This is a genomic window from Ruminiclostridium cellobioparum subsp. termitidis CT1112, assembly GCF_000350485.1.
Taxonomy (GTDB): Bacteria; Bacillota; Clostridia; order Acetivibrionales; family DSM-1351; genus Ruminiclostridium; species Ruminiclostridium termitidis.
On the sequence record NZ_AORV01000031.1, the window covers coordinates 115,343 to 173,013 of the forward strand.

General features: G+C 40.7%; 50 protein-coding genes, 1 other RNA gene and 1 pseudogene (2 of these 52 running past the window's edge). 2 read left to right on the forward strand and 50 right to left on the reverse strand.

The window, feature by feature from the left end; translation table 11 throughout:
- The 32 genes from prfA to CTER_RS11195 form a co-directional block, all read right to left on the reverse strand.
- Positions 1-741, reverse strand: the 5' portion of a protein-coding gene (gene prfA, locus CTER_RS11050) for a peptide chain release factor 1 (RefSeq protein WP_004625578.1). It extends 339 nt beyond the left edge of the window; the window shows 741 of its 1,080 coding nt (coding positions 1-741); it begins with the start codon at positions 739-741; the stop codon falls past the left edge of the window.
- Between the two features lie 252 nt (positions 742-993).
- Positions 994-2,202: an SHOCT-like domain-containing protein gene (locus CTER_RS11055; protein WP_004625473.1), complete on the reverse strand. Its 1,209-nt coding sequence runs from the start codon at positions 2,200-2,202 to the stop codon at positions 994-996.
- Positions 2,203-2,234: 32 nt separating this feature from the next.
- Complete coding sequence (locus CTER_RS11060; protein WP_004625631.1) at positions 2,235-2,603, reverse strand: DUF2089 domain-containing protein; 369 nt, start codon at positions 2,601-2,603, stop codon at positions 2,235-2,237.
- A gap of 470 nt (positions 2,604-3,073) precedes the next feature.
- Entirely contained in the window at positions 3,074-4,258 is a 1,185-nt protein-coding gene (locus CTER_RS11065) for an MFS transporter (RefSeq protein ID WP_004625531.1), read from the reverse strand.
- A 38-nt stretch (positions 4,259-4,296) separates the two neighbouring features.
- Positions 4,297-5,184 carry a glycosyltransferase family 2 protein gene (locus CTER_RS11070; RefSeq protein ID WP_004625480.1) on the reverse strand — a complete coding sequence of 296 codons (888 nt, stop codon included), beginning with the start codon at positions 5,182-5,184 and terminating at the stop codon, positions 4,297-4,299.
- Between the two features lie 51 nt (positions 5,185-5,235).
- On the reverse strand, positions 5,236-6,513 hold the full coding sequence (locus tag CTER_RS11075; protein ID WP_004625557.1) for a DegT/DnrJ/EryC1/StrS family aminotransferase: 1,278 nt from the start codon (positions 6,511-6,513) through the stop codon (positions 5,236-5,238).
- A gap of 63 nt (positions 6,514-6,576) precedes the next feature.
- Positions 6,577-7,782, reverse strand: a complete 1,206-nt coding sequence (locus CTER_RS11080; RefSeq protein WP_004625513.1) for a radical SAM protein — start codon at positions 7,780-7,782, stop codon at positions 6,577-6,579.
- Between the two features lie 35 nt (positions 7,783-7,817).
- The gene (locus CTER_RS29280; RefSeq protein ID WP_423219203.1) at positions 7,818-7,985 is read right to left on the reverse strand and encodes a helix-turn-helix domain-containing protein; all 168 of its coding nucleotides are present in this window, start codon (positions 7,983-7,985) and stop codon (positions 7,818-7,820) included.
- 272 nt (positions 7,986-8,257) lie between these two features.
- On the reverse strand, positions 8,258-10,231 hold the full coding sequence (locus CTER_RS11085; protein WP_004625595.1) for a CotH kinase family protein: 1,974 nt from the start codon (positions 10,229-10,231) through the stop codon (positions 8,258-8,260).
- 19 nt (positions 10,232-10,250) lie between these two features.
- On the reverse strand, positions 10,251-10,922 hold the full coding sequence (locus CTER_RS11090) for a DUF4956 domain-containing protein (protein ID WP_004625529.1): 672 nt from the start codon (positions 10,920-10,922) through the stop codon (positions 10,251-10,253).
- 261 nt (positions 10,923-11,183) lie between these two features.
- Entirely contained in the window at positions 11,184-11,870 is a 687-nt protein-coding gene (locus CTER_RS11095; RefSeq protein WP_004625645.1) for a polyphosphate polymerase domain-containing protein, read from the reverse strand.
- A gap of 332 nt (positions 11,871-12,202) precedes the next feature.
- A complete protein-coding gene (locus tag CTER_RS11100; protein WP_004625491.1) occupies positions 12,203-13,846 on the reverse strand; it encodes a putative manganese-dependent inorganic diphosphatase in 1,644 nt (547 codons plus the stop codon).
- 100 nt (positions 13,847-13,946) lie between these two features.
- Positions 13,947-15,413 carry a sensor histidine kinase gene (locus CTER_RS11105; RefSeq protein WP_004625597.1) on the reverse strand — a complete coding sequence of 489 codons (1,467 nt, stop codon included), beginning with the start codon at positions 15,411-15,413 and terminating at the stop codon, positions 13,947-13,949.
- Positions 15,403-16,080 carry a response regulator transcription factor gene (locus CTER_RS11110; RefSeq protein ID WP_004625636.1) on the reverse strand — a complete coding sequence of 226 codons (678 nt, stop codon included), beginning with the start codon at positions 16,078-16,080 and terminating at the stop codon, positions 15,403-15,405. Before CTER_RS11110 ends, CTER_RS11105 begins: the two co-directional genes overlap by 11 nt.
- A 112-nt stretch (positions 16,081-16,192) precedes the next feature.
- The gene (locus CTER_RS26970) at positions 16,193-17,389 is read right to left on the reverse strand and encodes a GGDEF domain-containing protein (protein WP_004625564.1); all 1,197 of its coding nucleotides are present in this window, start codon (positions 17,387-17,389) and stop codon (positions 16,193-16,195) included.
- Between the two features lie 505 nt (positions 17,390-17,894).
- A complete protein-coding gene (locus tag CTER_RS11120; RefSeq protein ID WP_004625662.1) occupies positions 17,895-18,134 on the reverse strand; it encodes a hypothetical protein in 240 nt (79 codons plus the stop codon).
- 100 nt (positions 18,135-18,234) lie between these two features.
- Complete coding sequence (locus tag CTER_RS11125; RefSeq protein ID WP_004625514.1) at positions 18,235-19,101, reverse strand: GGDEF domain-containing protein; 867 nt, start codon at positions 19,099-19,101, stop codon at positions 18,235-18,237.
- Positions 19,098-19,448, reverse strand: coding sequence for a hypothetical protein (locus tag CTER_RS11130; protein ID WP_004625609.1), 351 nt, complete (start codon positions 19,446-19,448; stop codon positions 19,098-19,100). The genes CTER_RS11125 and CTER_RS11130 overlap by 4 nt, the downstream gene beginning before the upstream one ends.
- Positions 19,449-19,704: 256 nt before the next feature.
- On the reverse strand, positions 19,705-20,580 hold the full coding sequence (locus CTER_RS11135; RefSeq protein ID WP_004625644.1) for an aminoglycoside 6-adenylyltransferase: 876 nt from the start codon (positions 20,578-20,580) through the stop codon (positions 19,705-19,707).
- A 309-nt stretch (positions 20,581-20,889) separates the two neighbouring features.
- Positions 20,890-21,264, reverse strand: coding sequence for a suppressor of fused domain protein (locus CTER_RS11140; protein ID WP_004625556.1), 375 nt, complete (start codon positions 21,262-21,264; stop codon positions 20,890-20,892).
- 337 nt (positions 21,265-21,601) lie between these two features.
- Positions 21,602-22,273 carry a hypothetical protein gene (locus CTER_RS11145; RefSeq protein ID WP_004625600.1) on the reverse strand — a complete coding sequence of 224 codons (672 nt, stop codon included), beginning with the start codon at positions 22,271-22,273 and terminating at the stop codon, positions 21,602-21,604.
- A 213-nt stretch (positions 22,274-22,486) separates the two neighbouring features.
- On the reverse strand, positions 22,487-23,428 hold the full coding sequence (locus CTER_RS11150) for a hypothetical protein (RefSeq protein WP_004625574.1): 942 nt from the start codon (positions 23,426-23,428) through the stop codon (positions 22,487-22,489).
- A 39-nt stretch (positions 23,429-23,467) separates the two neighbouring features.
- On the reverse strand, positions 23,468-24,343 hold the full coding sequence (locus tag CTER_RS11155) for an NADAR family protein (protein WP_004625601.1): 876 nt from the start codon (positions 24,341-24,343) through the stop codon (positions 23,468-23,470).
- Positions 24,344-24,406: 63 nt separating this feature from the next.
- Positions 24,407-25,090: a hypothetical protein gene (locus tag CTER_RS11160; protein ID WP_004625508.1), complete on the reverse strand. Its 684-nt coding sequence runs from the start codon at positions 25,088-25,090 to the stop codon at positions 24,407-24,409.
- A 26-nt stretch (positions 25,091-25,116) separates the two neighbouring features.
- A complete protein-coding gene (locus CTER_RS11165; protein ID WP_004625593.1) occupies positions 25,117-25,536 on the reverse strand; it encodes a hypothetical protein in 420 nt (139 codons plus the stop codon).
- A gap of 240 nt (positions 25,537-25,776) precedes the next feature.
- On the reverse strand, positions 25,777-26,376 hold the full coding sequence (gene recR / locus CTER_RS11170) for a recombination mediator RecR (protein ID WP_004625641.1): 600 nt from the start codon (positions 26,374-26,376) through the stop codon (positions 25,777-25,779).
- A 146-nt stretch (positions 26,377-26,522) separates the two neighbouring features.
- A complete protein-coding gene (locus tag CTER_RS11175) occupies positions 26,523-26,888 on the reverse strand; it encodes a YbaB/EbfC family nucleoid-associated protein (protein ID WP_004625620.1) in 366 nt (121 codons plus the stop codon).
- Between the two features lie 92 nt (positions 26,889-26,980).
- A complete protein-coding gene (gene dnaX, locus CTER_RS11180; RefSeq protein ID WP_004625539.1) occupies positions 26,981-28,732 on the reverse strand; it encodes a DNA polymerase III subunit gamma/tau in 1,752 nt (583 codons plus the stop codon).
- Between the two features lie 223 nt (positions 28,733-28,955).
- Positions 28,956-29,219: signal recognition particle sRNA large type (gene ffs, locus CTER_RS27595), an RNA gene on the reverse strand.
- A gap of 575 nt (positions 29,220-29,794) precedes the next feature.
- On the reverse strand, positions 29,795-30,694 hold the full coding sequence (locus CTER_RS11185) for a DUF350 domain-containing protein (protein ID WP_004625603.1): 900 nt from the start codon (positions 30,692-30,694) through the stop codon (positions 29,795-29,797).
- Positions 30,695-30,712: 18 nt separating this feature from the next.
- The gene (locus tag CTER_RS11190) at positions 30,713-31,312 is read right to left on the reverse strand and encodes a hypothetical protein (RefSeq protein ID WP_004625475.1); all 600 of its coding nucleotides are present in this window, start codon (positions 31,310-31,312) and stop codon (positions 30,713-30,715) included.
- Positions 31,313-31,376: 64 nt separating this feature from the next.
- A complete protein-coding gene (locus CTER_RS11195; protein ID WP_004625558.1) occupies positions 31,377-32,360 on the reverse strand; it encodes a hypothetical protein in 984 nt (327 codons plus the stop codon).
- A gap of 521 nt (positions 32,361-32,881) precedes the next feature.
- On the opposite strand from CTER_RS11195, the pseudogene CTER_RS27600 reads away from it, so the two are divergent.
- Positions 32,882-33,007: pseudogene (locus CTER_RS27600) on the forward strand (transposase); the annotation flags it as partial.
- Between the two features lie 459 nt (positions 33,008-33,466).
- Here the strand turns inward: CTER_RS27600 and CTER_RS11200 are convergent.
- The 18 genes from CTER_RS11200 to CTER_RS11285 all read right to left on the reverse strand — a co-directional run bounded on the left by CTER_RS11200 (position 33,467) and on the right by CTER_RS11285 (position 57,333).
- On the reverse strand, positions 33,467-34,165 hold the full coding sequence (locus CTER_RS11200; protein ID WP_004625608.1) for a response regulator transcription factor: 699 nt from the start codon (positions 34,163-34,165) through the stop codon (positions 33,467-33,469).
- 64 nt (positions 34,166-34,229) lie between these two features.
- Entirely contained in the window at positions 34,230-35,684 is a 1,455-nt protein-coding gene (locus CTER_RS11205; protein WP_004625626.1) for a sensor histidine kinase, read from the reverse strand.
- A gap of 4 nt (positions 35,685-35,688) precedes the next feature.
- Complete coding sequence (locus tag CTER_RS11210; protein ID WP_004625536.1) at positions 35,689-36,435, reverse strand: ABC transporter permease; 747 nt, start codon at positions 36,433-36,435, stop codon at positions 35,689-35,691.
- Entirely contained in the window at positions 36,404-37,264 is an 861-nt protein-coding gene (locus tag CTER_RS11215; RefSeq protein WP_004625658.1) for an ABC transporter ATP-binding protein, read from the reverse strand. Before CTER_RS11215 ends, CTER_RS11210 begins: the two co-directional genes overlap by 32 nt.
- Complete coding sequence (locus tag CTER_RS11220; protein ID WP_004625541.1) at positions 37,233-38,207, reverse strand: hypothetical protein; 975 nt, start codon at positions 38,205-38,207, stop codon at positions 37,233-37,235. The genes CTER_RS11215 and CTER_RS11220 overlap by 32 nt, the downstream gene beginning before the upstream one ends.
- A 216-nt stretch (positions 38,208-38,423) precedes the next feature.
- Positions 38,424-39,233 carry a sporulation peptidase YabG gene (locus tag CTER_RS11225; RefSeq protein WP_004625568.1) on the reverse strand — a complete coding sequence of 270 codons (810 nt, stop codon included), beginning with the start codon at positions 39,231-39,233 and terminating at the stop codon, positions 38,424-38,426.
- Between the two features lie 167 nt (positions 39,234-39,400).
- Positions 39,401-40,828, reverse strand: a complete 1,428-nt coding sequence (locus CTER_RS11230; protein ID WP_004625482.1) for an alpha-L-fucosidase — start codon at positions 40,826-40,828, stop codon at positions 39,401-39,403.
- A gap of 18 nt (positions 40,829-40,846) precedes the next feature.
- The gene (gene gnpA, locus CTER_RS11235; RefSeq protein ID WP_004625567.1) at positions 40,847-43,006 is read right to left on the reverse strand and encodes a 1,3-beta-galactosyl-N-acetylhexosamine phosphorylase; all 2,160 of its coding nucleotides are present in this window, start codon (positions 43,004-43,006) and stop codon (positions 40,847-40,849) included.
- A 90-nt stretch (positions 43,007-43,096) separates the two neighbouring features.
- Positions 43,097-43,942 carry a carbohydrate ABC transporter permease gene (locus tag CTER_RS11240; RefSeq protein WP_004625654.1) on the reverse strand — a complete coding sequence of 282 codons (846 nt, stop codon included), beginning with the start codon at positions 43,940-43,942 and terminating at the stop codon, positions 43,097-43,099.
- 19 nt (positions 43,943-43,961) lie between these two features.
- Complete coding sequence (locus tag CTER_RS11245) at positions 43,962-44,843, reverse strand: carbohydrate ABC transporter permease (RefSeq protein WP_004625659.1); 882 nt, start codon at positions 44,841-44,843, stop codon at positions 43,962-43,964.
- 85 nt (positions 44,844-44,928) lie between these two features.
- A complete protein-coding gene (locus CTER_RS11250; protein ID WP_004625627.1) occupies positions 44,929-46,356 on the reverse strand; it encodes a carbohydrate ABC transporter substrate-binding protein in 1,428 nt (475 codons plus the stop codon).
- 203 nt (positions 46,357-46,559) lie between these two features.
- Positions 46,560-48,140 (reverse strand): response regulator transcription factor, encoded by a 1,581-nt coding sequence (locus CTER_RS11255; protein WP_004625497.1) that lies wholly within the window; start codon positions 48,138-48,140, stop codon positions 46,560-46,562.
- Positions 48,115-49,986, reverse strand: coding sequence for a cache domain-containing sensor histidine kinase (locus tag CTER_RS11260; protein WP_004625588.1), 1,872 nt, complete (start codon positions 49,984-49,986; stop codon positions 48,115-48,117). The genes CTER_RS11255 and CTER_RS11260 overlap by 26 nt, the downstream gene beginning before the upstream one ends.
- 128 nt (positions 49,987-50,114) lie before the next feature.
- Positions 50,115-51,479, reverse strand: a complete 1,365-nt coding sequence (nagZ, locus tag CTER_RS11265) for a beta-N-acetylhexosaminidase (protein ID WP_004625663.1) — start codon at positions 51,477-51,479, stop codon at positions 50,115-50,117.
- A 175-nt stretch (positions 51,480-51,654) separates the two neighbouring features.
- Positions 51,655-53,799, reverse strand: coding sequence for a glycoside hydrolase family 3 C-terminal domain-containing protein (locus tag CTER_RS11270; protein ID WP_004625545.1), 2,145 nt, complete (start codon positions 53,797-53,799; stop codon positions 51,655-51,657).
- Between the two features lie 312 nt (positions 53,800-54,111).
- Positions 54,112-54,966, reverse strand: a complete 855-nt coding sequence (locus tag CTER_RS11275; RefSeq protein ID WP_004625517.1) for a carbohydrate ABC transporter permease — start codon at positions 54,964-54,966, stop codon at positions 54,112-54,114.
- A complete protein-coding gene (locus tag CTER_RS11280; RefSeq protein WP_004625617.1) occupies positions 54,963-55,847 on the reverse strand; it encodes a carbohydrate ABC transporter permease in 885 nt (294 codons plus the stop codon). The genes CTER_RS11275 and CTER_RS11280 overlap by 4 nt, the downstream gene beginning before the upstream one ends.
- A gap of 151 nt (positions 55,848-55,998) precedes the next feature.
- Positions 55,999-57,333 (reverse strand): extracellular solute-binding protein, encoded by a 1,335-nt coding sequence (locus CTER_RS11285; RefSeq protein WP_004625647.1) that lies wholly within the window; start codon positions 57,331-57,333, stop codon positions 55,999-56,001.
- A 229-nt stretch (positions 57,334-57,562) separates the two neighbouring features.
- Between CTER_RS11285 and CTER_RS11290 the strand changes: the two genes are divergently transcribed.
- On the forward strand, positions 57,563-57,671 hold the start of the coding sequence (locus CTER_RS11290) for a cache domain-containing sensor histidine kinase (RefSeq protein ID WP_004625566.1). Its footprint extends 1,661 nt past the window's final position; only the first 109 of its 1,770 coding nucleotides appear in the window; the start codon lies at positions 57,563-57,565; the stop codon falls past the right edge of the window.

The window sequence follows — 57,671 nt, forward strand, 5'->3', positions numbered from 1 at the left end:
AATATGTGTTATTCTGATAGCCGAATCGGTTTTGTTTATGTGCTGTCCGCCGGCACCGCTGGCTCTGTAAGTATCAATCCTCAAGTCATTTGGGTTTATCTCCACGTCAACCTCTTCGACCTCCGGCAGAACTGCAACCGTTATGGTGGAAGTGTGGATACGCCCGCTGGATTCAGTAGAGGGCACTCTCTGAACTCTGTGCACTCCGCTTTCAAACTTCAGACGGCTGTATGCGCCCCTGCCTTCAATTGAAAATACTACTTCCTTGAAGCCTCCGAGCTCTGTAGGATTGGAATCAAGTATTTCGGTTTTCCAGCGCTTCCGCTCTGCATATCTGGTCATGGCTCTGAAAAGCACCCCGGCAAAGAGTGCTGCCTCTTCTCCGCCTGCCCCGCCGCGGATTTCAATAATAACATTCTTGTCATCATTCGGGTCCTTGGGAACGATCATGACCTTCAGCTGCTTTTTGATTATTTCGAGCTTTTCCTGTGCTTCCTCGAACTCTGCCTGGACCATTTCACGGAAATCCTTCTCAAGAGTGCCGTCCAGCAGCTCTCTGGCCTCCTCGATATCGGAGGTGACCTTTTTGTACTCTCTGAATTTCTGAACAATTTCCTCCAGATCGGAGTACTCCTTCATATATTTTTTATATTCCTCCTGATTGTTAATCACATCAGGATCACTTAATTTATGGCTTATTTCCTCGTACCTGTCCTCTGCCGACTGCAGCTTATCAAACATACTTTTTCCCAACCGTTCCTTAATTATTTGTACACTTAGTATATGTAATTGACTTTAGGTAAATATACATAAAAGAAATATAATCTATTAATGTTACGCAATTAGATATTATAACATGAACAGTCACCAGACGCAACAAAAGAACTATCTTTAAGTAGCCGTTAAAGATAGTTCTTTTTGGGGTTTTCTATATAAATTTATATCACGTAAGCAATTAAGGTTGTATAAGTAATCTTCTATAGCTTATAGCTGTTACTTAACTATTTCAATTTGTCCGTTCATGGTTTCGCCGGTAATATTAACCCTGTTGACTCCGGTTTCATAATCTCTGCTCTCAGCTTCAACGAAGCTTCCTGTAACACCCTTGCGGTTTACATTATGATATACTATTTCAGGAATAAGCAGGTTGATGGAACCGTTGCTGGCATGGGCCTTTACCTTGTAAACCCTGTTGTCCATATCGTTCATATTTACCTTGATACCGCCGTTGGAGGTCTTGAGGTACATGCTCATATCTTCACTGTCGTCAACATTTTGGGCATTTTCGATATTGATTCTGCCGTTTATGGTTACGGCGCTTACATCTCTGACTTTTATGTGCTTTATATCTATAACAGCGTTGCTTGTATTGATATCGATTTTATTCCCAATGATATAATTCATCTGGACTCTGCCGTTCTTTGTAGTAACCGATACATTGTCACTGTTTACACCCATCAGCTCAATATGAGCATTTTTTGTAGTGGCTGTCACTTCCTGGGAAAGCGAATCCTCAATATAAATCTTACCGTTGGAATTTTCAATCCTTATGGCATTGAATTTAACATCGGGAACAAATACTTCATGAGAAACACTTGCATTTAAAGCTGTACTGTTAACTTTTATTGAAATGTTTGAGGGATCCTCTACAAAGCTTACAATACCTTCACCTGTGGGTGACGTGCTCTTTATCCTTGATATGATCATTACTTTGGGATCAAGGTGCTTTTTTATTGTTATGCTCCCGTTTATTCCCGAGATTTCAAGATTTGCTCCTTCAGCAGGAATAACTTCATAATTCTTTTGAACTGTCTGCAGGCTTCCGAATACATTGAAGGAATTTGTATCCACAAAGCTTCCTACATAATCTATAACCTTGTCAACTATTCCGGCTGTGGTGCTGGCCACGTTCTTACCAAACTTTTCAGCCTTGTTTGCGAAATCATCGATCATGTTGTCAAAATCCGCCTGATTATAATTGGTTTTGAACTCTTTCTTCCATTCATTTACTCTTTCTCTCACCTTTGCAGCTTCATCTGCAAAACCGTTTGCTTTATTATTTCTTCTATAATTGAAATTTTCGGCATTTTCCCTTTTGGGTTCATCTTCAAGTGCTGCTAAAAGCTTTGCAGCTTCTTCGGTGGATATTTTCTTTTCTTCCACCATTTTTAATATCAGTAATCTTTCTTCGCTAATAGACATTGTTAAATTCCCTCCTATTTCACCCGCATTTATTATTCCTTCATTTGGCTTAATGCTTCTTCAACACTTAATTCACCGGCATTGAGTTTATCGAGAATTTCCTTTCTTCTTCCGGGAACTTCAGGTACAGGCTCACCCTTGTGGCCAAGTGCCGACGCTACATCCTCCAGCTTGTTTTTGACTGTGGGATATGAAACACCAAGCTCCTTTTCAACTTCCTTTATGTTACCTCTGCATTTTATAAACACATCCAAAAAATTTCTTTGGTCAGTAGTTAGTTTACAAAATTTGCATAGCGAAAAGTGTCCCTCTATAACCGTATCACAACTGTTACAGGTTATCCTTGTTACCTCTGTTTCACTCCCGCAAACCGGGCACTTGCCGATAGCTTCTCTTGCCATAAAATCACCTCTTAAAATTTTAGAAATATTCATTAATTGTTAATCTTTAATTCTTTTGTATAAGAAATTAATTTTTTTAATCACTTGTTTAATATTATTAAGTCTATAGATATATAATATTCCCATTCTCATAAATTGTCAACACTTTTATTTAAATATTTTTAATCTATTAATTAATTTTTATAATCTATCAATTAATTATATTAATTTCTTAATTAAATATGCTTGTAATTGATTAAAAAACTCTTGAATATGTACCAAATAGCAAAAAGAAGCAATTCCGCAGTTGATTAATGCGATTTCCCATTTACAATTTTCACCGTTTAACGTAATAATGATGTCAAGAATATGTATGGATATTCAGGTATTTGACAAAGGAATAATAAAAAAATTTTGGCTTACTTTAATAAGCCAAAGCGGTTCTCTGAAATTTAATTGCTTTTTCAACAATGATATTGGGATGCCCAATATTATAGAGAGGAATTTTTGTATGATTTACTTGGGGGCAGAAGATAAAATAAACCCAAAAATAGTATTATGGCGGCAATAGTTATCATTGTATTCAAGAGAAATATCTGCCGTATTCCGAAGCAATCACTCAGATAGCCCCCCAGTAATCCTCCCACAATCCGGGCTATTCCCATTACCGACAGTGTGTATATGGCCTGCGCCGTGGTTTTAAACTCTTTTGGAGCCTCCTTGTTTATGTAGGTAACCATGGAATAGTTAAAAACAATAAAATTCAGGCCATGAAGAATTTGCAGTACAAGATTGATATACACGTTTGTAATCAGGTATAGTGATATCCAGCGTATTGCTGAAATAGCAGCAGAAAGGGCAAGACAATTTCTGGTACCGATTTTGTTCAGTATCCGGTCGGCAAATATAAGAAACGGTATTTCGCTGATTGTTGCAATAAAGGTAGCCCAGCCCAGTAGAACATTGTCTGCCCCAGTCTGCTTATAGTATATTGGAAAGAAATTAGAGTAAAAACAGGAAATTATACTTATTATCAGGTTAAAAACAAGAAATAATACTAATCCCCGGTTTTTGAACAACTGAATAATAGAAACTTTTGATTTTATTTCCCTGTAATAGCCTTTTACTTTAGGTAACCGCGCAGTGAACAGCAAAGAAAAACCTACTACTACTGCATATAATATGAATATAAATTTTATATTTTTCTGTGCAAAGTAACCTGCTATTATAGCCATGACTGCATATCCTATGGTTCCACCCATTCGTACAGGTCCGAAACTCCTTTGTTTTTTTCCCAGATGATCTAAAATAATGGTATCCGCAACCGGAGTTATCCCTGAAGAAAATGTAGTAAACACAGCAGTAACTATAACAAGGAAGGGAAAGGCTGCTGAAAAGTTGTACAATAAAACTGTGAAAGCCGTACCCAGGGTAATGAGCAACAATACATTATTTTTATACCTGGACTTGTCGCTGGCTACTCCCCACGCCGGCTGTGCCATAACTGTGACAACCGGTCCTACTGCAAGCAATGTACCGATAGCTGTTTGGTTATATCCCTTGGTGCTCAGGTAAACAGGTAAAAAAGCTGCAAAAATTGCCGGTGCCATGAAACTAAAGGCGTAGTACAATATAAAGTTATACGGGTATTTTTCTTTTTTTACCGCAGCCAACATAAAATTCTCCTATAAAAAACGTTAAGTATTAACAAATTCTAAGTTAAGAATGTGAAGTCAGAACTTCTTTGCCGTTCTTTTTTTATGGGAAGGCTGCAGGATAGAATTTCTTCCTTTTCCTCTTTCCTGACGGCAGTTAAGGGAAAGGACATTAATTTTGTCCTGCTGTTTTTACAGTATTCTACCAGCTTATCGTCCGTCAATTCAACTATGTCCTGCATTTTAGCGTAATTCTTCTGATATTCCGGGTGATTATACCAATCAAACTCAGAACGTTTATGCGGCAGATGGTATATACTGTTTGGAAACCATTTCTTTGAAAGAAAACGGTCAATTTTGTAAGACATTATATTATCTTCTCCCCCCCATCCTATAAATTCTTCCGGCCAGCCGCCAATTTTCCAGAATGGTTTTCTTTTTATGATCAGACAGGCTCCTGCAAAAGGCATGGCCTCACGTAAGCTGCCCGTGTCTTTCTCCAGCGCATAAATGCTATAAAACATAGACTGGGCTGCTTCACTGTTTTCTATTAGCGCCATATCCTCCTCTGTTATATCAATGCAGTTTAAAAACGGATGGATTGCATCGTATTCCTTACAGCACATTTCCACACCCATGTTAAACTTTTCAGGCTCCATAATAACATCATTATCGGCAAACACAAAAATATCGTTGGATGCATTAAGTGCTCCGATGTTTCTGGCCAATGCCCGGTTGAAAATACCCTGATAAGTATGAAAAACATGTTTTATATCCGGTGTGAGAAGACTTTTATTTATTTTTGTCTCAGTGTCAAGTTCAACGATAATAACCTCATAATGAGGAAAGTTGATACTTATCCATTTTAAAGCTAGAGACAGGTTTCTATCCCTGTCTTCGGTACTCTTTCTATAGGGAATAATATATGAAACTTGAGATTGCTTCATTTGTTACCTCCAGATTAATCAGTCAGTATAATTATTAATTACCAGAGCGTACTAATCTCTCTTTTTATAGTAGGAAAGTACTTTTTTAAATCCTTGTATACAAACTTCTATATCCTGCTCGCTCCATGTAGGATGAAGGTATAGGCACACTGTCTGAGGAAATAATGAACGGGAAACCTGACAAATTACCCTGTCATATTTGACAGAATCAGGATTGCTATATTCTTTGGATCTAAACGGAAACTTTGCAGTACCAAAGCCGTTATGTTCAAGAAATACACGCTCACGGTACGCTTCCGGCCATTGAATTTTGTATGAAGGAATCCCTTCTGCCGCCAACGCCTTTATAAACCCATCGGCCTCAACTGTAAGTTTATTCAAATCAAGCAGAATAGGGTACTGCCAGTAGGAATTTTTACGTTCAGCAGTATTTAGCGGAAGTGCTTTTATTCCAACCAGATTTTTAAAAGCATTATCATACATTTCCGCATATTTATATCTTCTGGGAAGGTTCCAATTGTCAAAACGTTCAAGTTCATTAATTCCGATTATAGATTGAATTTCAGTCATCCTAAAATTAAATCCTACCTGATTATGTATATAAGTACTCTTCTCTTCGAGCGCCAATAGATCGAACTTCTTTTTGACATCAAAACCGTGATCTCTGAATGCCCGGCAGTTCCAGCCCAATTCTTCATCCTTTGTCACAACCATCCCGCCTTCACCCCCGGTTGTAAAATGCTTGCTCTGGCAAAAGCTGAATGTCCCTATGTCTCCAACCGTACCGACTTTTTGGCCTTTATATTCCCCTCCAAGGCACTGGGCAGAATCCTCAATGACCTTCAAGTTTCTTTTCCTGGCAATGTCCATAATCATATCCATATTACATACAATTCCATACAGGTGCACAACTATTATTGCCTTCGTCCTTGGCGTAATAAGGCTTTCTATTTTTCCCGGATCTATTGTATGATCCTCCGTACAATCGCAGAATACTGGAATAGCACCGGCCTGCAGGACAGCAAACGAAGTTGCAATGAATGTGTACGATGGAACAATAACCTCATCTCCCGGGCCAATATTAAGACTGCCAACAGCTATATGTACTGCTGAAGTTCCGCTGGTGCATGATATCGCCATTTTTGCACCGGCCCATTGAGCAAACCTGTCTTCGAATTCCATTCCCTTCGGTCCGGTCCAGTAATTTACTTTACCATTCTTTAATGGCCCGATGATGTCGGTTATTGTCTTTTCTGCAAATTGCGGCCACAAAGGAAATGGATTATACGCTGTTTTTTCTCCTCCGTTGATTGCTAATTCAGAACTCATAAATTTAATCCTCCTCACTGGATTTATATAACTAGGTTTATTAAACTCTCTTTCAAAAGGTATTTAAAAAAAGTAATCATCTGTTTCAACCGATAAATCAGTTAACCGGTGCTTTTCCGCAATCTCGTTTGAAACCCCTCCTATCCGGCAGCATTCATCAGGGCCGGTACAATATTCCGGTTGGAGCGTATATATTTTTTGTTCCATTGAAAAAAGCTCCTTCAGAGAAGACGTGAAAAGATTTCCCATTATTGCATTTTGGTTGCTGGCCTTAATAACACACGGGTAAATATCCCCATTGGCACGAATGGTCCATCGCAGCATTGCAACATAGCAATGGTTAAAATCCAATGAATGTTCTTTTTTTTCTTTTGTTATTTCATATACGTTGGTCTGCTCACGGACAAATCTCTCCATTTTTTTGTATTTGGATAAGGTTTTAATTGTAGTTATTATATACTGTGACATTTCCTTCCACCATTCCTGTTTGTCCGGAGTCATCAGTATTGCATCCCGGTAATTATCCGACGGGCACATACAACTCTCAATCGGGCAAGTCGGCCTGAACTGAATATTGATTTTTCTCAGGTAATCTTCTCCTAGTTCGCCCATCACGATGTCATAAATTTCTTTAATAAAGTAAGGGATTTGTTTATAATTAAAACGGTTATATAAAAATCCGATACCTATATTCTGTACCGGTGAAAGCGCATACTGAAAAATAGTCTGGAGTCTTTTTTCAAACACTCCTCCCTTCAAGGCACTGAACGTATCTTTATCAAGTGCATCAACCGATACCCGGACCCAGTCTAATTCCTTTATGCAGTCTTGAGAGGGTATTTTTGTACCGTTTGTTATCAGTCCGAGCTTTGTATCCGGTAAGGATTTTTTAAAATAATATACAATATCTTCAAACGTTTTACCCTTGTAGTTGTATATTAGGGGTTCGCCCCCTCCTGCAAATACAATAGCTTTTGGGTTGACCCGGTTGACTTTTTCAAGCATTTCATACGGGAAATCCTGTACAGTGCTATTATTTGTATGCATTCTATTATTGGATCCATAAGTACAATAAAAGCATTGTAGGTCGCATCGGTCAGTGGGATGTAGTTCGATAACCCCTATTTCATGAACAAACTTATTCTGATTATAAGCCTGTATCTTCCTTTCCATCAGCCCGCGATGATTCAAAATTCTGTATGTATTTCTTAATCGTCCGTTTAGTATTGTTACAGAACTTTTATCGCTTATATTTATTGTTTTACTCACTGTGCACCTCCCCTTTCTAAACTAATTTTTATGCATTAACAATCAATAAGTTCATTAATACTGGTATTTAATGAACACGCCAGCCGGTACATTATCGGGATGGTAGGGTGCCTTTGTTCATTTTCAATTGCACATATCATACTTTTACTTACACCCGAAAGCATAGCTAACTGTTTTTGTGATAATCCTCTTTCTTTTCTGATTTTTTTTTAATTTATACGTAATCACTCACACAACGCCCCCTTCCTTAATAATCTAAAAATCCATATAAATTACCTTTTATATACTTTATATACTATTTTTACCATAATTGTTGTCCACGATGGTGGATTTTATTTATTTTTTTAATAATAATGAGAAAAAATGTAAAATAATTAGAATATTTGAGATTTGAAAATCCATGCTTTTACAGGTATCAAAAAAACAGGATCAATCTCCATGCAGATTGGTCCTGTTTTTTTACCTTTTTATGAAGTTAGTATTTATTTCTCTTGAATTTCATTACAAAAATCAAACCTCCCATCAGAAATACTACACTTCCCGCTATAATCACAATATCATAGCCGCCAGACTGGCCTCCGGAAGACCGCTGTCCGGCAGGTCCATCCATCCCGAAGCCGCCCTGTCCCGGGCCTCCCATTCCCCAATTGCCTCCTCCCGGACCACCCGCGCCTTGCTGCATACCGTCAGGGAGCTGTACTCCATCCGGCAGCTGTCCATCACCCGGAGGCTGGAATCCGTCAGGGGGTTGCACCATTTCGTTCTGCTCATTTCCTGACTGCTGATTATCCGGCGGTATCTGGCTGTCCTGCCGGTTCATCCCGCCACGGTCGCCTCCGCCTCCCTGTGAGCCCATGGTTGAAAGATTTATGGCGGATGCATTCACAAGCTTGTCACCTGCACCCGACTGTCCGGCTGTTGTAGAAGGAATGGTACCATTTAGCTGTCCCTCTATACTTTGCGCTCTCAGCGTCCCGAATTCCTTAAGCATTGCAACAGCCTCTGAGTATTGCTCGTGGGTATAGAAAGCAGTTGCATCATTCCTGACATATTCTGAAATGAGGGCATTTACAGAGTCTACAGTTTTCTCGAAATAACCGCTGTTGAAATATTCATCCACAATCTGTTTAAGGTATTCGTGGTATTTATCCTTGTATTCTTCCACTTCCAGCAGTTTTGCCAGCATTGGCCTTTCCGACATTTCAACTCCCGATACCGGAGTATCGATGGCAAGGTTTACCGCCGCTTCGGCCGAACCCATTTGAAAACCTCCAAATGCCAGATTATAGTCCCAGGGCAGCATTGTCAGCTTTCCGTCTTTCTCATAAAGGTAATAGTTGTGTTTCATATTGCTGAAATAGCTGTCCATGTTGACCACAACAGTACTTGCCGCCAAATATCTCAATGTTGCATCAACATCTATACATTTCTCTATATCAGTACCGGAGTTAAGGTTTTTCAGCGCCTTGACAACTCTATTATAATCAGCTTTTGAACCCTTGAACACTTCATTGTCGAAGATGTTGGAATAGCTGTCAATTTCATCATCGGTATAGACCAGGTCGGTACCACCGCCCGAACCGCCAAACATGCCTCTTCCCATATTTCTCTGTTGTGTATCCTGTTGTTGGCCCGGCTGCCGCTCCTGCTGCGATGGGTTCTGCTCCTGTGTATTTTGCTGTTGTGATTCCAACTGCTGTCCTTGCTGCTGCGGGACATTTTGCATCCCGTTTCCTTCGGTATTTTCCCCGTTATTGTTCTGCCGTGCAGCAGGTGCCGGTCTCTGCCCGGCATTGTTTTCCCAGGCACCGCCGCCCATCTCCATACTTTCGGGCTTGTAAATCATTCCGTAATCACTGCCGTAATTACGCTGTGCAAAGGATTCCTCAATTGCCTCGACAGCTATATACAATCCCCAGTCCTTACCGTTGACGGTTACATTGGAATATGCAAAAAGTGGGGACTTGACTCCAATATAGGTCATGAGGTCATACGACAGATAATCCTTCATATAGGTGGCATCCGACTGCACATTGTTTATTACCATTTTATCCAGACCCATGAAGGTCTGTCCTTCAATATAATGGTCAAATTCAAATTTAAAGCTGTATCTGTCCGAATCGGAGCTTGCAACGGTTTTAAGACTTGAATTTCCTTTTGGCCTTATTCCCACGGCAGTTATGGTTTGACCGTTTATGGTCAGATTGCAGGAAATGTATTCCTCTTTGGTGGCATTGTCAAGCATATTCTGCCAGTCATCCTCATCCACCTGAATGTCGATGGCCGTTATTTTATCCTTATCGAATACCCCTCCTGCATAATCCGGTGCCGATACTGCGGTCTCAGCATTTCCTGCAACTTTAGGAACAACTGCCAGTAAGCCTGTAAAAATTACAGCAAGTATAACTAAACTTATTATTATAATATTGATTTTCCTGCCGGTTATCATAGCAGCTCAAACCTCCCACCTATGACATGTATTCGCCGTTGTAGCTTACCAGAACTGCATTTGACACACCTTCGAGCTGCGATACGCTGTTGACGAATTGAGTTGTCATATCTTTAAGTCTTACTTCCATTGTCAGTTCGATACCTGTTGCCGACACCGCCTTGGATTTGACCAGATATTTTCTGACATTTTTGTCCACCATATCCGTGACCAGCTCCTCGGATTTGTCATTGGCACAGTTGACCACCAGTATATAAGGATTGTCCGAGCTCTTTTTGTTAACGAAAACTATCATTATTATTCCTATGAAAACCGAACCAAAGACCGAAAGCGGTATTAAACCCGCACCTGTTACAATTCCTGCCGATATGGACCAGAATAAGAACGCAATGTCCATGGGTTCTTTAATAGCCGATCTGAAACGCACTATGGACAGGGCGCCTACCATTCCCAGCGACAGTATTATATTTGAAGTAACAGCCAGAATTATAAGAGTGGTTATAAGAGTCATTGCCATGAGTGAAACCCCAAAGCTGGCCGAGTACATCACTCCGTTAAAGGTTTTCTTGTAGACATAAAAGATGAAAAGTCCCAGAATAAATGAGAGTCCCAATGCAATAACCATGTTCAATGGTGAAAAGGAGCTTACCTTTTCAATAAAGCTCGATTTGAAAATATCGTTGAATGTCATAATATCCTCCTGAAATTTAATTTATTTATATTAACCTCCATGAGCCGCAATAGCGGCCACAAAATAATAATGAAATTTGTTCACTCCCTCATCCGCTATAAGGTGAATAAAGGAGGTTAATTGGCCATGTGCGCTTTCAAAGTATTGGTAAATACTTTGAATATTTCGCACGGCCATAAATTCACAGGTTAGTTTGGAAGACAAACGCAAGTGAAGTCTTTCAAGCTAACCTCCATGAGCCGCAATAGCGGCCACAAAATGTCAGCCAAACACCCTGGCCTGTGCATATTTTGAAAAAGCAGTATTTCTTCTGTTGTCCAGCTGTATGATATCTCTTATTATATTGGGCAGGAACTCATCGTATTTCACTTCAAGAATTATGGGGTCGCTGTCCCTGGTTTTAAGGGTGGGCAATTCCCTGTCAAAGAGTTCCTTTGAACTCAGCCCGGTTTTTATTTCACTGTCGATTGTTATACGTACATTGCCGGGTTCATATATATACGGCTCCCTTACGTAATCCACAAGAGTTTTTGGCCTCAATTGCTGGTAATTCATTTTAAAATAAAGCTCGATCAAAAGCGGATCGGTTGATCTTTTCATCCAGTCCAGATCACCTGAAATTATCATGCTGCATTGGCTTTCGGTCAGCCTGGCAGACCGTTTGAAACACAAACCGTTCACCTTTCCCTTTTTCTCAAGCCTGATAAAGGCTAAATCGTCATTATAGTACCTGATTCGGAATTTCTCTCTGTTATTGATGCCGTTTATTTTTTCCATCAAAGCTTTGTTGCTGTAATTGTCGAAATAAAGGCTTCTTATCCTGTATTTCCCACTATTACCCGCATTGGGGTCAGGCTTGGCTATATATTTCAACTTTTGCCGAAGAGCAATGTAATCGGAATAATTTATATTATGCTTTATTTCATGTCTCAACTTTGGCTCACCCATCTGTATCACCTCTTAATGTGAATTATTTTGACTGCTACAAGTCAAATGATAATATACCAATGTGATGATTTTCTGAACATAACCTGATTTCTGTAAAAAAAATTAACCTTTACTTAACATGTATATAACAAAACATATGTATGACAAAATTTAATAAGCCATATTCCTGTTAATCTCCCACAATAACATAAAAAGGACCGTCTTCATTATGACCTGCACCCCCAAACATCAGACACAGATCTGATGCTGGGAGCTGCAGCTCACCGAGACAGTCCTTTAACCGTTATATTTTATTGTTCAGAATGCTTTTGCAGCAACAGCAGGATATCTGCTTACAGCATTTCTCTCTGTATTGCCCTGGAAAGCATGGGGATCACCTGTTTCTTTCTGGAAACTACACCGCCCAGGAAGGCACTGCTTTCACCGTTTTTAATATTGAACGCCTTTTCCACAAGTCCTGCATTATCACCTGCGTAAAGTATTTCAGAGCCTTCGTTTATAATGTCCGTCACCATCAGAAGTATAAGGCTGTAGCCCTTGTTCTCCTGAACGGTTTTCATATGCTTCAGAAGGCTGTCCTTCACCTTTCTGAAGGCTTCTGAATCGCTGGAGTTTATCTGCCCCACTCCAATCTTGTATTTATTTAGAATAAAATCCTTAAAGTCATAGTCCAGTATTGTCTGCGGACTCATACCCTCCAGTGACGCGCTGGCCTTGAACAATGCGGTTGAAAACTCTTCAATATTGATGTCGGCGATCTTGGCCAGCTTCTGGGCAGCCAGTTCGTCGGCATACGTACTGGTGGGAGATTTAAATTTCATTGTATCGGAAATTATAGCGGCACACAGTATTCCTGCTATCTTTTTTGAAGGATTCAAACCGTTTTCGAAATACATGTTTGCAATCAGAGTTGACGTACTGCCCACTGCATCGTTTTTGAAATATATGGGGTAACTTGTCTGAATATCCCCTATCCTGTGATGGTCAATTATTTCAAGGATGTCAGCCTGCTCTATCCCGTCTATGGTCTGGGCTTTTTCATTGTGGTCCACAAGAATAATCTTTTTTCTTCTCTGGGAAATGAGATGGTATCTGGAAATAAAGCCCCTTATCCTTCCCTCGTCGTCGACGACAGGATAGCTCCTGTATCTGGTCTTGAGCATTTTTTCCTTTATGTTGTCTATATAGTCGTGAATGTTAAATAAAACGAGCTGCTTCCTGGTCATGATGTAGCTGACCGGAATGCTTTGATTTATAAGCCTCGCAGTGGTAAACGTATCATAGCATGTCTCCAGGACAATACAGCCTGTTTCCTGCGCATAATCCAATACTTCCTTATCTATCTGTCCTCCGCAGGTGAGAATCAGGCAGCTGACCCCTATGGAAATGGCCTTTAACTGGCTGTCCTTCCGGTTCCCGATAATGACGATGTCCCCCTTTTCCACAAAAGGCTCCATGTCCTCAGGAATCATTGCGGCAATAACCACTTTGCCTGCGGCCCTGAATCCATCTTCATTTCCACAGATAAGTCTGGCATTGAGGGTGTCGGTAATATTTCTCAAGGGCGTGCTGCTTGCCGAAAGAATATTGTTTTCAAGTGCATCCAGATAGCTGCTTGTAATATCCGACAGGGTGATTATCCCCAGCAGCTTGCCGTTTATATCGGCAACAGGCAGAACCTTGATATTGTTTTTCTGCATTATGCTCCAGGCTGACTTTATTGAGATGTCTTCCGAGACCGGATTGATTATGTCCATATTCAGATCCGACACCTGGGTACGGACAGTCTCCTTATACTCTGGGACATCTACACCGAAATATTTGAGCACAAACTCCGTTTCTCTGTTAATATCACCGATCCTTACCGGTAAAGCATCCATCGCATGCCTTCTTTTCAGTTCGGCATATGCTATGGCAGAACATATGGAATCAGTATCGGGATTCTTATGACCTGTAATATATATCAGTTCATTCACTAATCATGCCTCCACGAATATTTGAGTTTTTACAGCCAAGCTTTATTTTACACTAATACCCTGGTAATCGGCAAGAAATTTTCAGGTGTATTTCACATACCTAACTTTCTTCCTTATCCAGCTTCAATTCAAACCAGAAAATGCTGCCCTGGCCGTTTTTACTGATTACACCGTATTCCGCCCGGTGCATATCCAGAATTGTCTTAACGATGGACAAACCCAGGCCTGTACCTATGGCAGCTCTTTTATGGGCCTTATCCGCCTTGTAGTACCTGTCCCAGATTAAAGGCAGCAGTTCTTCCTCTATTCCTTCCCCCGAATCTATTATTTCGATTTTAACATGTTCCCCTTTATTACTCTGTACAATTGTAACAGTTTTATCCGGCCCGGTATAAGTTATAGCATTGTTAATAAGGTTATATAAAACCTGGGATATTTTTACGGGATCAGCTTTTACCCAAGCGTCGCCGCTGCTGCTGAATTTAAGCTTGTAACCATCCTGTTCTGTCAGTTTATTATACCGGAGCAATATTTCCTCGACACTTTTAGTCAGGTTGAAGCGTTCTGTTGTCAGACTCTGGGTTCCCGACCTGAACTTTGAGATATCCATTATATCATTTACCAGAGTAGTCAGTCTCCTGGCCTCATCAATTATTATCTGAATGTTTTCAGGCGTGTTCTCTCCCGGCAGGTCTCTCATGACCTCGCCATAACCGGTTATCATGGTCAAAGGCGTTCTCAGGTCATGGGAGATATTCGCAATGAGCTCACGCCTAAGGCCCTCCACCTTTGACAGTTCCTTTGCGGCATAATTGAGAGTATCGTTCAGTTCTGCAATTTCCAGATAGCCCCTTCCTTCAAAGGTGGTTTCATAATTACCCTTTGCCAGCTCTTTAGCCGAATGGTTAATTTTAATAATGGGCCTTGATATTCTTTTTGAGACAAACAGAGCCAGGCCCAATGCCAACAGGATTGTTATTATGGTGACATACACCAGCTGTACTCTCAGGGTATCCACTGTGGCATTGACCGGAGTAATGGTTGAATTAAGCATTAATACTACTTTTGAACCATCCGCCTTCTGAACTGTTCTAACATAGATCACACTTTCATCTATCCGTCCCATGCCCTTAGACATCGGTCCCTGAAAGTATTTTTCCTTAAGGAACGGGTCCCTGGGTTCACCTGTTCCCCTTGACTCAAGCAGTTCTCCGCCGTTTTGTTCAGCCTTTTTGTATAAATCATACAGTTCACTGCCCGGCATCCTGTGTATCAGGCTGTCGGGAGCCGCATCCGAGGAAAATACATTGGTTCCGTCCTCAAGCATAACCCTTATATAGGTTTGATTCTGCCTTGATAAAGAATCCAATAAGACATTAAGTTCCTCATTGTCAATATTCTTTTCAATTGTTTCAGCAGATGATTTGATATTGTTGATTTTTATCTGCCTGTAAAAGTCATCCAGAAATACAATCTGGAAGAACCATAGCATCACCAGCATTACTGCCGCAAAAAGGGCAAGATAAAAAAACAGCTTGTATTTTATACTCATTTTTTCAAGTTTCAAAACGATATCCCACCCCTCTGAGGGTAACTATATATTTGCTGTATTCACCAAGGCTCTTTCTGAGCAGTTTTATGTGGGTGTCCAGGGTCCTGTCGTCACCAAAGAAGTCGTAACCCCAGACATCGGTTATCAGTTTTTCCCTTGTCAAGGCTATACCCCTGTTTTTCACAAAATAGAACAATAGATCATACTCTTTCGGGGACATGTCGGTTCTATCCCCGTCAATATAGACAAGCCTGCCTGTAAAATCCACCGTCAAACCCTCCAGGTTTACTACTTCCCTCTTGTTTTCTTCCATACCTGCTCCGCTGCTGCGCTTCATTATAGCATTGATCCTCATCATCAGTTCCTTTGGAGAAAACGGTTTTACGACATAATCGTCGATACCAAGTTCAAACCCGTGGATCTTGTCATATTCCTCACCCCTTGCCGAAAGCATGAGTACAGGTATATTTTTTGTTTTCCTTATTTCCTTGCAGGCAGAGAAACCATCCAGTTCAGGCATCATAATATCCATTATTATGATATCGAAGTCCTTTTCCCGGCATACACCGACCGCTTCCATACCATCAGCTGCCTCGCTGACCTCATGGCCTTCAAAGACTGCATATTTCTTAATAATTTCACGTATCCCTGCTTCATCATCAACTACCAGAATTTTATACATACAGTCACCCTCTTAAATTGGAAAGACCCTTCACGCCATTTCCGGAATGATATTATTATACATCATCTCCTGAAAATAATTGTGAAGGGCCGGTGAATTCCAAATGAAATTTTTAAACCATGGCTTTGATTGCCCTTTTGTTCCGGTACATCTGGCGGTCTGCCATGTCCAGCAAGCCCTCGACCGTTATATCCGCTTCCCCGTCATACTGGGAAAATCCATAGCTGATGCTGATTGTATAGTCCTTATTTGAAAACGGCTTTAACTGTTTTAATTCCCCTGATATCCTGCCCATGACCTTCTCGGAATATTCCATTGTACAACCCGGAAACACAATAACAAATTCATCTCCGCCAAGCCTGCTTATCACATCGGTTTCCCTTATATTATTTTTAATGGTGCATATAACCGTCTTTATAAGAAAATCTCCCTCTCTATGTCCAAGCATATCATTGATAACCTTTAAATCATTTACATCAATATAGCATACCGTCAGATTCCTTCTCTGCTCTTTGCACAACTCCAGCTGCTCTTCTATGAACTTAAGCCCTGAACCTCTGTTAAGTGTTCCGGTCATTACATCCCTCAGATTGTTCATCTTCAATCTGTCATATTTTATCCTGTTGAGCAGGAAATAATTTATGAGGTATATGGTTCCGCCTATTGAGGCTATCAATACTGCCACTATGATTATAACATTCATATAAACCCTGCCGCTTTGGGTGATATTATTCTGGAACTCCGTTGTATAATCGAACAGGCTGAATAAGAATATGAGTATTACAAAAACCGTTATCAGGTTCCCGAAGAGTAAAACCATAAAGCGTTTGTTATTTTTATAAATCCTTTTACGTGCTTTCATAAAATCATCGGAAATAAACTTCAGGATTAAATAGGAAAACAAAAATATCAAAAGATCTCCAACCGTAACATGAATAAAACTGCTCCTGAACTCTGATTTGTCCAGCTTCAGCGGATAAATATAAACAAGTGTCACCAGCAGTTCCCCGAAACCAAGTGTAAGCAGGCCGAAAAGAGCCGAAACCGAAGTGTAGTACATATTGTGCTTACAAAATATCATTATAATAAACACAGTAGCCAAAATATAACCTATTATTTTGATGCCCATGATTGAATCCGGCATTGTTACATTGATCAGAGCAACAATAGAAGCTATGGACAAGCTGCTGAAGACATAGTTTATCAAAGGAACTCTTTTCAGGTCGGTATTTAGTCTATATATTATGTAACAGATAGTTAATGAGGATAACAGCGCTGAATATGATTCCAGGATAATACTAAAAAGCAATACTAATCACTCCCATGCCCATTTTTACAAATGGCTACTTCATTATGTACTATTATATAATAAGGTTTTTTAAAAAATATTGGATGCAATTAATAGTATTATACTTTAATAAGCTAAAGTTTTTGTGGAAAATATCCAATCTGCCGATTAACATCCCAGATGCTCTCCTTTAAAGTCATACACGTTTTCTGCAGTCATTAACCTCCGACTTTTGCTGATATTAAAGTAATCCCGATAAGTTTTATAATTATATTCTGCACTATTTCCCGAAGTTGTTAAAGTCTCAGAAGTACTCTATAGTAATCGAACCCTTTTGCAATTGAATCCATTAATTTATATAATATAATATTCTATGCTAATCGGACTGTTTTAACAAGCATAAAGCTCGAATATTCAACATTATTCGAGCTTATTATAAATTTTTATTTAAATATATTTAACTGTCTGCCGATGTAAAGATCTTTGTCGGGCACTGCTGTTCATGGTTTTCTATAAATCTTTTGTTTTATGGTAACTGTTTCAAAAGGAACCTGGGATCAATATCAGGATTGCCCGGAATCAGCATTTTGGGGTCACAATTATAATTCGGAGAAATAAATGCCTTTTTATCTATAGTGTGATTGATCCCGGCGTTTTTTAAACTGTTTGCCTCATTTGAAATTTCAGCAACACAAATTGATGGTAAAAAAACTGAAGTAATAGTAGTTAATGTAAAAGCACTTAATAAAATCTTGACTTTTTTCATAATTTCCCACCTCGAATACTTTTGACGATGGATATTATAAAAAGTTCCAAATATAATAATAAATATTCAATAAAGAATAAATCAACCGGCTTTACCGGCCTTATATGGCCATTTCATCAATAGTTCCGCTGAATCCCAACACCAGATTTTCTTTTTCCTTTTTTGCCTTTGTGGAAGCAAGGCTTGCAAGATTAATGAGATTTGTAATGTTTTTGTACATATCCCCGTCTCTTGAATTGCACCTCTTCTTTCCTCCGGCAATTCCCGCTGAAATCCCGACATTTATATCACAAATAAAGTTATGCTGTCTGACCCTGTTCAACACGGACTGTGCCAGTACCTCGCAGTCCTCTGCACATTTACCCGTTAAAAGGGCAAATTCATCACCGCCGTATCTGCAGAGGAATGTGTCTGCCGGCACACACTCTTTAAGAATTTTGGAAATTTCCTTTAGAATGTTATCCCCTACGGTATGCCCATATTTTTTATTGATATATCCAAAGTTATTCACATCAAAAAATATGATGGATATCTCTCCGCCCTGATCCAGGAGTTTTTGAGATTTATGTATAATGTAGCTGCTCTTATATAAGCCCGTCAGCATATCAACATGCTTGCCACTTTCAATGTCAACAGCACTTTTCATTATTACCCCGGTGACCTCATCCCCATGGGTAACAATAAGAATCTGGCTGCTCTCATCTTCAAAAAGTTCCTTTGCACTCCATACAGATTCGTTCTCATCAATATACTTGCATCTTCCCGACATGGCATCCAGTACAATCCTGTTGGGATGAGCCGTTATCAAATCATTCCTGGTCAGGATTCCAACAATCTCTCCATTTTCAATGACCGGAAAACAGTCGTAATGATCTTTTTCTACTATCTTCTGAACCCGCCTGATTCCCCAAAAGGCATCAACCGTTGTATAGTCTTTTATCATAATTTCAAAAACTTTTCTTATCATAAATCTATTGCTTTGCTAACATGAAGCACAATATTCACCTGTGCTTTAACTATTGTTGCTTCGTTAGCAACCTGCTCCCCTTCCTCCAGCATAAGTCCAACCAGTTTCTCTTTCGGAAGCATGCTGAAAAGGGCTTTTCTCACAACCATTGCCTCTATAACCGGATGGTCTACCTTTATAATTTCGTACTGTTCCGGAGACAATATATCTACCATACGTCTTGCTGCCTCCGGACCGATGGGTGCCCTCCTGCCCACAAATAATACATCCTGCATGGGAGGCATCTCAAATTCGGACATACGCATGGTAATCTCAGCTTTTTTTGAACCATCTACGCTTTTCGACATTTTTCATCCTTCTTCCGTTTATTTTACTTGGTATTTTATCACATTCTGGTTAATTATTCTATTCGAATAATATAATATTATATTTTCTGCAAACTTTAACTTTATATGCAATTAATGTATAGTGCTGTAACAACATTGAAAGTTTTGAAAACATATCTGGAATACGCAGGTAGACTTAATCAAAATCCGCCATTTTCCCAACTGCAGATTGCTCCATACCTTTTCTGAATGAAGCATTACGTCCCCGATAAATATTTTATAAATATATTTCTTTAGCGTCTTTGGGTAAAACATGAACATCTTTTAAAAATTTTAAACTGTTATTTGCCTCAGTTTCGTTATACTTAATATCCATAGTATAAGATATCTCTCTGGCAATATCATCAAATAAATCACACATGATAAAAACTGCCTCCCAAATATTTTTTATAACTCCTGAAGGGTAGGTTTTCAAGAATGCGTTCCAATTATTTTCTTCCAGCCATTTATACATATATTTGCCCGACTTCCCAATACTGACAGTGAAATTTGTTTTATATCCGATTTTCCAACCCAAAAGACGTATTAACTGCGGGCGTACAAATAAATTCAGCATGTCCATCACATATGGTACTTCTTCCCGCCACAAGCCTTTGGCTACATTATTAAGACACCACCAGAATTCATTGCATGTATCTAGAAATTGAATTTCTGTGGGTTTCTTTATCCAATAATCCTCATCGGTTGCTTCCGGAATATTGGGCAGATATTTATCCTTATCAAGCAGTATCCTGCAAAGCCTGTCTTCTTTAATTCCTTTAAGTGCTTGGTTTAATGTACATACATGCAGATCAAGACGGTTTCCGTCAGCAAATTGAATCAGCCAGCCATAGCAATTTTCCATATCACTTGGATAATACGAATTTTCTTCAGGATACTGCATATACAACCGTTCACCGAATTGGTCGATCCACTGCCTGTCTTCACGAAATGATTTTGCTTCCTCGACAACATATACAATATCATAATCCTGAAAAATATCCTTTACAGCATTAGGATTAGTTCTTGAACCGTTCATAAAAACAGCACGAACTCGTTTATCCCTGTCGGCGATATTTAATATTAAATCAAACATATCCTGCTCTGTACGCATAGAACCTCCTGTTTTTATAACCCAGCCTCTTCCAGCTCTTTTTAATACACTAATAATATCAATAATCTTCCATATGGTCAAACAACTGGCAGACAAGCAAAAAGCCATAGTTCCATTGCGTTTCCCAAAAGTAAAAATTCCTTGATTTTTACTTTGCAATTTTCCTATGACTTCTGATTAAACTTTTTTTATCTGCTGGCAAAACTCTTTTAGCCTGCAGTAAAACTCTTTTATCGTTATACATAGAACAGTTTCCAGTTATAGTTTGAAAGTAAAAGTTTAAATTCTTATTATATCTCTTTGTCTAACTTATAAATAAGATTTTGTTCGCTTCATATCAGTAACCATATAAGGATTATCTTTCTTCATATTATCGACAAGGATTGTTACTCTTGAATGGTCCGCTTTCAGTATCTCCAGTTCCCTTTGTGTAATTCCAACCAATTGTATAAATTCAACCCTGCCATGAACAGTATTAATTCCATGACATTCAGTGTCATTTACAACAAGAAGTGCTGTAATATCAAATTCAATGCCTATATGAAGTGATGTACCATTACCAGCGATGTATTGCATTGTTTCAAAAAACTTTTTCTTTATGTATGTATATCGAGCGAGATTAGATAGCATGTCTATTGCCCATCTACAATCCTCAGCCAAATCTTCTTTAAGTTTTATAGTCATTTCATAACCTCATTTGCTCCATTCAACACCAACAATTGATGTCTTAGAAATAATTCCTTCAAAATTCCATTTATCTCCCTCATAACTTTGCGGCCCAGTGACATGACACTCATATCCAATTCGCCGGCTATGTATTAGCGCATTAAATATATCATCCTTTATATCCGTACTACCGAGTTCAGAGACAAAATCAACCTCATATAAACTCTCGTCCTTCCAATAAGGTTCACAACTTGTTAATTCAATTTTAGAGCCTATTCCGCCCTTAAATCCTTTAAGGATTTTTAGTGTTTTATCCTTTGAATTTACTTTAAAATAGGCACGTCAATTAATTTCCTTAAACATTTCTTATCTCCTGCCTTTTGAGCAAGCTATAATATTTCTCATAAGCATATAAAACATTCTTTAACCACAAATCATATTGCATCAATCTTAAAATACGCTCCCGTACAAGATTCATAGATTTAGGAACATTATTCATGCCTCCTCCTGGGGTATCAGTATATTTCTTCTGAATTATATAATCTATATCATCTAATGCCCGTCCAATGCATTTTTCAGGATATTTCTTCTTATATTCCTGTACTATCCTCCGATATTCTTCGAATAAATCAAGATAAATGTGGATTTTATCATCATATGATTGCTTTACAAACTTTCTTGCAGGGTTTATATATTGATAACATTTTTCCATAACCTCATGTGTTTGTCTTAAATTGCTTTCAAATTTATGCCTATGGTTTAATTCGTATCGAAAAGCGTAATCCCAAATAGCCTGTTCAACGAAATAGTCCACCATTTCATCACTGCTTTGGGCAATCCGTACTTCTCTGACATTTCCCCGTTCATTAACAATCTTATAATAACCATCTGTTCTTGTTTCGTATGTAGTAATAGGGTCACTATATATAAAAGTAGAAATTTTTATATCCTCTTCCTTAGAAAATGGGATTCGTTCAATAACTTTTCGTGCCTTTACAGCAATTTGTTCTATCAAATCATCTTTCACTACTTATCACCTCTGCAAATATTAATTCCAACTTCTTACACGTTATACTATGACTAACCTCTTCCAATTATCAGGAACAAATAACCATAAACCTGGATTTACACATTTATTTCCTGCTATATAATCTTACATTCTGCCTCTATCCAAATGGAGATTGTTTCTTTTTCCATAATCTTTCTCCCCTATCAACCAAGAAAATATTTATTCTATTTTTTAATATATATTAACAATGTCTTTTAAATCAGCATAATACAACTTGGTTTCCACCCTTAGAAGCAGTCTTGACCCTCTACAATCAATGTTATTTGCTATAATTGTTTCATTCTTTTCATTAATTAGATTAATAATTTTCTTTTCCTTTAACTTGTCCCCTTTTACAAACTCTAACAAGTGATATTCATCTCGATTATTATAACCGCCTCGAAACAAAACGTATTTATCATAAACTAAGAACCCATCAGCACCTGAAAGATTTGGATTGTAATAATCAATATGTCCTCCAATACTTCTTCCAAGTAAAAATTCATCGTAATAATAAAACCATACTTCTTTATCATTTACTACATTTAGAGCATAGCAATCGCATATAAAGTTATCCCCTGAATTATTATAGGAATATTCTGGTTTGCCCTCCTGATTCCATGCCCTTAGACCGCATGCACCCACAGGATTATCCCATCCGTAATTTCCAAATACCCCTTCATCAAAGTAACTTGTCCATATTATATTCTTTTCTGTGACTTTGAGGTCTTGTATTCCATCACCCAGTAGAAATTCATTAATTAATACTCCACTCGTGTCAAAAATTTTACCGTTTAAATCGTATCTATTTTGACCATAGTACTTTGACCTTGCACAAACAAGCAGTAACATATCATTCCCTATTGGTTGCACAAAATGGTAGTTCCACTTTTGGTTATCAATATTTATTGTAAATACATTATCCCATTTCAAAATTATTACTTTATAGTTTTGGCAAGTGGTTGTTTGGGTCTGAGGAAACATTCCATCTATACGAGGTGGAACGTTATTTACTACTAAGATATAGTAATCATTATCTGCACCTATTGATATATTAACTATTTCATAATCCTCTAAATATTCTCTTAATTCACATATTGGATTAACTCTATATTTAACATTGTTAAAAAACATTTAGACCTCCTGATGAAAAACGCTTTCGTCCTTAGAGTATCAATCAAATTCTTCGTGCAACTCATTTAAATTCAATTTATAATGATTTTTATATATACGAGCAATCTCGTCTCTCACTTCCATTAAGGCAAATCCCAATAGGTTTTGCCCTTTCCATTCAAACGGGTTCTCTACTTTCTCATCATCAGCAATCATTCCGATACCCCAGATTTTATCATAAGGGCTTGCTTCAACAAGAACTTTATTTTTTGTTTGCAGCAGGAACTGCTTTATATCTTCATTCTGAGTAAATTTTGCATAATTACCATTCAGAATAATAGAGTAACGTTTCTTCTCCCAGATGTCATCCTTGAAGTTCTTAACTTTACGCCCTAATTCTTTTATTTGTTTTGGGTCAGTACTATCCATTATCTTTTTTAAAACTTCAGTATCTTGAAAGAGTCTTGCTTTCTCTGCCATCATATACTGTTCCATGCAACAGTATTTATCTATGTTTATAATAAAATCCGATTTCCACCATTGACTAAAACAGGATTTTGTTATGCTGCCATCTTTAGATGGTTGATGGCCCCAAAAGAATACATACTCTATGTCTATGTCCCGCTTATATTTATCACATAGACTGTCAAGTGTGTACGTCATCTTGCCATCTTTGTTCCAAAGAAGGTAGTCATCATCATAATAATCTTCATTCGTGTATTCCTCTTCGTACCAGCCATGCCAGCCTACAGGTGTTGGAAACATATCTTGATACTGTTTTTGTTCTTCTTTACTAAGAGAAGAATACCAATTCCCAAACTCGTATGCAAAGTTTTCACCGTACCCCATTCTCCAACCAATACTGTATCTACCGATATGAGGATACATAAACCATAAAGGCGCCATTGGGTTGTTGATATCATATTTTATGTTCATAAATTCTCCCAGGATTATAAACTATTCTGAATTATAATCTGCCATGCAATACAAGGCAAAAAACTAATTCATTAATCTGTTCTGTGCTTCCTTGAGCACATTGTTAAATGAATCTCTTATAACCTCAATTTTATAATCTTCAGTAATACATTCAAATAACTCGTCATGAAATAGTAGGACGATATGCTTTTTAACATCCCAACTCTCTTCATTGTAGTATGAATGTACGCTGCTTATTTTCATCTCATGCTTTAACCATTCTGAGTTTTCAATAATATGTGCTCCATAAGGAACAAGTCCCTTTCCCCATAATGGATGTCCATTTATTACTTCGTCATTGGCACCACCAAATTTTATTGAATAACATCTTATAAATTCAATTAACGCTAATGGTAGTATATCGTCACTACTACTATCTATTACATTAGTATAAGTTCCATCCCAATTAGGGTCTATTTCATTAATATAGTATATTAAAAAAGCCCTACCACCTGCTGAGATAACATATGGGCATGGCGCACCTGTATCCCATTTTACGTTCCATTCTATAGGTATAGCAGTTTCTTCACCTTTCTCCAGTGAAAGTTGCCTTTGTAACATCAAGTTTTCTTCTTTTGCAGCGGTATATTCCTCCATTTCACCGCCTTTATGTTTTGGAGCAAGGGCTTTAACTGCATTTTCTAACCTAAGATTAGATCCTTTAAGTTTTTTCTCTATTTCAGACAAATTTGATTTTTTAAATAACATAATAATTTCCTCTTTTGCTCTGAAGATTATTCTTTTTCCTTTTCAAAAATTTTTTTCATAGTTGCCATAGCGTATATAGTACTTGACTCTTCTCTCAACCATGTATTACCGTCGTTTACTGAATGCAAGACTATTAAAGACTTTGTGTTGATTATATAAATTGTAATATTTAATATTTTTGTTAATATAAATAACGTCAGAAATGTTATGCCCAATACATCAGCAAGGTTTATAACAACATTAAAAATTATAGTAATTATATATAATTTACTTGAATTAATTGATTTGTACAATTCGGGTGAAATACTACTACCTTGAGGCACTTCACTTTTAATACTCTCAAATATATTATTAATGATATTGGCTTGAATTATTGGAACAACAAATAGCAAAAACATTAGAAGTATTATCAATAGAATAGGTCTTAGATTATTCTTTCTATCCACTTAATCCCCCTGTAAACAAACCTCTTTAATACACTAATAATACCAATAATCTTCCATATGGTCAAACAACTGGCAGACAAGCAAAAAGCCATAGTTCCATTGCGTTTCCCAAAAGTAAAAATCCTTTGATTTTTACTTTGCAATTTTCCTATGACTTCTGATTAAACTTTTTTTATCTGCTGGCAAAACTCTTTTAGCCTGCAGTAAAACTCTTTTTTGCCGTAACTCCGGAACTGACTGCTATATCTCCCGCCTGCCTTCCAGGGCCTTTGCCAGCGTAACCTCATCAGCGTATTCAAGATCTCCTCCCACCGGGATTCCGTGGGCTATCCGGGTAGTTTTTATACCCAGTGGCTTAATCAGCTTTGAAATGTACATGGCAGTTGCTTCCCCCTCCACATTGGGGTTGGTGGCTAAAATTACTTCCTTGACCTGCCCGTCTCCCAGTCTTCTGATCAGCTCTTTTATACGAATTTCTTCCGGTCCTATGCCCAGCATGGGAGAAATTGCCCCGTGCAGGACATGATACAAACCTTTGAACTCCCTGGTGCGTTCCATGGCCACAACATCCCTTGCATCCTGTACAACGCAGATAGCGGATTTGTCCCTGGAGTTGCCGCTGCACAAAGGGCATGGGTCGGTATCGGTCAAATTGCTGCAAACCGAACAGTATTTTGTTTTTTGCTTTGCATCCAGTATTGAATTAGCCAGTCCCTGAACCTTTTCCATCGGCATGTTAATAACATGAAAAGCCAGTCTTTGTGCAGACTTGTGTCCAATACCGGGCAGCTTCTGAAATTCCTCTACAAGTTTTGCAACAGGAACTGCGAAATAATCCATTTTACCCTCCGTGCTCCCGGTGTACTTTATAGTGCACCAATATGATGGTTATATGACATTTTATTGTGCATAAAAATAATTTCAACAGCTAACAAAAACGCCCTGACGGGCGCTTTTGCCATAAAAAAATTTATTTGCGCAAAATCCTAGAACAGACCGGGCAATCCGCCTAAGCCTCCAGTGATTTTGCCCATCTCTGAATTTGCAAGTTCATCTGCTTTTCTAAGTGCTTCGTTTACCGCACTTAATATGAGATCCTGAAGCATTTCCACATCATCCGGATCAACAACCTCAGGTTTGATAACAATCTCTTTAATTTCCTTCTTACCTGTTGCAACTATTGAAATTGCTCCGCCGCCTACAGAAACCTCAACGGTTTTACCCTCCAATTCCTGCTGGGCCTTTTCCATATCCTTCTGCATCTTTTGTGCCTGCTTCATAAGGTTATTCATGTTTCCTCCGCCACCGAAGCCTCCGCCAAAGCCGCCTCCTGGAAATCCGCCTTTTGCCATATATTACATCCTCCTGTTAACTGGATTTTTTATAATTATTGAAATAATAAAATATCTGATTTCATTATTTAGCCATTCCCTAATATTATAACTTATTCATCTATTATATCAAGGTGAACATTCAGTTTACCCGCAATTTCCCTTGCATTTTTTAATAAAGTACTTTCCTGCTCCTCACTTTTTTCCGAAACCGGACCTGGAACAATGTTTCCAAGTTCCTCCTCATTTATAAACTTGATACGGACCTGCCTGCCAAGCTTTTTTTGCAGGACATTATAAAGCACCTCAACGTACTCGGGCTTTGCCACAACATTTTTAAAGGATCCCACTCCTTCGGGGAAAACCACCAGTATTGTCGACTCATCACCTGCCACAGCCCTCGTGGAAGCTAAATAGGTCACCAGCATCATTCTTCCGCTGGCCTTAAGCTCGGTCATTACCTCCGGCCAGACTTCCAAAGGCTGATGGGCAGCCAAATTATTTCCCCCGGTGCCGGCGGCTGAAGCAGTACTGCCGCCGGATGCCTTGCTGTCTGCCGCCGACGGAGGTGCAAAGGGATTTTGTACCCCGCCGCCGTCGGGAACCGGCGGCATTCTGTCCAGTACTTTTTCCGAAGTCCGGCCAAGTGCGGCAAAATCTGCCGCAGGCGCAGCATCGCTGCCACTCCGGGGCTGGGCTGCGCCTGCACCGGATCTTATGGCATTTTCAAGGTCGGTTATCCTGTCAGCCAGAGCATTATTGCCCTCTCCCTGGCCATAGTTCCCCACGCTTATGGAGATGAGCATCACTTCCAGGAACACCCTCTGGTTCAGGGCATATTTGAGCTGGGATTCAAAGGCTGACAGTTCCTTTATTATCGAAATAATTCTTTCCCTGGTAAAGGCTTCAGACTGCTGCATCATATTATCGAGATACTGCCTGCTGACATCAATAATACCGGCAGGGTTATCAGTTATCTTGCAGAGCAGCAGATTTCTGAAATACATTACCAGATCGGATGCAAACCTGAGGATATCCCGCCCGTTTGAGGACAGCCTTTCAACACCGTTGACCAGCCCTTCCACATTTGTATCTTTTATATGATCGACTATTTCCGAAATAAAATCGTCACTGACAATCCCTATTACATTGAGAACATCCTGGTGGGAAATGTCCTTGTTGCCTACCGAAATACACTGGTCAAGAATACTTAAAGCATCTCTCATGGCGCCATCGGCCAGTCTGGCAATCAGCAGGGCCGCATCATCCTCCAGAGATATCCCGCTTGCGCCGGCGACTACCTTTACCCTTTCGGCTATGCTGCCGGGAGTAATCTTTTTAAAATCAAACCTCTGACACCTGGACAGTATGGTGGCCGGCAATTTATGCGGATCGGTGGTGGCCAGTATGAAAACCACATGTGCAGGCGGTTCCTCCAGTGTTTTAAGCAATGCGTTAAAGGCACCTGCCGAGAGCATATGCACCTCGTCGATTATATATACCTTATAGCGTGCCTGGGACGGTGCATACACTACTTCATCCCTGATTTCCCTTATGTTGTCCACGCTGTTGTTTGAAGCCGCATCTATTTCAACGACATCCAGAATAGAGTCATTTAATATACCTTTGCATATTTCACATTCATTGCAGGGATCTCCATCTTTGGTATCAAGACAGTTTATTGCCCTGGCAAAGATTTTTGCCATAGTGGTTTTTCCCGTCCCCCTCGTGCCGCAGAAAAGGTATGCATGTCCGATACGTTCTGATTTTACGGTATTCTTGATAGTTCTGACCACATGTTCCTGCTCTACCACATCCTCAAAAACAAGGGGTCTCCATTTTCTATATAAGGCTGTATAAGACATACTCCACTTCCTCTCTCCGGTTAAGCATCAGGTGTTCAGTAATTTTACCGCATTTATTATTGTTCACACATATATATAATATTTTATATGAATTAAAGTAATAATTAAATAGTTGATTCAGCTGTTATTTATTCTCCCATAATTATCTCCCATGAAACAAAATGAGCCTGTTCCACAAGTCACATGACTTTGAACAGGCTTGCTTTGTTTTATAAATGAATGGCCGTACACCTATCGTCGATAGAAATATATAGCCGTTACCTTCACAGTTAACTCTAACCAGGTAACCTAGCGGCACACAGAATTTACCGCTTACCGCTGCTTCCTTCCGGACCTGACGGGGTTCACAGACTTCTATTGCGCAAGACCCAATTTTCATTGCCACTTGCAAAGGGCAGGCACTACATACTAAAACCTCGGACAGGAATTCAATCCTGCTATAGCGGATTGCAGGTACAGGGCACCGCTACCTCCCCATCTAGTACGGCCAAAATTGGCTTATCGTAATGTATACTGTTCCAAATTCGTCTGTTCAATTAATATATCGCCTACACCGAAATGAATTCGGCTTCGGCTCCGCAGACTACGTCTGCGCACCCCGCTCTTGCGCGGTGTTTGAACAACATCAGTGGGAGATTGGTACTCACCGCTGAATGATTCTCCAATCGAAAACCCTCACCTCAAAGGTGGAGACTGTATTAATTTGTTCAACTTCGGTACACTTTACACATTATAACCTAAATGCTGCTGCATAGCAATAGTTATCATCCTGTAAATATTTGTAATTCGAAATGCCCGCCATTGACATCCTCATCGCTATTCATGGCAGAAAAAAAGCACCTCAGATTTATAAAATATAATAATTCCTGATAAATAGGTGCCCAAACTAACAAAAAACAAATCAATATGTTTAAAGGAGGAACAAAATGAAAAAGCTTATAATGGCTTTACACTTATTATTATACCACGATTTTCCTAAAATAATGTTAAGATTGTATAACAAATATTAATAAAATGTGAATAGTGGAGAGTTTGACCAAACATCCGCCCATATGCAGTTAACTACATAATAAAATTAACTATTATGGCGGCAATACCAACATAAAGTGCAACCTGCCCTATAGCAGCGCCGATATTGTCCTGTTCGTATATTTCGTTCCAGATATCCACCTTGACAATGCCTGTAAATATGAGCTTGAAGAGTGCCGAAAGGATTCCGAAAATAGCAAGGCTTACCGCGATTACTACCGACACGGTCAGCAATTCAAAGTCCATACTATAGAAGGTCATCACACCTGCAATTATGGTCTGAACGGCAAACACAAAACCCAAAAGTCCTATTCCTGCCGCTGCATTGTTGTCAATAAACAGTTCTTTGAAAAGTGTTGTTCTTCTTCTCAAGACAAAGGAATAGCAGGTCAGGGCAATCAGCATAAATACCAGAAAAACCATAACCTCCAGCAGTATTTCAAGACTAAGTCCATTAATTATATCAATAAAGTCGATCAATTTAATCACATTTACAAAGATTACCGAAAGTGATACCGAAAATAGTGCGGCTCCTATATTCTTCTGCTGGCATATCTCCTTGTTAAGACTAATCTTCCCGTGCTTATCGCTGGCGTCTATGAGCCTGATCATAAACCCTGAACACAGTCTCAGTATTGTTAAAATCGCTATGTAAAATATGGTATAACCCAGGCATACAGCCAGATCAATAAATATATTATCACTTGCCGAGCCTTTTATTCCGTGGCCCGCAAGATATAATACGGGAAATACAAAGGCTCCGATAAACTCAATCCAGGCAGCCAGGTTGTCTCTTGCAAACAAGGCATTCTTGAGATTTACATCCCTGAGGACTATATGATTGTAAATCAACCAGCCAAGCATAAATCCAACCGTAAGTATTACAAAGCTAAAGGAAATATCCTTTAAAAAAAAGCTTAAGTACTGTAACATATCGATCTCCTCCATCAATTAATCTTTGTCCAGGCCTTGGTACACCTTGTAAAGCGCGCCTTCAAACCTCTGCCCTATAAATATTCTGAACATTCCGTCGTCCTTCATCATCTCAATATTAAGGTACTCTGTTACACCGTCGGTCTCCCTCTGGTAGTCCCACACCTCAACCTCGACTTTTTTAGTTATTTTACCGGTATTCAGATCCAGAACCCTGATCGTTCCCCGTGTACCGTCAATTCTATAGTCGCACTCGGGCATAATGCATCTTTCATATTCGGTGCCATCGGGAGTGGTGATGTACTTCTGTCCTGCCACATTAAGGAATTCCTCGGAGAAAGGGACGGTATCATCCAGAAAGTACACATATGTTTCGGGTGCCGCTTCCTCTTCCTGGGAGCCGTATACCTCAAAGACATACTCTGTTTCATCTACCTTTGAAAATAGTAAATATCTTGTATACGGGTGCTGCCCCACATCCATCTGTATTATTTTTTCAAAGGTAAAGAAGCCTTCCAGCTCCAGTTCCTTCAGGTTAAACTCTATCATTGAATTTTTATTGATATTTAAAGGATTTAATATTTCCGAAGCTTCATTTCTATTCATAAAATCAAACATATTTCCTCCATTTATGCTCTGAGTTATACTCTGAGCCTTCAAATACCCGGGGTTATCCGGAAATTTAATAAATCCTGCTGTAATGGGATTTCTTTGGCTTGGGTTTTGACAATTTCCTGATCACTATAACCAAAGCAGCCGCCGATATGATTATGATAACTACCGCAGTACCACTGCTTGCTGAGTTTGTGGAATACTTATCGGTATAGTAAATCTTATCCACATTCTCCTCCTGATACTGTTGAGAAAACTGCAAATCAGGATCGGTATCAGGATCGATATAGTTGGGGTCTCTCTGTACTTCCTCTTTTTCAAGCTCTTCTACCCTTTTCTCAAGCTTTTCATATTCCTGCTGGTTGAAATAGCTTTTATAGGGTGCTATTTCAAGCCAATGGTGGAACCAGAACATTTCAGAGGCTCTCATAAGGAACCACAAATCCCATGGCCCCACATAGGCATATCCATAAGAAAAAGGATTGCCGAACATTCCGGTATTGACATTAATGAATACAGGTCTTTTTCCAAAGGAATTTATTCTTGAGGTCCTGCTTTTCATTGCATCCTCAAAGCCCATCCTTCTGGAACCGGTCCCGTAATCACGTTTCATGGAATCATTGTAAACCTTTTGCTGCTCAGTGTTCAGTTTTTGCTTGTAGGTATTGAATTTTTTCCCCGAAACCTGTTTTTTATAAGAGTCCTGCATATAGGAATACTTCTTTGAAGCAGATTTTGTTGCAAAGCTCTTTGCCCCTGAGCCCGACGATCCGCTGTAGGATTTGGAAGTCCCGGGTATACTCCTTGACCCGGAGCTCTTTGAACCCGAACTCTTTGAGCCAAAGATTTTAGAACCGGAGCTTTTGGAAGTACTGCTCTTTGCCTTTGACGAACCGAACAGCCCTCCGCTCTTTGATGAACCCTTATAGCTTCTGCTGTACGACTTCGAGAAAGATCTGGCTCCGCCAAAGGATCTAGCCTTTGCGTAAATTCCGGCTGTAGAGGTAAAAATAAATACTAGTATCAGTACTACGGCAACTATTCTTTTTTTCACAGACATCCCTCACATTTTTTAATCTATTTAGATTAGGACAGTTAAAATACTAATTTGTAATACAATTATTACACATATTACACAGTTTAATTAATTGTACGTAAAAACCTTATTTTTTGTATTATTACAGTTTTTAGTTATTTATTATATCACGAATTGGTTATGCTTTACATGGGCTATTTTTGTTTAGAAAACCCGGCGGCAGGATAAACTAAATAAACCCGTCGTGCCGATAATTGACAGGCTGTTTGACGGGCTTATAAATTTTAATAATTTTCACAAATAAAATGTATAAGAAAATACAAAAAAGGCAATAACTATAACTGACCCCACAAAATACATTTTAACCCCCTAAAAATGCTCCGGCCTGGCCGGGCATTTTTTTTATTTATAGGCTTTAGCCATACAAAACAATAAACCACCCGCTATGCGGGTGCGCAACAGAAGTTATGCAAAAAATCACCTTTCCGTTAAATAGAGTTGTTCAAGCTACTATATTAACGAGAGGAAAGGTGATTTTAATGGCAAATAAAGAAAATAGTTTAGCACATACCAAATGGATGTGTAAGTATCACATAATATTCACTCCAAAGTATAGACGAAAAGATATATATAATCAATACAAACAAAGTATACGAGAAATACTGATATGATTATGCAAGTCAAAGGAGTGGAAATAGTTGGTACGGGAGAACTGTTAAATGTTCAACATGTATTAAGTTAACCCGTTGTGCTAATTAAAATCTTGTTTTGCTTTACAGATTGATTTAATCAGAATCAACTGGTACGCGAGTACAACTTCATGAAATAAGATGCACAATTAAAAACAATTGCGGTAAATTGTCGACGAAGGTAAAGTGGTTTTGCCGGCAAAGCAACAGGACGTTGCTTTGAGCTTCAAATCGAGACAGGAGGTCGAGTTTGAGCGACGGCAAAACCGCTTTAAATGAGGCGATACAATTTTCGTAATTGTTTTGGGGGCATTCTTATTTCATGAAGTTAGTACGGAAGTTACCATTTGATATAAAAAAATTACACAGGTAAAGCAAAAATTAATTAACCAGCACAATGCGTTAAATTATGTTGGTATTTGGGTATTGCGGTATCTATACTTTAAACCTGTACCCTACACCCCATATTGTCTCAATGAACTGTTCATTGTCCTTATCCCTTTCAATTTTATCCCGGATTTTGCCTATGTGAACCGTTATGGTCGCACTGTCGCCAAAATAGTCCATTCCCCAGACTCTTTCCAGTAGTGTTTCCTTACTGAACACATGGTTGGGATTCTGTGCAAGAAAAAGAAGAAGATCATATTCCTTGGTTGTAAGGATTATTTCTTCCCCATTCAGAGTTACGCGTCTTGCATCAAGATTTATTGCAAGCCCTCTTATAATCAGCTCAGTCTGCTTATGACTTCTCCCTGACCTGCTCAGCTTCTCAAAGCGGCTAATGTGTGCTTTTACACGGGCAACCATTTCATTGGGACTGAACGGTTTTGTGATGTAATCATCCGCTCCCAGGCCCAGACCTCTGATTTTATCAATATCATCCTTGCGAGCTGAAACCATCAGTATGGGAGTTTCCTTTCGGGAGCGTATTCTCCTGCATATTTCAAAACCGTCCATCCCGGGAAGCATCAGATCCAGAACCACCAGATCAAAAGACTCATTCAAAGCCAGTTCGAGCCCTCTTGCTCCATTCTGGCTTATCACCACATCGAAGCTGTCGATCTCCAGATAATCTCTTTCCAGCTCGGCAATAGCCAAATCATCTTCAATAATTAAAATTCTCTTCTTTTCCATTTAGCCTCCATGTTCCCATATGCGCATCAGCTTTCCGGACTGAGCCTTAAAGCCGTACTCCATGTCACCCCTGGGGGATTTCGAATGATATTTCGGTCCATTCTCCTTTTATACTATCAGCCTGGATTTTACCTTTGTGCTGTTCTATTATTTGCCTCGTAATGGCAAGCCCCAGCCCCGAACCCCCTGTATTTCTGTTTCTGGAAGGATCTGTCCTGTAAAAGCGGTCGAATATTTTTTCAAGTTCATTTTTATCAATGCCCATGCCGTTATCCTTGATTTTAACAACCAGAAAACCGTTTTGCTCTTCAAACACAATATTAAGGAGTTTGCGTTCTTTTTCCATGAATTTTAAGGAATTGCTTACAATATTCAGTATCACTCGCTTGATCTTCTGACTGTCCAGAAGAACTTTAAAGTCGGTGGGTACATTGCATTCCGAGGCCAGTTCAACCCCTTTGCCGTCAAGCTCCAGATGCAGCTCCTGCATACAATTTTTATAAAATTCCAGTATATCTATATAATCCTTGTTAAAAGGTTCTTTTCCCAAATCAAGCTTGGAAAATAAAAATAAATCATCTATCATTGCATTCATATCAACTGTCTTTGTATAAATAACATCCAGGTACCTGGACAGTTTTAGGGGATCGTTTGCAACACCGTCCCGTATTCCCTGGATATAACCCTTTATTGAGGTAATTGGTGTCTTCAGGTCATGTGTTATATCTGAAAAAAGCTGCTTTCTGCTTTCCTCCATCTGAAGCTGGCTGGTAATGGATTTTTTCAGTTCAGCCCTCATTATTTCATAAGACCGTATAACACTTCCTATTTCATTGTTGGAATTTGATTGCAGATGAAAGTCCAGATTTCCCCGGGCTATCTCTTTGGCACTGTTATCCAGCCTTTTCAGGGGAATGACGATATCCTTTGTTATTATCCACATTAAAGGCCCGATTATTATGGCGGCCAACAATATCAGCACAGCCAGAAGGACATTATATCCGGGGCCGATAATTTTTCCAGTCTGTTTGAATACAAAGAAATAATCAAGTGAATCCATATCGTGAAAATCATATTTTAAAACAAAATACTCCTGTTTATTCCATGTAACATTGCTGTTGCTGATAGATAAATCATGCTTATCCGCATATCTTTCTTTTGCAGCTGCCTCAATTTGCCTGAATAGATTCTCATCAGCAAGCTCTGTCCCATAAGCCCTGTACTTCTGATTGTTTTTTACCAGAAGGAAACCTTTAAACGGTTTTATCTGTTCTGCAAGATTTGCAGCAAAACTGTCCTGTGCCAGAGTATCAGGATAATATTTCTCTGTATACCGCAAATCCACAACCACATCAACCACCCGGCTTACAGCCGACTCCCCGGTCTGGTCGCCTATGACCGACCTGGCTATTTGGCCCATGGTATGGGTAATAATGCCGACTCCGAACACAATGACAATAACCACGGTTATTATCAGCATTATCAAATATGTTAAAATCAGCTTAACCCTTAGAGACATTTATCTACACTTCTTTCCGTTCAAATATTGTCAAGCCGGCAACCGCAAATATGATACAATATGATAGCATGTACAGAAAGGCAGGTAATGCCGCCGTCAAGCCGGCTCCGTTAATCAGCGGCTGATACCATCCGCTGAAACTTACAGGCAGAAATTGCCTGACAGAGGTCAAAAACGTACCTGCCACACCCAGGACAAGCCAGATCAGCAGGTTCATGGCAATTGCCATGTTGGGGCTGCCTGTGGTCAATGTAAAAAATGATACAATCATCAGCACCGCCGTGAGGAAAATGAATGCTCCGAAATAGCTGACAAACAAGCTTCCGATGCCTGCAAAGGCCGCCGTACCGTTGATGACGATGCTGACCAGGAGACCGGATATTCCCAGTGCCAATAGGCATGTGGCAGTCAGGGCCGCCCCGGCAAGTATTTTTCCTAAATATATTATACTTTTAGTAACAGGCAATGCAAACAGATTTTTTATTGTACCGTCCTTAAACTCAGCTGTGTAAAGCTCACTGCTGATATAAACAGTCAGAGCCGGCAGAATAAAGCCTGTGAGCAGTTCCAGGATAAAAACCGGAAATCTGCCGGGTGCAACTATTTTAACTCCCGTATTATTTTCAATGACCAGGCTGGCGATGCCAATTGCCATTGCATATATAACAAAAAGTGCGATAATGACCTTTGTTTTTTTCTGATAAAGCAGCTTTTTGTACTCATCCACCGAAAAAGTAATCAGCTTGTTCATTTTCATTCCTCCTTCCCTTGGTTTTGGAAATCGTATCAAGATAGTACTTTTCAATAGTGGGGTAACTGCCCCTGATTTCTTCCACCGTGTCCGTTGTAAGCCATTTTCCGCTACTTATTATACAAACCCCGGAGGTAATCCCCTCTATATCATGTATCAGATGGCTTGATATTATCATCCCCGTATTATATTTTTCAATGATTCTTTTAAACAATTGCACCAGCTGATCCCTGCCCTCTATATCCATTCCGGAAAAAGGTTCGTCCAGCAGTATCAGTTTTGGTTTTGTCAGCAATATCCTGGCCAGATAAATGCGCTGCTTCATTCCCGTGGAAAAGGTTTTGATCCTGCTGTCCTTCCTGTCCGCAAGGCCGGTTACCGCCAGAACGGCATTGATATCCTCATCGGTGATATCAAAGTAAAGCTTCTGATACAGCTTCAGGTATTGATATGCCGTAAGATAAAGGTATGGCGAAGGATCCCCGATCATCATGCCTATTTCATTTTTTGTTGTCTGGGGATTATCCGTAATTGAAATACCTTTATATGATACTCTGCCGGTGTCAACCGGAAAAAATCCCATCATTGCCTTCATTGCTGTAGTTTTCCCCGCACCGTTGGGGCCCAGAAGGGCAACAACCTCACCCTCTGAAACTGTGAGGTTCAGCCCTTCTATGCCGTGGTTCCCGGGATATTTCTTGGTCAAATTTTCAACTTCCAGTAACATGCCATCCCATCCCATCTTCCGAATATTATTCCCTGCTGCATTTCTGTCGCATACTATTTTTTGCTGCATATTATTCTCTGCTGCATTTGAAATCTTCAGCATTTATGATCTCCACGTTTTTGCCGTCGGCATTGAACTTATCGGCACTGGTTTTGTTTATATCACTGACTGCTGCAGAACCCTGCAATGAAATATCATGATATGTGCCCCCGGCATCATTGCCGGTGATGCTGATCCTGGCTTCAAAAGACTTGATCTGGTTATCCTGGTCAACATTCACTTTTATAACAAGAGCTGCTAACTTGACATTTTCTTTTAAAGCAGGTACTAAATTATTGTCAATATCAAGATAGTCCTTGAGGAAGGGAAGCTTTTCAGCCAGCAATTGCTTGCGTACCTGGTCCAATTCAGTTCTGTCACTGCTGTCTTGATCAATTCCTTTGTTCCCGACTGCCACTGCCGTTAATAAATTCAAGGGCATAGGAATTTCATTCTGATCCAGATCCATTGTAAGGGTCTTTGATCCGTCAGGGTTACGTGTTAATGCAATCTGAGACTTTAGATCCCCGGCAAGGTAGTCTATAAGCTTTTCTTCGGCGGTTCCCATTCCGTGGTCACCTGCATAGTCATAGTCCTCTTTGTTGTATTCCATATTTTTGCCGTATTTGCCATGTTCCGCATTGACCAGCTTGTAATATTTATTGTTTGTTTCATCAGACAGGTATACTTCTTCACCGTTTTGGAAGAAGGAAAGGTCCTGCTGCCTGCCCTTCAAACTGATCTGAACATTTCCGCTGCTTTCCTTACTCTCATGGTCGGCTTTTACTCTGCCGTTCAATTCGGTGATTATCTTTCCGTTGTCGGAAATTCGAAATGTACCGTCAACCGAAGCACTGGTCAGAATTTCTTTTCCTCTTGAATCCTTCATTATTTGCTTCAGCGTCTCATAACCCTCATTTCCGGTGCCGGCTGCAAATGCCGTGGCGGTGAATACCGTAACTGCCGCCATCACCAGGAGCCCAAGCTTTAATTTCCTGTTTTTCATCTTCAATCTCTCCAATCAATAATTTTTATAGCTCGTCATGGTCAAACAATAAAACTTTGTTTTATCTGACCATACCTTATCGCTACAATTTGATTATAGAGAGTAAGAATAAAACTCCTCGAAAGAAATTCTAAAATTTTTCTAAAATATTTCAGGCAATAAACAAGAGCCTGCATTTTAATAGTGCAGGCTCCCTGATGAATAAACCTTAACTTTTTATTTGTATTGTCCTCTGGTCTGTGTTCCTCCGATGCCGTTGCTGCCCGTAATTGTCAGGGCCACTACCGACTTGGGCTCCAGAACTGTGGAATTCTCTGTTATAGACACCTTCTGCGCAACAATTGCAGGGTCCAGAGCGTTGATCAAAACCCTTTTGGGTGAACTTGCAAAGTTTGCTCCCGCATCCATTATGGCTTCAAAATAAGACTGGCAGGCACCTGCAAAAATACAAAGCCTATCCGGGTCGGGTTCATACTCTCTTGCTATCTGGACTGACTGAATAAAGTACGATGAATTGGCATAGCTTTCCAGTGACTTGTAATTCTTGGCGTTCTTTTTCAAACCGTCATGCCCTGTAAGCACCAGCACATTGGGCCTATAAGCCCTCAAATACTGTTTTACCACCGAAGGCTGCTTATCCTCGCTTACCCATTTTCCATAACAGGTAATCCTGCTTTGTCTGTAAAAGTCCATACATTGGTTCATAAAATCCTGAGCCGAATCAATATGAAGAATCCTTCCCGGTCTCCTTTTCAATCTGGTCAAAAAGCCCCTGTTAGATGGGCCGCAGCATTCTATACTTCTTTTTATCAAATAAAGCTCATTATATGCTCTTGTATATGCAGCTCTGGCATCCTGTTTTTCCAGGTCATCAGCTTTTGAATCTGCTTCTATACGGGAGGAAAGCCCCCGTAAAACATAGCAGTCAGATCCATCGCAATCTGGAATTATGTTTACTACTCTAAAAAGAAGATCTCCACCGTAAGACCTTCTTGTAACAATATCTCCAACTTGAAATTTAGTCAAAAAAATCACTCCAAAATTAACTTTTTATTGCATAATATGCAACCGGAAGTGATTTTGGGACTAAATGCAGTACAAAAATATACTGTTTTGGAACACAAATATTATATTATAAACTAATAAACGTATTGTACATTGTTAATAGAGGGTAATATGACCTTCGGCGTTATTTAAGCAGTTGAACAAAACATCCCCAAATACTCAATGGCAGGATACAGCCTTGAGGCGGTAATTTTAAGCCGGAACCGGCCGGCAGTTATGGCACCGAACCGGCAAATCCGTTTATAGCCAACAACTGTGCCTGTATATATCTGCTTCCACGCACCTTCAAATTGGGCCTCCAGGACAAAAGCTTCTATATGCTGGCCGCTGGTTTCTATGTTCTCCATTATTACTATTGTATCAACAGTTTGTTTGGAAGAAAGCTCGATCTCAATTTGGGCTGTTTCCGTTCCGCTCCTGGGGCGCCAGTAAGTGCCGGAATTACAGTCCAGGATATTCGAGACGTAATGTTTTTCATCCAGAGTTTCCGAGGCGGCAGCTCTGGCATCGTATGCCAGGTTATTTTCAAATGCCTTCCTTACAAGCCGTCCCAGCTCTTTCAGCACCGAACTGTCATTTTCATTGATCAGCCCTCTCCTGTCGGGCGGTATATTCAGAAGGAAGTTGGCATTTCCGCCCACTGAATTGCAGTATATATCCATCAGTTCCCCCGGGGTTTTTACCTCATGGTCTTCATTCCTATGGTAGAACCAGCCGGGCCGTATGGAGGTATTTACTTCGGCGGGATACCATATAAGCTTTTCCGCATTTTTTATGGCATCCCGGCTTCCCAGATCCTCTTCGGTCGAATCAATACGCTTTGCAAACTCCCCGTCATCCTTTTTCTGTGATTTTGCCGCTATTTTTTCGGCATCCTGCAGGTAAGCCGGCACAACACTCCATTCCGATTTCCGGCAATGCCCGGCTTCATTTCCGCACCATCTGACATCGGGCCCGCACACCGAAATTACGGAATTGGGCTGCAGCTCTCTTATCAATGAGTAATATGCATCCCAATCGTAAACCTGTCTCTTACCGTTGGGACCTTCACCGCAGGCGCCGTCAAACCATACGCAAAAAATATCTCCGTATTCTGTCAGCAGCTCTCTGAGCTGGTTTTTGAAATATTCATTATATACGGGTGAATCACCATATGTCTTTTCATGCCTGTCCCAGGGCGACAGGTAGATTCCGAATTTTAATCCGGCTCTTTTACAAGCCTCCGAAACCTCTCTCACCACATCGCCCTTTCCGTTTTTCCAGAGACTTTTTAATACCGAGTGCTCAGTAAATTTACTCGGCCAGAGACAAAAGCCGTCATGGTGCTTACAGGTTAATATGAGCCCCGTCATTCCGGCACTTTTACATACCTCAACCCACTGGCCGGCATCAAACTGTGTAGGATTGAAAACTTCAGGGCTCTCGTCTCCCATGCCCCATTCCCTGCCGGTAAAGGTATTTACCGTAAAATGTATAAAAGCGTAAAACTCCATTCTCTGCCAGGCCAGCTGGCGCTTTGAAGGTATACTGCCTGCTGCGTTTTCTATTATATCCATAATGGCACCGGTCTCCTTTTATATTTCAAACCATTTGCACTCCAAAGGAGCCAACTCAACAATATGTTTTTCACCGTCAGCTTTCAGAATGGTTGTTTTCTGCCTTTCAAAGCTGCTGTTTGCAGCGGCATAACAGCCTGCGCCAGGATATGCGGCACATTCAACCTCAGAATTTTCACTGAACCAGATCTGCATTTCGGCTTCCCTGCCGGCCGACCAGAATATTGCTCTGTACAGCATCCTGGTATTCTGCATGCTGAAAGGCAGTCCGGCCATATAAACCGCTCTGCCCCTGCCGTAGGCATTAACCGCCAGTGAACAGCTTAAATTATTTACATCGAGGATTTCCGCAGACTCACAGTACTTGTAAATAGAATTCATCCCTTCTCCGTAATCCATCGGCTCTCTGACATCGGCAGTTATGAAATGGCTGTCATTAATACTGAAAGAAGGCTTGTTACTGTTTACAGAAAAGCCTGCCTCCTTTTGAACTCCCAGTACGTCGGACAGTTGAAAAAATGCTCCGTTATATTCACAGGCGGTGGGTTCCCCCACTCCGATAAAACCTCCGCCGCCGTACACCCATTCCCGGACAGCCGAAACAATCTTTTCGTCCTTCCAGTGCTCGCCGCCCGACCAGGCGGTCCCGGCGTCTCCTGCATTAATAATGACCCCTGTATCTCTGGATATTCCATTATTTCTGATATCGTCAAAGCTTATGAACTCAACTTCAAAAGGCAGGCCGGACAGAGCTTCAAGTATCCCGAGATATGAATAACATCTCTGGTTCCAGAGGGAATGGGCCACCTGATGTGTCATCCAGGACCTGCAGACTCCCCATGCATTGAGAACGGCAACTTTAAATTTTGCACTGTAGGGTTTTGTGCCTTTTGTCCTGTCATGTATTGCTCTGAATTCATCACACACGTCTGCTATATGGTCAACGAAATCCTTAAATCCGGCAACCAGGCTTAAATATCCCCCATAGCCCATTCTGTTGGTGGGTTTTCTCAGAAGTGCCCTTCTGGACTTTCTCCACACCTCCAGCGACTCTTTGACGGGATCTCCTCCTTCATGAAAAACATCGGGGAAAAAGTAGGGATAAAACCTTGCTTCAGTAGCTTTTACAGGGATATCCGAAATCATCCTGGTAGTGACACCGTCTCCGGCCGCCCCGACGACGGCATCCAGCCCGATTTCACCGAAGTATTTGCCGTAGGGCTCTGTTCCGGCCCAATGGTCCCCAAGGAACATAATCGCTTTCTTTCCGGCTTTGTGAACCATATCTACACACTCTTTGGCAAAGCCCGCAATAAACCGCTGGTTAAAGTCCATCCAGTCTAGATATTTCCTGTCAGGCACCTTAAAGGGAGAATTGTAATAGCCCTTATCCGCAAAATCCTCAGGCATCAGCCTGTAGCCGTATTCCTTTTCAAACTGTTGGATTGCCAGGGGACTCACACAGCTCAGATATCCAAACCAGTCAACCTGCCGTTCCTTTCCATTTTCATTATAAATCAGGTCAAAATTGTAGAAAAAAGTAGTAAATCTTACTATGCCGGTTTGAGAATGGGCTTCCAGCCAGTGCTCCAACACTTCCAGCAAATGCTTTCTGGCCTGCGGATGTCTGGGATCCACAGGAAGCCTGTGTTCCTCCTTCCAGTTATTTGTCTTGTGATTGTACATGGAAACGGGTTCCCAGATTTGATATGCAAGAAATGTTACGGTATACTTATGCCATTTAATCGCATCTGCCAGGATCACCTTTCCGGTGTTTGAATCAAAAAGCCATTTGGTATTGTCAACCGTCTCACCGGTGGTACGGTCTGTAACTTCCCACCAGTCGGCAGGCTTATGCAAGGTATCAATTTCAAACTGCTCCCTGTAATAGCCTTTCATTATATCGATTTCTATTCTATTCTCAAAGGCAATAACAGCCTGGGACATGAGGTAGATTTGCTGCAGGCATTCCCTGTTGGCTTTTGCCCACTCATTGTCTTCTCTTATCAGACACAGCGTAGAATAGACATCAAAACCCATACCGACGATTTCAGTTGATAGCTGTGTACCGTCACTGTCCCTGACAGCATCTATCCCCCACTTTTGTGCCAGCTGAAGAATTTCCCTCTCCATACCCTTCTCAGCCGGCAGGGTAACTCTTCCTGAACTTTTAGTCATAGTGCATCCCCCATACCTTTATTTATGATTAAGTTGATAATATTCGTTCATAATATTCATTGATAATATTTATTTTCAAACGAACTGTCCTTATCCTTTGAGCCCGCCAAGCTGCATACCCTTTGTCAGTTTGTCCTGAGTGAGCACGAATACTATTATCGTGGGCACAAGAACTATTACAAGTCCTGCAAACAGCGCGCCCCAATCCGTCGCATAGCGCTGCACCTCCATGAGGTTTGCAAGGCCTATGGGCAAGGTTTTTTTAGTGTCGGTGGATATTAAGGTCAATGCCAGCGGAAACTCATTCCAGAAGGCGAAAAAGCTGAATATCGTAACCGTTATGATCCCCGGCTTTGCAAGCGGTACAATGATTCTGATGAAGGCCCCGGCATAGCCGCACCCGTCAATCATCGCGGAGTTTTCATAATCTTTCGGTATGCCCTTCATGAAGCTTATGAGCAGATATATGGAAAAAGGAAGCTGTGACACCGCATATACCAGGGAAAGCCAGAAACGGTTGTCATTCATATGCAGCCTGGTCATAAGCAAAAACAGAGGTATTATTATAAAGGTTATCTGTATGAAAATGCCTCCCATATATATGTTTTTAATAAATTTTCTGAAAGGAAACTCATATCTTGCCAGCGCATATGCCGAGGATACCGCCATAGTTACCAGCAGGATTATGGAACCCGCCGTGACTAAAACTGAATTGATTGAATAGCTTCCAATGTTCGCTTTTGTAAATGCCGACACGTAATTGCCTATATTTACAGATTTGGGCAAAACCCATGGGTTGCCGAGTATTTCGGTATTTGTCTTGAATGATGTCAAAATAGTCCAGAGCAGCGGATATACGACCATTATTGTATTTACCAATAAAACAACTCTGAATAAAATTCCAATTATTTTATCAAATATTCTATTGCTTTTCATAACTTCACCTCAACTGTTATTATGCCGTTTCTCCACCTGTCACCTTGTTGCTTATGATTGAGAGAACAATGGAAATGGCAAATACAAACACCGCTATTGCCATGGCATATCCAAAGCTTGCGTTCATAGCATGTTTATACATATATGTCAGCAGTACCTCCGAATCTCGGTCCGGGCCGCCGTCGGTCATGACTCTTACTATTGTAAAACTGTTTGTAATAACGCCATTGATGGCAAATATTATGGTTGTCTTTAGAATGTCCCAGAGCAGGGGTATTGTGATTGTCCAGAAGCTTTGAATCCCTGTGGCACCGTCAATATCTGCCGCCTCATATATCTCCTTTGATATCCCGTCAATTCCTGCAATGTACATAACCATATAATAGCCGGCAGCCTGCCAGATCATGGTGACCGCAATAGCCCACATTACCGTATTCCTGTTTCCCAGAACAGGGATATCAAGATCTGCCATTCCAAACAGATGCAAGACCGGATTAATTATTCCCATTGTGGGATGGTATATAAACGACCAGAGAATTGCAATTACAACGAAGGATAAAATACTTGGAAAGAAAAAAACCACTCTATAGAAATTGCTTTCTTTGACCTTTCCCGAAGTCAGCATGGCTGCAAAAAACAATGCCAGCAAAATTGTCGGTGCTCCGGATACTACCATTAGAAATCCTGTGTTTTTCAATGCTATGTAAAAAACATCATCCTGAAACATTGCCTTAAAATTGTCCAGTCCCACAAACTGTGATACATTTCCAAGCCCGCTGTCCTGATACAGGGAGCTTATAAAAACCTTAACCGTGGGATATATGATAAAAACAGCAAAAAGTATCAAGGCTGGCAGGACACATGCGGCAAGAAATAAATTTCTTTTCAAACTCTTATTCATTTATGTTCACACCCTGTTATAAATTATGGCCGGAGGTTTTATCCTCCGGCGATGTATTGGCGATATATTCTTATACTCTTTGCAATTATTGCGCTTTAGCCAGTTCATCCCTCACCTGGGCATAAACCTTCTCCAGTTTGTCTGCGTATTCTTCAACAGTCATTTGTTTGTTCATTATACTTGAAAATGGCTTGTATATTTCATCCGAAATATTTATCTTGCTGCCGTTTGCCACCGGCTTAAGAGATGCAACAACCGGCTTCATTCCATCTTCCACCGCCTTGTAACAGTTATATGCCGAAGGGGTTATGTATTCTTTTACCATCTCTGTTGCTCCCTTAACGGCCATTACCGCTTTTGCCTTTTCACCGTTTAATCTGACAGCCGTATCGGTATAGATGAATTTCATAAATTCCTTGGCAAGTTCAGGGTTCTTTGATTTTGACGGTATGTACATCTGCTCCACACTTACAAGCGCAATAGTGGGGTCGCCCGCATTAAAACCGGGAACACCTGCAAATCCGAACTGGAAACCATCCTCTCTCGGGGCATCCTTCATTTCTCCCTCAAACCAGCTGCCGTTTACGCAAAACATTGATTTGCCCTGCATGAATGCTGTCTGTGCCTGGGTGTGATTAAGTGCGACAGTCCCCTTCATGAGCGCATTATCGGTTCCGGCGATCTTTGAGAATATATCCAGGGTCTTCTTTGCAGCCTCCGACTTCCAGAAGCCTTCCTTATAGCTTGTAAAATCATCTACCGCCTGTTGTCCCCCTGCGGCATATACGGCAGGAATAAGCACCTCTTCCAGATATCCCGGATAAATACCCTGATATGTGAATAAGGCTCTTCCGTCCGCTTTTGCCTTTTCATTCAATGCAAAGAATTCATCCCAGGTTTTGGGAGCCGTATACCCCTTTTGGTCAAAATATGCCTTGTTGTACCATAAACCCATAACACCGTAATTATAAGGGGCAAGGTATATCTTGCCGTCATCATAGGGTGAACAATAGGGAGTTTCCAGGAAACCCGGCAAAATCAGGTCTCTTATATTGCTATCCTTATCAAGGGCCTTACTGTCGAAAATATCTGAAATGTCCATTATTGCTTTATCCTTGATAAGACCCTTTGTTACACCTGATGGGTCTCCGTCATTCAAATAAATAAAATCAGGAGGATTACCCGAGACGATACTTGGCTTTATCATTTCGCCCAGCTTTGGATTTGCAGTGATATTGATCTTTGTACCGGGATACTGCTCCATGAACTTTTGAGCCAGAGCGTCCCAGAAGTCTCTTCCGTATGCGCCCTGGAATACTGCAATATTTAATTCCTTGTTTGCAAACTCTTTTGTTCCGCCAGTTGATCCTGATGCTTCGGTTGAAGCCGCACTGCCTGCCGTAGATTCCTGTGCCGGCTGCGAAGCCGGTTCCGATCCGCAGCCCACGGCCACGGATGCGGTAAGTCCCAGTACCAGCAGAAGCGACATGCTTTTCTTTAATATGCTTTTCATTCCAACCTCTCCTTTTTATAAGTTGTTTTAGTATATTAACAATGATATTACCGGAGCGTACATTATCAAATTAATATTTCTATGAATTATATAGACAATTTTAAGAGGATTTTGGCAGTACTTTGTGAAAAGACCTTTCATCTGAATTCCTAAAAAAACAACCATGTACTATTTTATGATAATTAATAAAATAGTACATGGTATTAATTTTTATGCTTTATATCCTTTGGAGTGATACCGAAATATTTTTTAAACAATCTGTTGAAGTAAAATTGATCATTGATCCCAACGGCCGATGCAGCTTCCTTTATAAGAAAATTCTTGGATACCAGGAGCTCATAAGCCTTTTTCAGCTTTAACTCGTTTATATAATCGATCATGCTTTTCCCCACATCCGACTTAAACACCCTGCAAAGGTATGTGTCTGTCAGATTTACCCTTCTGGCAACCTCTGGAACAGTAATTTTACGGTAAATATTATCTTCTATATATTTCAAGGCTTCATGGATTTCCTTACGGTATGTTTTCCGGGTTTTAATTCTTTGTACGGCCGTTTCAAATATATTTTTCAAAACAAGCTTCAAAGCCTCTTCACTTTCTGCGGTAAAAATCACATCTTCATCAGTATTGTATTCATCAAATATCTCCTCGTTGCAAATCCCCAGATTCATTAGCCTTTTTTCCGCATCCCGCAAAACCCTCTTTATTATTTTCTTAAGTCTGAAGGGATTCAGAAGAGTTTCTTCTCCGACTTTTATTATACTTTCAAAAGTTTTCAATATACCTTCAACATTGCCGCCGGCAACCTCATTGAAAATACGGTCTGCCGACGATAACGCCAGCTCTTTCACATATTGTTCATTGTCATCCGGTATGCTTTTATTATCGGTACATACATCCGAAATACTCTCATAAAACATAAGCTCACAGGCTCTTTTACTTCTTCCCGCTTCATTTATCAATGATTGTGCATCCCGGGCAAAAGCTCCGTAAATAACGCCTATTTTCAGGTTAAAGTACATATAGGTTATATCCTTGATTCTCTGGGCTGTCTCCTGAGGAGATATTTTAACTTCATCCGTTGGGAAATTCACAGCAACAAGAGCGGAATTATTCTCAAAATCCAATGCAGATATCCAATTGGATTTGTTGAATATATTACCGGCAATATTCTTAATAATTTCCCCCACTTTTTGCCCGGTCTTTTCCAGAGCTGCCCGGTCCCCGCACCTGACCACAAATACCTGAATACATTCATTCCGCCCTGAAGCAAACATTCCGGAAACTGCCCCGGCTTGGGCTGCCGCTTCGTTTTCTGGCCGGAACCACAGCTTGTACAGGCAGTTATATCTCTCAAATTCAATGTCCTTCATACTTATTTGAGGAACAGCTTCCTTCCCTCTTCTGGAGTCAAGCTTTTCCTTTATCTCATACAAAACCCTCATAAATTCCTCAGAGCTTACAGTTACCTTAAGAATATAGTCATGGGCTCCGTATTTCATAGCTTCCCTGACGAGCTCAAAATCATTGTAATTGCTCAAAACCAAAATTTCTCCGTCATAATTCATATCCTTAAGCTTTTTTATCAGTTCAATTCCGTCCATATGGGGCATTTTTAAATCTGTAATTATTATATCCGGCCTGGTTTTCTCACATATTTCAAGGGCTCGTGAGCCGTCGGATGCCGTACCTAAAAGCTGAAATCCACTGTCCGCCCAATTGATCATGGATTTTATGGCAAGCTTTACAATCTTTTCATCATCCACGATTAAGATACTGTACATTATCATCACCCTCCCATAGAATCAAAGGCAGAATTATTTCGGTAACGGTTCCTTTGCCCTTTTTACTTTTTGTTGTGAGCCCATAGCCATCTCCAAAGTTGAGTTTGATTCTCTCGTTCACGTTTTCTATTCCTATTCCGGACAGCTTGTTCTTCCTGGATTCCCCATCCATACTTTCAGTATCAAAACCCTTCCCGTCATCAGCTATCCGTATAAGGAGCACGTCTTCAATATTGCCTGCGGATATTTTTATGCTTACTGTCCTTTCATCCTCATCAATCCCATGAATAATGGAATTTTCAACTATGGGCTGTAAAAGGAATTTTATAACCATGCACTTTTCCAATCCTTTTTCTATTTCATAACTTAATGAGAAGGAGTTGGCATAACGGATTCCCTGAATAGTGGCATAGTTGTTTAAATTTTCTATTTCCTTTTCCAAAGGTATGATTTCTTCCTTATTCAGTATGGTGTCCTTCAATAAACCTGAAAGAGCTCCCAGCCCATCTTCAAGAGTTTTATTACCGCTGAGCATGGCAGACCATTTGAGAGAATTGAGGGTGTTAAACAGGAAATGAGGATTTATTTGAGCCTGGAGCATCTTCAATTCGGCTTCCCTTTTTCTGAAATGCTGTCTCTCAATTTCTACAATCAAAGCTTTCAGTCTTTCAACCATTGCCTTAATATTAAAAGTCAATTCACTTATTTCATCGTTATACCTGTCGTCAATTTCTTCCTCCAGATTTCCGTCCCTTATGTTTTTTGCCGAGTGCAGCAGTGATTTCAACGGTATGGAAACACTTGCATAAATAATGAGAGACAGGATTATTGAAGCAGAAATGACAATAATGCTTGCAAATATGACATTATTCTTGACCTCGCTGGATTGCGAGCTTATAAACCTGTATGGGATCTTTCCGACTATATACCAGTCGAGAGAAGGTAAAAATGACCCGGCCACCAGGAAATCCCCCTCGGGAAACCTGTATCTGAAGGTATTGTTGTTTTTAAGATAGTTATTGTATATTTGAGTCTTAAGGTTGTTGTCCTTTATGAAAGTATCTTTTTTTATACTGCCTGAAACGGTGGAAACCACCGCTCCGTCGCTCCTCATGATGAACAGGTCGCTGCCCTTCCCAAGGTCTATGTTTTTATAGGTATTCTGTGCAAATATTCTTTCGTCGATGACTATTAACAGATAACCCCGTTTTTCCAGATAGCTGTGTTTTGAATATACCACCCTGCTGAGCACTATACAGCTGTTCCCAAGGTTTGATCCAAGTCTTGTCCAATATGTGTTTCCTACGGCATTGTCGGTATGCTTTATTATATCAATTATGTCGTTCTCATTGAAAATCTCGTATCCAAGGTCATAAAATATATTTCCATCGGGAAATCTGATACTTATATTCTTGACGTTTTTATAGTTGAACAGCTCTCTGCTGAATTTATTTGTCAGCAGCTCCATCAGTTTGTTCTTGCTCACATCATTCATATCATTGAACTTGATGATCCCATCCTGTACATCGTCATTCATAATAATTGATTCGCTTAATTTCTCATACTGATCCGTTTCGTTCTTTACATTTTTTGTGATTTCCTGAACTAATTGACCGGAATATGAGTTAAGTTTCGATGTGATGGATTTCTCGTAATTAGAGTTGGAATAGGTTCCTACAAGAGCGATTGGAAGCACCGAAATAAGCAGAAAACCAAGAAAAATACGCTGTATAATGGGTATTTTTCTCACTTTTAAAATAAAAGCAATTGATTTATTCTTAGCAATTTTATAGAAACGCACCCTTGCGTAATCAGTATTTTTGGCTCCACCAAGTTTATGTTTCATAATATGCACCATCATACGCAAATTTATTTTTTATTATCTACTAAAATGTGATTCTATCAAATATTTAACGTTATTGCAAACCATAATACGGAAATAGCGGGTTATCTATCTCCAAATTAACAACTTTATTATTTAAATAGTACACTTATTTCAGCATTGATTTTCTGCGGGTCAACAGGCCCGGCCGGTGCATTGCCAAGTGAATACCTCTGCTTCAGCTCCAGCACCCTGTAAACACTTCCATCCAGCCTCCCGGTACTGATCTGCCCTGTTTGTGCGGCAGCCAGCAGAGCTTTTATGACTGTCTCCTGCTTGTCAAAGCCGTGGCAGACCAGCACTATGTCGGCACCGGCCTGAATGGATTTTACTGCCGCCCCGCCCATGTCGTAGTTCTTCTCTATGGCACCCATGGTAAAATCATCTGTGATAACGACGCCATTAAAGTTCATATCTGTTCTCAATAAGTCTGTAATAACAGCTTTGGAGAAGGAGGCAGGGTTTTCCGGGTCAAGTTTGGGAAGCAATATATGGGCTATCATAATGGCGTCAACACTATTTTCAATAGCCGCCTTAAACGGCACTAACTCAAAGCTTTCCAGCCTTTTGAGATCATGGTTCACCCGGGGCAGGCCTACGTGGGAATCCACCGAGGTATCCCCATGGCCCGGGAAATGCTTGACAACCGAAATAACATTTTCAGCCCTGATACCCTTCATGGTTTCTATTCCCAGTCTGCTGACCAGGCCGGCGGTTGTTCCGAAGGACCGGTCACCGATCACGGGGTTTTTAGGATTGCTGTTTATGTCCACTACAGGAGCAAAGTCCATATTAAAACCAAATGAGCTCAGTTCTCTCCCCAATATGTTTCCTATCTGATAGGACAGGGAACTGTCGTTTTTTTGTCCTATTACTTTGTTGGAGGGGAATTTTTTAAATTCATCTGGAAGCCTGGACACTCTGCCGCCTTCCTCATCCACCGACAGGAACATGGGCACTTTATTTAAGGCCGCATTTGTCTCTTTCAGCGAATTAAGCAGAGTCAACAGCTGGGCGGAATCCTGTATGTTCTTTTTAAATAAAATAAACCCGCCTGCATGGTATTTCTCCATGAGCTGCTTTGAGTGTTCGTCATTTTCATAGCCGTCCACACCCACAATTACCAGCTGACCCACTTTTTCTTCAAGGGTCATACTGTCAATCAAAGCTTTAATTTGATCGGTCTGGCTGTCCTGCCCCGGTTCTGCCGTATCCGGACTGTTCTGTGCGGTTGTATTTCCGGGACCTCCGGTCATTCCCGAAGTTGCGGCAGAAGTGCTTTCAGCTGCTCCGCCCGGCCTTGTGCCGCCCGAAGGTTTCAACACCTGGGGCAGGCCAAGGTTCTGTACCAGCACATACCCCAATACAACTACTGCCACTGCTGTCAGTGATAATCCGATTCCAACCCTGGATCTTCTTTTCCTTCTGTAGGTTTCTTTCCTGCTGCCCTTATTCATAAGCCTCCATTATATAAGATTCATAGTTATATTTGCTTTTATATAATTATATGCCTCCTGACCGCAAAGTACCAGACCGGCACACCTATCACAAAACCCCGTTCACCGGACACTGACCAGGCATGTATCCGTTTAACGGGGTTTTTTTAATTTATATTAAATTTCAGTTATGCGTTTATTCAACTGTAAACGTCACTTCCAGCGGCGCCTTGCCATTGAGCCCGGTGCTGACTTTGTCGGGCTGTGTTCCGCCCACAAAGAGGGTGAAATCACCGTTTTCAACATAGCGCTTTCCTTCTTCATCCACAAGCATCATTGCCCTGGAGTCAATCTCAAAGCCGACTGTCCTTTGCTCCCCGCTCTTCAGGTGTATGCGCTTAAAGCCGCACAGACTGTGATTGGGTACTCTTACTGATGCCTTCAAATCTTTGATATAAACCTGAACGACTTCATCGGAATCCCTGCTTCCGGTATTCCTGACATCCACACTGACCGTTATGCTATCTCCGTTCTTGATCCTTGAGCTGGAGCAGGCCGGGTTTGAATATTCAAAATTTGTGTAGCTCATACCAAAACCAAAAGGATACAGAGCATCCTGTTTCATGAACTTATAAGTCCTGTTTTCCATTGAATAGTCTTTGAAATCCGGCAGTTCTTCGGTTGACTTATAGAAAGTCACGGGCAGTCTTCCCGCAGGCGAATAATCTCCGAACAGCATTTCAGCGAAAGCCTGACCGCCCCTTGAACCGGGATACCAGCACTGTACAATTGCCGCTGCCTTGTGGGCGGCATTTCCTATGCTGAGTGCACTGCCTGAAACAAGGGCCACGATTGTGGGCTTGCCGGTTTCAAGAATTGCATCCAAAAGCTTTCTCTGTGATTCCGGGAGATTAAGGTCGGTCTTGTCTCCTCCGGCATCAAGGATTGCCGTACCCTGGTCGTTCTGCTCTCCCTCAACTGATGCGTCAAGCCCCAGACAGAGAACGACAACATCACTGCGTTGGGCAGCCGACACGGCTTCCTTCAGCCTGTCTCCGGGAAGTGCCAGATCTTCCTCCCTGTTCATGTGGAGGTGGCTGCCCAGAGCATACCATACACGGGTTTCAGGTAATACCCTGTTTCTGATGCCATCCAGCAGGGTTATACTGTGGGACGGAGTACCGCTGTAATTTGCTATCAAAGCCAGATCACTTGCAGCATTTGGTCCGATAACAGCTATATTCCTTATCTTGCCCGCCTCCAAAGGCAGCAGTCCGTTATTCTTCAGCAATACCATGGATTTTCTGGAGGCATCAAGTGATAGCTCATTATGTTCCTTGCAGTCATTTATTTCATAAGGTATGCTGTCGAATTCGCAGTCATTGTCAAACATACCAAGTCTCATTCTGGTAGTCATAACCCTGACTGCAGCACGGTCAATATCCTCTTCGGTAATCAGGCCTTCTTTTAAGGACAATAGAAGCAAGAGATAAATATTTCCGCAGTTCAGGTCACATCCACTTTTTATGGCCAGTGCAGCAGATTCGGTTGGAGTCTTTGTCACTCCATGGCCCTCATGGAAATCCTTAATTGCCCAGCAGTCCGAAACCACATGGCCGTCAAAGCCCCAGGAATCCCTGAGAATGTCCTGCAGCAGTGTTTTGCTTCCGTTGCAGGGTTCTCCGTTGGTCCTGTTGTAGGCACCCATCACCGCTTCAACTTTGGCTTCCTTTACAAGTGCTTCAAACGCAGGAAGATATGTTTCGAACATATCCTGTTTTGAGGCTATAGCGTCAAAATGATGCCTGTCATCCTCGGGTCCGCTGTGTACTGCAAAATGCTTTGCACAGGCTGCCGCCTTCAGATGTTTCCCGCTGCCCTGGAGCCCCTTTACAAAAGCCACCCCAAGCCTTGAAGTAAGATACGGATCTTCCCCGTAGGTTTCATGTCCCCGTCCCCACCTGGGATCTCTGAAAATATTTACATTAGGTGACCAGAAGGTAATTCCCTTATATATGTCACGGTCGTCTTTCCTTGAACTTTCATTGTACTTCGCTCTTCCCTCTGTTGCGATGACATCAGCGATTTTTTGCAGATACTCATCATCAAAAATGGCCGCCAGACCTATTGCCTGTGGAAATACCGTAGCAACACCCGCTCTGGCAACTCCGTGAAGCGCTTCATTCCACCAGTTATACCTGGGGACATCCAATCTTTCAACCGCCTGTGCATCGTATCTAAGCTGTGCTGCCTTTTCCTCAAGCGTCATCCTCGACACCAGGTCAGCCGCTCTTTCTTTGAAGGAAAGTGATTTGTCCAAATATTTCGGCTTTTGTTCCATATTAACCTCCTAGTTTTTCTCGCTTTTCCCGTTTTCCGCTTTAATTTAACGCGTTGTGCTAATTAATTAAATTATGTACTTTATAATTATTTGCCATAACTGTTGCTGCAATCAGCTTAACCGTCGTGCCGGTTAAATTGGTTCCCGGCTTTGCAGTTAAAGGAGTTATTCTAATTATACAGGTACAGTTACACAACTTCAAGCAATGGACGGCACGGTAAAGTGCCTGCTGATATTTGCTGGTGAACAGCAGATATTATTTTAAGCAAGCGCTTCGTGTGCAATCCAATTGATTGAAAAGGGAAACTCATGTCAGCCCTTGACGGCTCCAACCACCAGGCTGTCCTGTACCTTCTTGCTCATGAATGCATATATGATCAGGGTTGGGATTGTTGCAACCATGAGACCTGCGCCTATGGGGCCCCAATCGGTGGTGTACTGGCCGGCCAGAGACTGGATACCGACTGTCAGGGTTTTGAACCGGACATCACTGATAAACACCACTGCAAACATCAATTCATTCCAGGCCTGCAGAAAAGTGAATATGGTAACTGTTGCCATGGCCGGTCTCATCAGCGGCATTATTATGCTGAAGAATATCCTGTATATGCTGCAGCCGTCAATACACGCGGCCTCCTCCAGCTCTCTGGGCAGGGACGTCATAAAACCGGAAAATATAAGTATGGCCATAGGTATTGCAAAGGCTGAATAAGGTATGATCAAAGCCCAATAGGAATTGACCATTTTCAGATTTCTCAGCATGACGAATATGGGAAGCAGAGCCGAATGGAGGGGGACAGTGAGCCCAAGGATAAAAAAGGAATTCATTTGTTTTCTTATCTTAAATACCATCCTGGTCAGTGCATAGGAGGCCATGACGGAAAATATTACCGTAAACAGAATTGTGGCAGCCGTGACTATTACACTGTTTATAAAATAATGCCCTACATTACCGCCCAAAAGTGCATTGCTGTAATTGGACCAGAGCCATTTGGTGGGAATGCCCAGGGGATTTCCTCCGAATATTTCCGAGTTGTCCTTTAAGGAAAAGGTAAACATCCAGTACAGCGGAAACAGCTGTATAAATGCTACCACAATGAGGGCGGCATACATAAGTATACTTGATATGGACCGTTTGGAACTGCTCACCGTTGTATGTCTGCTCATCTTTTTGCACCCTCCCTTTCTCTGAACAGGAAACCCACCAGGATTGACAGTACAAAGCATTCAAGGATAACAAATATAGCCATTGCACTTCCGTATCCGTATTGGTTTCCTTTAAATATGGTACTGACCATATACGTACCTATAACCTCACTTGCGTGGACAGGGCCCCCGCCGGTCAAAACATATACAAGATCAAATACCTTAAGCGCTCCTGTTACTGCAAATATTACAGAGACATTGAGTACAGGCTTCAGCATAGGTATGGTTATTTTCAATGATGTATTCCACCAGGAAGAGCCGTCTATTACCGCAGCTTCAAAAACATCGGTGGAAATGGATTTAATACCTGCGTACATCAGCAGCATATGATAGCCAATATACTGCCATATTATAGGAATAAAAGTAGCGCCCAGTGCATTTTTGGTATCTCCCAGCCATTCCTGAGCCCAGGAATCAAGGCCTATTGAACGCAATAACAAATTCAGGATACCGTAGTCATAATTATATATTTTCATCCACAGCTGACCTATAACAACTGTGGAAATAATAACCGGTACAAAATAGACAGTCACAAAGCTTTTTTCAAATTTGACACCCTTTGCCAGAACAAGAGCTAAAAGCAGTGAAATGGGGAGCTGGATAAATACCGACGCAACTGCCAAAATCAGCGAATTAACAGCCGCTTTAACAAATATGGGATCAGAAATGAGTCCCTTATAGTTGGCCAGCCCAATAAAGGTACCTTTACCGAATCCGGACCAATCCTGCATGCTATAGTATAATGACATAATTATCGGTACTATAATAACGGCTATAAACATAACCATGGCCGGAAACAGGAAAAATACTATGGCTTTCTTATTATTCAATACCCTATCCACAAAACTCACTTCCTTCTTTTATTAGTTTTTATTAGCTTAATTATTACTCTAATCTTTATTACATTTTTCATAAGTATTTGGCGTCCATTTGCTACCGGTGAATTACCAAATAAGTATCAAATGGACGCCAGGTATATAATTTCAGTATCTGTTATTTACCGTATATTGACTGCAAGCTGTCTACAAACTGTTCCGGTGTTTTTGCTCCCATGAACAATTCCTGCAGAGCATTCAGATAAGTTTCAGTATCCTTGCCTGCAAGGAGGGTATCCCACCAGATTGTAAAGCCTTCTGCATCTTTTGTAAGATCAACAACCTTTACAAGTGTGGCAGGCAATTTGCTTTTATCAACGTCCTCAGCCTTCCAGGCAGGCATTGCGGCACCAGCCAGGTAGGATTCCTTTGAAAAGTTTTCCGCAAAATACATCTGGAATTTAACAGCCTCATCCTTGTTCTTTGTGTTGGCACTGACCATTACCGCGTCAACCGCTCCGCCTGTAAACTGCTTTGCATTTCCCTTTCCGTCGGGTATTGCCGGGAAGGAGATGACTCCGATTTTGCCGGCAACCTTGGAATCCTTGGCATCAGCCTTACCTGCCGCCCAGCTGCCTTTGAACATCATTGGTATTTTTCCGTCATAGAAGGGCACTTCAGCTTCATCGTTGGATATTCCGGCCGCACCCTTTGAGAATGCACCTGCATCTACGAGTTCCTTAAATCTCTTAGCCGCATTCAGGAATTCCGGATCTTTAAATGAACCTTCCTTTGTAAGGGTTTTAACTATTTTTTCAGGTCCTGCCGCTCTTAATGCCATAACGTCAAAGTACATCGCTATGGTCCATTTATCTTTTCCGGATACGGCCATAGGAGTTATTCCCTTCGCCTTGAAAGCTTTGATGGCTGTGAGCAGTTCATCATAAGTGGCCGGAAGTTTCACGTTGTTCTTATCAAACAGCTCGGTGTTCACGAATAAAGCTCCCGCCGCAAGGAAGAAAGGCATTCCATATATTTTATCGTTGTAAGTCAGGTTGTTGAAGGCACCGTTAACCAGTTTGCCCTTGGTTTCAGCCGTAATGTAATCATCTATAGCCAAAACTGAATTTGAATCAATAAATGGCTTTGAGAAGCCTCCGCCCCAGGTTGAGAAAAGGTCAGGCAGTTCATTGGCCGCTGCCATGGCCTTTATCTTTGTCTTGTAGGCTTCATTTTCGTTTGTGTCAACTGTTATCCTTACATTTGTATTAGCCTTCTGGTAATCATCGATTACCTTTTTAGCAGCAGGCATAAAAGGATCCGTTGCTCCGCCCCAGATATGGCTGAACTTCAATTCAACCTGCTTTCCGGCACCAGCATTGGTATTTCCGGCATTTGTATTGGTGGCAGTACCGGTGTTGTCCCCGGCAGGTTTCCCACAAGCTGTCATACCAACCGCCAAAGCTCCTGCAAGTATAAATGCCATTCCTCTTTTTACTAGCATTTTGTTCATGGTTATTCCTCCTTGAAATAATTGTTACGCTTAATGATACTAGGTAATTATGCCTAAAGTAAACGTAAAATGGTTACCTTTCATTGTGCAATATTATTACTTTTAATTAACCTTTTCACAAATATTTTTATAAAACTCCTCTAAAAAAGGCAAACTAATTTTATTGAATCTTATGGTATAATAGCAACATTATACAAAATTATTATTCGCAAAATACACGGAGTTATTAATGAAACCTATTATGAATATTATGGAAAAAATAAAGTCTGCCTTTATGGATTTTTCTATCCGGCGTAAAATGCTTTCAATATTTATGGCATTTATGCTTTTTTATATTG

Bases quoted from the DNA above. Each gene is read 5' to 3' on its own strand.
- CTER_RS11055 (WP_004625473.1), bottom strand. From the start codon at position 2,202: ATGTCTATTAGCGAAGAAAGATTACTGATATTAAAAATGGTGGAAGAA.
- CTER_RS11060 (WP_004625631.1), bottom strand. From the start codon at position 2,603: ATGGCAAGAGAAGCTATCGGCAAGTGCCCGGTTTGCGGGAGTGAAACA.
- CTER_RS11065 (WP_004625531.1), bottom strand. From the start codon at position 4,258: ATGTTGGCTGCGGTAAAAAAAGAAAAATACCCGTATAACTTTATATTG.
- CTER_RS11070 (WP_004625480.1), bottom strand. From the start codon at position 5,184: ATGAAGCAATCTCAAGTTTCATATATTATTCCCTATAGAAAGAGTACC.
- CTER_RS11075 (WP_004625557.1), bottom strand. From the start codon at position 6,513: ATGAGTTCTGAATTAGCAATCAACGGAGGAGAAAAAACAGCGTATAAT.
- CTER_RS11085 (WP_004625595.1), bottom strand. From the start codon at position 10,231: ATGATAACCGGCAGGAAAATCAATATTATAATAATAAGTTTAGTTATA.
- CTER_RS11090 (WP_004625529.1), bottom strand. From the start codon at position 10,922: ATGACATTCAACGATATTTTCAAATCGAGCTTTATTGAAAAGGTAAGC.
- CTER_RS11095 (WP_004625645.1), bottom strand. From the start codon at position 11,870: ATGGGTGAGCCAAAGTTGAGACATGAAATAAAGCATAATATAAATTAT.
- CTER_RS11110 (WP_004625636.1), bottom strand. From the start codon at position 16,080: ATGTATAAAATTCTGGTAGTTGATGATGAAGCAGGGATACGTGAAATT.
- CTER_RS11120 (WP_004625662.1), bottom strand. From the start codon at position 18,134: ATGAAAAAAGTCAAGATTTTATTAAGTGCTTTTACATTAACTACTATT.
- CTER_RS11125 (WP_004625514.1), bottom strand. From the start codon at position 19,101: ATGATAAGAAAAGTTTTTGAAATTATGATAAAAGACTATACAACGGTT.
- CTER_RS11130 (WP_004625609.1), bottom strand. From the start codon at position 19,448: ATGTCGAAAAGCGTAGATGGTTCAAAAAAAGCTGAGATTACCATGCGT.
- CTER_RS11135 (WP_004625644.1), bottom strand. From the start codon at position 20,580: ATGCGTACAGAGCAGGATATGTTTGATTTAATATTAAATATCGCCGAC.
- CTER_RS11140 (WP_004625556.1), bottom strand. From the start codon at position 21,264: ATGACTATAAAACTTAAAGAAGATTTGGCTGAGGATTGTAGATGGGCA.
- CTER_RS11150 (WP_004625574.1), bottom strand. From the start codon at position 23,428: ATGTTTTTTAACAATGTTAAATATAGAGTTAATCCAATATGTGAATTA.
- CTER_RS11155 (WP_004625601.1), bottom strand. From the start codon at position 24,343: ATGAACATAAAATATGATATCAACAACCCAATGGCGCCTTTATGGTTT.
- CTER_RS11160 (WP_004625508.1), bottom strand. From the start codon at position 25,090: ATGTTATTTAAAAAATCAAATTTGTCTGAAATAGAGAAAAAACTTAAA.
- recR (WP_004625641.1), bottom strand. From the start codon at position 26,376: ATGGATTATTTCGCAGTTCCTGTTGCAAAACTTGTAGAGGAATTTCAG.
- CTER_RS11175 (WP_004625620.1), bottom strand. From the start codon at position 26,888: ATGGCAAAAGGCGGATTTCCAGGAGGCGGCTTTGGCGGAGGCTTCGGT.
- dnaX (WP_004625539.1), bottom strand. From the start codon at position 28,732: ATGTCTTATACAGCCTTATATAGAAAATGGAGACCCCTTGTTTTTGAG.
- CTER_RS11185 (WP_004625603.1), bottom strand. From the start codon at position 30,694: ATGTTACAGTACTTAAGCTTTTTTTTAAAGGATATTTCCTTTAGCTTT.
- CTER_RS11190 (WP_004625475.1), bottom strand. From the start codon at position 31,312: ATGTTTGATTTTATGAATAGAAATGAAGCTTCGGAAATATTAAATCCT.
- CTER_RS11200 (WP_004625608.1), bottom strand. From the start codon at position 34,165: ATGGAAAAGAAGAGAATTTTAATTATTGAAGATGATTTGGCTATTGCC.
- CTER_RS11205 (WP_004625626.1), bottom strand. From the start codon at position 35,684: ATGTCTCTAAGGGTTAAGCTGATTTTAACATATTTGATAATGCTGATA.
- CTER_RS11210 (WP_004625536.1), bottom strand. From the start codon at position 36,435: ATGAACAAGCTGATTACTTTTTCGGTGGATGAGTACAAAAAGCTGCTT.
- CTER_RS11215 (WP_004625658.1), bottom strand. From the start codon at position 37,264: ATGCTGAAGATTTCAAATGCAGCAGAGAATAATATGCAGCAAAAAATA.
- CTER_RS11220 (WP_004625541.1), bottom strand. From the start codon at position 38,207: ATGAAAAACAGGAAATTAAAGCTTGGGCTCCTGGTGATGGCGGCAGTT.
- CTER_RS11230 (WP_004625482.1), bottom strand. From the start codon at position 40,828: ATGGATATAATAGAAAACGCAGCAGGCAGTATACCTTCAAAGCGCCAG.
- gnpA (WP_004625567.1), bottom strand. From the start codon at position 43,006: ATGACTAAAAGTTCAGGAAGAGTTACCCTGCCGGCTGAGAAGGGTATG.
- CTER_RS11240 (WP_004625654.1), bottom strand. From the start codon at position 43,942: ATGAAAAGCAATAGAATATTTGATAAAATAATTGGAATTTTATTCAGA.
- CTER_RS11245 (WP_004625659.1), bottom strand. From the start codon at position 44,843: ATGAATAAGAGTTTGAAAAGAAATTTATTTCTTGCCGCATGTGTCCTG.
- CTER_RS11250 (WP_004625627.1), bottom strand. From the start codon at position 46,356: ATGAAAAGCATATTAAAGAAAAGCATGTCGCTTCTGCTGGTACTGGGA.
- CTER_RS11255 (WP_004625497.1), bottom strand. From the start codon at position 48,140: ATGTACAGTATCTTAATCGTGGATGATGAAAAGATTGTAAAGCTTGCC.
- CTER_RS11260 (WP_004625588.1), bottom strand. From the start codon at position 49,986: ATGAAACATAAACTTGGTGGAGCCAAAAATACTGATTACGCAAGGGTG.
- nagZ (WP_004625663.1), bottom strand. From the start codon at position 51,479: ATGAATAAGGGCAGCAGGAAAGAAACCTACAGAAGGAAAAGAAGATCC.
- CTER_RS11270 (WP_004625545.1), bottom strand. From the start codon at position 53,799: ATGGAACAAAAGCCGAAATATTTGGACAAATCACTTTCCTTCAAAGAA.
- CTER_RS11275 (WP_004625517.1), bottom strand. From the start codon at position 54,966: ATGAGCAGACATACAACGGTGAGCAGTTCCAAACGGTCCATATCAAGT.
- CTER_RS11285 (WP_004625647.1), bottom strand. From the start codon at position 57,333: ATGAACAAAATGCTAGTAAAAAGAGGAATGGCATTTATACTTGCAGGA.